Below are 56,222 nucleotides of genomic sequence, written 5' to 3'. Positions count from 1 at the left end.
GCCGCAGGTAGCCGCGGAGCAGGGCGGGCAGGGCGCCGCGCTCGGCGCGCGGAACGCCGGTGGCGTCCCAGCGGCGGTGCGGGGCGACCCGGTACTGCTCGGGGGCCAGGTACTTGGCGCTGACGGTGTCCCAGACCCGGGCGGCGGTGGCGCCGCCGTCCTCCAGGCCGATCGAGCAGCAGCCGCCGACCCAGGTGTTGCCGGTGTCGGCGAGGTAGCGGGCGATTCCGCCCCACATCAGGTTGATGACCGCGCCGTTGCCCCGGTGGGCGGGGTGGATGCAGGAGCGGCCGAGCTCGACCAGGCCGGGCCGCACCGGCGCCAGCGCGGAGAGGTCGAACTCGCCGTCGGAGTACAGCCTTCCGGCCCGGCGGGCGGCCTCGGGGCCCAGCAACCGGTAGGTGCCGACGACGGCGCCGTCCTCGCCCTCGCGGACCAGCAGGTGGTCGCAGTACTCGTCGAAGGGGTCGATGTCGAGTCCGGCGACCGGGCTGTGCAGGTCGGCGCCGAGTTCGGCGGCGAAGACCTGGTGGCGCAGCCGCTGGGCGGCGCGCACGTCGTCCTCGTCGCGGGCGAGGGAGACGGTGTAGGCGGAGGCCGGGGCCGGCCGGTGGCGCGGGGCGGGAACCACCGGGGTGTCGTGGGTGGGGGCGACTGCGGACGGAGCGTACGTGGGGACGGTGGTCATGGCGGACCCTCCAGGGCAGCATGATCGGCGGTGCCGTGGATCGCCAGGGCACCGTCCCGGCCCGCAGGAGCTGGGCATGGATGCGAACCGGTCCCCGTATGTGTCTCCAAGCCGGTTGGCATTCACGTTGCGGCCCGGCGGAGCGCAGATGTGCACCTGTTGAATGGGATCCTTCGCAGCCTGCCGGTCATCTGCCCGGCACCGGGCGGCCGTTCGTCCTGGGTGGACAATGGGGACGCGCACCTGCCTCGCGCGCCCCCGCCGGCCCAGCTGCTCCGCCGTCACGTCCCCGGCGTCACATCTCCGCTGTCACGTCCCCGGGCGCCACGTCTCCGCCGTCACGTTCCGTTGCCACGTCTCCGCCGTCGCTCAGAACGCCCGCCAGCCCTGCGGGTCGACGCCCCCGGGAACGGCGGCGGCAGGTTCGTACGGCTCGCGGGTGTAGACGAAGGAGCCGACGTCCAGGTGGCTGACCGTCCCGTCGGGGTGCCGGACCACCCGCAGGGTCTCGCCCGCGTAGTAGTTGTCCAGGCCGAGCCAGCTGCCGTCCGGCTGGGGCCGGAAGCGCGAGCCCCGGTGGCCGCCCGCGAGTTCGGTGAGTTCCAGCACGCCCTCGGCCCGCAGCCGCAGGACGTTGGGCGCGGCGCCCCAGTACCAGGGGCCGGTGAGCGCCAGCAGTTCCGCGTCCACCTCGGACAGCGGGCGCCAGGGCGCGGGCAGTCGGGGCTCGTGGGCGGCCGTGATGCCGATCAACTGGGCGGCGAGCAGCGGGGTGTTGGCGCCGCTGGTGGCGTTGGACAAGGCGAAGGCGGCCAGCCCGTCGTCGGCGCTGACCCACAGCCCGGCCGTGAAGCCGGGCATCGAGCCGGAGTGGCCGTACAGCACCCGGCCCTCGTGGCGCCGCAGTTGCAGGCCGAGGCCGTAGCCGGAGGTCCACTCGGCGTCCCACGGGCCGACGGCGGGGCGGCGCATCTCGGCGAGGGTGTCGGCCGTGAGCACCTTGTCGTCGCCGGCCGCGAGGAAGGCCGCCCAGCGGGCCAGGTCCGCGCCGGTGGACCAGAGCTGGCCGGCCGGACCCATCAGGCCGGTGTCGGTGAGCGGTTCGGGCAGCATGACGTCGGCCCAGGGGTGGACGGCGAAGCCCCCGGCGTGCGGGTGTTCGGGCAGCAGGGTGGTGCGGTCCATGCCGAGCGGGGTCAGCACCTCTCGGCGCAGCACCTCGCCCCAGGGCTCGCCGCGCAGCTCCTCGACCAGGGCGCCGAGCAGTGCGTAGCCGGGGTTGGAGTAGTGGTGGCGGTGCCCGGCCGGGTGCTTGAGCGGGCTCTCCTGCTCCAGCAGGTCGCCGAGTTCGGGCCGCAGGGAGCCTTCCGTCCGCTCCCACCAGGGCTCGGGGGTCTCGGCGGCGAGCCCGCCGGAGTGGGCGAGCAGCTGGGCGACGGTGACCTCGTCGGCCGGGGTGCCGGGCAGGTGGCGGCCCAGCGGGTCGGCCAGGTCGAGCAGGCCCTCGTCGCGCAGCCGGAGGACCAGCACCGCGACGAAGGTCTTGGTGAGCGAGCCGATCCGGTACTGGACGTCCGGATCCGGGGCGTGGCCGTCGACCATGCTGCGGGCGCCGCTCCACACCAGCCGGCCGTCCCGCACCACCCCGGCCACGAGGGAGGGGGTGCGGCCCTCGGCCTGGGCGACGGCCACGCGGTGCAGCAGGGCGCGGCGGGTGGGGGGCAGCAACTGGTCGGGCTGGTCGTTCATCTGATCGTCTGAGCTCATCGGCATGGACGGACAGTAGCCCAGCCGGGCCCCGGACCAGCGCGAACAGGGCTGCACCGGCCCTCCGCTCGGTTCCGTCGGTCGGTCCCGCCGACCCGCCCGATCAACGCGACCCACCCGATCAGGCCGACTCTCCGATCAGGCCGTCAGCGGCGGCAGTTCCGGCCGCTCCAGCCACGCCGCGAACAGCGGGCCGAGCGGGGTCGTGGTGTACCGGGAGGCATGCGCGAGCAGGTCGGAGGTGGCGACCACACCGTGCCGGTTGACGCCCGCCCAGTCCCGCAGCATCGCGAAGAACGCGTCCTCACCGAGCGCCAGCCGCAGCGCGTGCACCGTCAGGCCGCCGCGCTGGTACAGCCGGTCGTCGAACATCAGCCTGCGGCCCGGATCGCCGAGCCGGAGGTCCTGCGGCAGCCCGGCCAGCAGCCGGTGCGCGGCGGCGGCGTGCACGGCCGCGCCCGGGCCGCCGGCGTGTTCGGACCAGAGCCACTCCGCGTACTTGGCGAAGCCCTCGTTGAGCCAGATGTGCCGCCAGTCGGCGATCGAGACGCTGTTGCCGAACCACTGGTGGGCCAGCTCGTGCGCGATCAGCCGCTCGCGCTCCCAGCCGCCGCCGAGGTGGTTGGTGCCGAAGGTGGCCACGCCCTGCGCCTCCACCGGGACGTCCAGCTCCTCGTCCGCGACCACCACCGCGTACTCGCCGAACGGGTACGGCCCGAAGACGTGGGTGAAGTACGCCATCATCTCCGGCTGCCGGGCGAAGTCCCGGGCGAAGGCCTCGGCCAGCCGCTGCGGCACGTACCCGGTCTGCGGCACGTACCCGGTCCGCGGCACGAATCCGGCCCGGGGCGTGTCGGGGCGGGCGGTCAGCGGCACCGGCCGGTAGTGCCCGATCGAGACCGTCACCAGGTACGACGAGGTCGGCGCGCTCTGCTCGTACACCCAGGTGGTGCTGGAGGCGCGGCTGGTCCGGGTCAGTAGCCTCCCGCCGGACACCACCGTGAACGGGGACGGCGTGGTCACCGCCACCTGGTACGCCGCCTTGTCCGCCGGCCGGTCGTTGCACGGGAACCAGGACGGCGCCCCGACCGGCTGACTGGCCACCAGCGCGCCCTCGGTCAGTTCCTCCCAGCCCAGCCCACCCCACGGGCTGCGCACCGGCCGGGGATTGCCGGTGTAGTGCACCTCGACGGTGAAGGCCGCACCCACCGCGAGTGCCTTCGCCGGCCGGACCCGCAGCTTGCCGCCGCGGTGGGTGTAGCGGGCGGTCTTGCCGTCGACCAGCACCCGCCCGATCCGGAACTCGGCCAGGTCGAGCGCGAACTCGGCCAGCGCCGCGTTCGCCACCGCGCTCAGCCGGGCGGAGGCGGCCAGCCGGTTGGGCCCGGGCCGGTAGTCGAGGGCGAGTTCGTAGCGGTGCACCCGGTAGCGGTGGTCGCCGCTGTTCGGGAAGTACGGGTCCGGACCGCCGGCGGTCGGCGGGGCGTGGTGGGGCTTCACGGGGGCGGGCGCTTCCTGCGGGCCGGGACGGGTGGTCGTTCCCGGGTGGTCGGTCATGCCGGGACGGGTGGTCGTTCCGGGACGGCTGGTCATGTCCGGGCGGTCGGTGGGAGGGGTGGTCACGGGGTGCTCTGCCAGGCCTCGATGGGGTTGCCCAGCCACCGCGTGTCCGCGGGGACGGACTCGGCGCGCATCACCAGTGAGGCCGGTCCCAGCGTGCTGCGCGCGCCCACCGTGCTGCCGGGCAGCACGATCCCGCCCGGGCCCAGGGTGGCGCCCTCGCGGAGGACCACAGTATCCATCCGCATGATCCGGTCGTGGAAGAGGTGCGTCTGCACCACGCAGCCCCGGTTGACGCTCACTCCGTCCCCGAGGGTCACCAGGTCCGCCTCCGGCAGCCAGTAGCTCTCGCACCACACGCCGTGCCCGACCTTGGCGCCGAGCGCCCGCAGCCACAGGTTCAGCACCGGGGTGCCCGGCACCGCACCGACCAGCCAGGGCACCGCCAGCACCTCGACGAAGGTGTCGGCGAGCTCGTTGCGCCACACGAAACCGCTCCACAGCGGGTGTTCCACCGCCCGGAAGCGCCCGACCAGCAGCCACTTCGCGGCCACCGCGACCAGGCAGGCCACGCCGCCCGCCGCCAGCAGCACCGGTCCGGAGAGCAGCGCAGCGAGCAGGGCGGAGCCCGCACCCAGCCAGGACAGCGCCGCCACCGTCGCCAGGCCCAGCGCCCCCGAGGCGAGCACCGGCACCAGCCGGGCCAGCTCGACCAGTCCGCGCGCCCACCGCAGCCGGGCCGGCGGCTCGTAGGTCAGGCTCCGGTCCGCCCGGTCCGCCGCGCGCGGCAGCCGCACCGGCGGCATGCCCAGGTACGAACCGCCCTTCTTCGCCTTGGCCGGCGTCGCCGAGAGCACGCCCACCAGGCCCCGCTTGGGCACCGAGCGGCCCGGCGCGGTCATCCCCGAGTTGCCGAGGAACGCCCGGTCGCCGACCTTCGCCTCGCCCAGGCGCATCCAGCCGCCGCCCAGCTCGTACGGCGCGATCAGGGTGTCGTCGGCCAGGAACGCGCCGTCCCCGACGGTGGTCAGGCTGGGCAGCGCCAGCACCGTGGACACCTCGGCACCCCGGCCGACCCGCATCCCCAGCGCGCGCAGCCACAGCGGGGTCACCAGCCCGGCGTACAGCGGGAACAGCACCTCGCGGGCCCGGTCCATCAGCTGGCTGACCGTCCACGCCTGCCAGCTGACCCGGCCGTGCAACGGGTGGACCCCGGGCACCAGACCGATGCTCAGCAGCCGGACCAGCGCCACCAGCTGGGCCGCGTACAGCGCTCCGTACGCCAGGGTGGCGGGCAGCAGGCCGAGCAGGGCGCCGCCGAGGGCCGGAGCGAGGTCCGCGTCCCGGTCGACGAAGTGGAAGAGCACGGCGAGGGCGGCCGCGGCGGGCAGCACCGGGAGCAGGCCGAGCAGGGCGTCGCCGGCCCCGTACAGCGCGGCCCAGGCGGGCCGGCGGACCGGCGGCTCGGCGGGCCAGGACCACTCGGCCCGGCCCAGTTTGACGGCGGGCGCGCCGCCCCAGCGCTGGCCGGTCGGCACCTGGCCGGTGACGCTGGAGCCGGGCAGCACCTGGGCGCGCTTGCCGACCCGGGCACCGGGCAGCAGGGTCGAACGGGTGCCGACCACCGCATCGGCACCGACCCTGATCTGGCCGACCTCCAGCCGGTCGCCGTCCAGCCAGTAGCCGGAAAGGTCGACCTCGGCCTCGACGGCACAGCCCCGGCCCAGCTTGAGCATCCCGGTGACCGGCGGCAGCGAGTGCAGGTCCACCTCGCGGGCGATCTTGGCGCCCAGCATCCGGGCGTAGGGAACCAGCCAGGCGCCGGACAGCCCGGTCGCGCCGCTCAGCTCGGCGAGCCGCTCGGCCGCCCACAGCCGCAGGTGCACGGCCCCGCCGCGCGGGTAGCTGCCCGGGCGCAGGCCGCGCAGCAGCAGCCGGGCGCCACCGGCACCGATCGCGAGCCGGCCCGGCGAGCTGTACAGCGCGAGCGCGCCCGCGCCGACCGCCCACCAGGAGGCGGTGGGCGCCCACGGGTAGCCGCCGAAGTGGGAGAGCAGGTTCCCGGCGGCCAGCAGGCCGACCGTCCAGCGCAGGCCGACCACGGTGAACAGCGGGACCAGCAGGAGCGACTGGAGCAGCTTTGCCCGGGTCGGGACCGGGGTGACGGTCCGGGCCTCGCCACCCTCGGCGGCCCCGCGTTCCAGGTGGCGGGCGAGCTTGCGCAGCGTCGGGTGCTGGTAGATGTCCAGCACGGCGGCGCTCGGGTAGCGGGTGCGCAGCAGGGTGGTCAGCCGGGCGGCGGCCAGGCTGCCGCCGCCGATCGCGAAGAAGTCGTCGCGCGCGCCGGTCACCTGCACCCCGAGGATCTCGGCCCACTGCTCGGCGAGCCAGGCCTCCGTGCCGTACAGCTGCTCGTCCGGCCCGGCGGCCTCCAGCTCGGGCAGCGGCCAGGGCAGGGCGTTGCGGTCGACCTTGCCGGACGTGCGGGTGGGCAGGGTCTCGACCGGGGCGAGCAGCGGCACCAGGGCGGCCGGCAGCTCGGCGCGCAGCCGCTCGACGGCCTGCTCGCGGTCGAAGCCGTCCTGGACCACCAGGTAGCCGACCAGCAGCTGGTTGCCGCCGCGCGCGGTCCGCACGGCGGCGGCCGCGCCCGCGACACCCGGCAGGGCCTGCAGAGCGGCGTCCACCTCGCCGAGCTCGATCCGGCGGCCCCCGAGCTTGATCTGCTCGTCGGTGCGGCCGAGGAACAGCAGGCCGGCCGGGTCCGCCTGGACCAGGTCGCCACTGCGGTAGGCGCGCTCCCAGCCCAGCGAGGGCAGCGGCGCGTACTTCTCGGCGTCCTTCTCCGGATCCAGGTAGCGGGCCAGGCCGACCCCGCCGATCACCAGCTGCCCGGTGCCGCCGGGGGCGACCGGCTGCCCGGCCTCGTCCACCACGGCGAGGTCCCAGCCGTCCAGCGGCAGGCCGATCCGGACCGGGCCCTCGCCGGTCAGCAGGGCGGCGCAGGCCACCACGGTGGCCTCGGTCGGACCGTAGGTGTTCCACACCTCGCGGCCCTCGGTGACCAGGCGCTGCACCAGCTCGGGCGGACAGGCCTCGCCGCCGAAGACCAGCAGCCGGACCTCGTTCAGCGCCTCGGCGGGCCACAGCGCGGCCAGGGTCGGGACGGTGGAGACCACGGTGATCTCCTGCTCGGCCAGCCAGGGGCCGAGGTCGGCGCCGCTGCGCACCTGGGAGCGCGGGACGGGCACCAGGCAGGCGCCGTGCCGCCAGGCCAGCCACATCTCCTCGCAGGAGGCGTCGAAGGCGACGGACAGTCCGGCCATCACCCGGTCGCCGGGGCCGATCGGTTCCTCCTGGAGGAAGAGCGCGGCCTCGGCGTCGACGAAGGCGGCGGCATTGCGGTGGGTGACGGCGACGCCCTTGGGCCTGCCGGTCGAGCCGGAGGTGAAGATGATCCAGGCGTCGTCGGCCGGGGTGGAGCGGCGCACGCTCGCGGCCGGGCGCGTGGTGGTGATGCTCAGGGTGCGCCCGGCGCCGAGCACGGCGGCGACCGCCGCCTCGCCGAAGACCAGCTGGGCCCGCTCGTCCGGGTCCTCGGCGTCCACCGGGACGTAGGCGGCGCCCGCGGCGAGCACGGCGAGGATCGAGACGTACAGGTCGTTGGTGCCGGAGGGCACCCGGACGCCGACCCGGTCGCCCGGGCCGATGCCGGACGCGGCCAGCCGGCGGCGCAGCTGCTCGACCTCGGCGGCCAGGGCGCGGTAGCTGAGCACGGTGCGGCCGTCGTCCAGGGCCGGCTCGTCGGGGTGGGCCCGCACGGTGGCGTCCAGCACGTCGACCAGGGTGCGCGGGGCGGCGGCCGGGCGGCCGGGGAACAGGGCCTGCGGCTGCGCGGTCCGCGGGGTCCGCGCGGACCGGGTCGGTGCGGGCCGGTCGGCGAAGGCGGGTTCCGGACAGTTCTGCTTCGGCGCGTCCTGTTCCGGCGCGTCCTGTTCCGGCGCGGGCCGCAGTGGCGTGGCGTACTGCTTCGGGTGGCTCGGTCCAGCTGTCATGGCAGCCCGTGCGCTCCTCGTCCTCGCCCCGTTCCGACCGATGTCCGGCCCTTGGGGCGGTGGGAGCACTCGCCTGACGGGTGACCCCACTCCGGGGCCGGAGCGGACAACCCGACCGATGGTAGCCCCGGCCTTCCGGGTCGGCAGGAGCTGACACTCGGCCCAACTGGGGCCGTGGTGGCCAGAGCTGACGCAAAGTCAGTCAACAACTGATGCGTCATGGAACGGAGGTGACGATAAGTCAGTTGAATTGACTGATCGTCAGCTCGGATGCGCGATCGTGATCCATGCCACAGGAAGTGCTGCTCCCTTCGGGTGGTGGGCCGGGCGGGCCGGGGGTTTCGGCGGCCTCTTCCCCGGCCCGCCCGGCCTCGTGGCGCCGCGCCGGTCCGTACCTAGGCGGCCCGGGGAGCGATCCTGGGCGGGGTCCAGTCGGCGTGCTTCAGGACGGTCCGCATCATCGCGCCGGGCGGCGTGAGGCGGATCGCGGCGTTGCGCAGGCCGACCGCCAGCGGGTTGGCCAGCTGCTGGCCCATCCGGCCGGCCCGGCGGGCGTCGCGGGCCACGGCCTGGCTGCGCGGACGGCGGGCGGCGTCGTAGCGGGTGAGCGCGGCCTCGACCGTCCGGCACCCGGCGACCGCCGCCGCGAGGGTCGCGGCATCCTCCAGGGCCTGGCAGGCGCCCTGACCGAGGTGGGGCGTCATGGCGTGGGCGGCGTCGCCGAGCAGGGCGATCCGGCCCGAGACGTAGGAGGGGAGCGGGGTGACCAGTTCGTTGACGTCGTGGTGCAGCACCGCCTCCGGGCTGGTCGCGGCCAGCAGTGCCGGGATCGGGTCGTGCCAGCGCGCGAAGCGACGGCGGATCTCGGTCAGCGGATCCCGGTAGCGCACCCCGGCCGGGGAGTTGAGCACGGCGTGCCACTCGGCCCGGCCGTCCGGGAAGGCGATGTGGCCGAACTCGGCGCCGTGCCCCCAGGTCAGCTCGAAGTCGGCGGTCAGCCCGTCGACCGGGCGCTCGGTGATCGCCCGCAGCACCGTCGAGCCGCTGTAGACCGGCCCGGGGTGGGCGGGGAAGAGGCGGCGCCGGATCCGGCTGTTGATGCCGTCGGCCGCGACGACGAGATCGGCTTCCAGGGTGGTGCCGTCGTAGCCCACCGTGACCCGGGCGGGGTCGGTGGTGTCGATCTCCGTCACCTCGGCGCCGATCACCAGGGATTCGGCGGGCAGCGCCTCGCGGAGGATGCGGTGCAGGTCGGCGCGGGGAATGCCGACGATCGGTGCGCCCAGCTCGCGCTCCAGCGCCCTGCCGTCCATCAGGGCGAGCCGGCGGCCGTCCGGCGTCCGCGTCCCGCCGGTGTACTGGCGCCGCGAGGCCGCCTCGACGGCGTCGCCGACGCCGAGGATCCCGAGCGACCGCATGCCGTTGGCGTGGAGCGAGATCCCGGCTCCGGCGTCGTCCAGGACGGCCGCCCGCTCGATCACGGTGACGTCCCACCCCGCCAGCCGGAGCCCGATCGCGGTCGCCAACCCGCCGATGCCGCCCCCGACCACCACCGCGCTGTTGTTGCTCATGCCCGGTCCTTCCCGTGTTGCCGTGCTGTTTTCTACAGCTGTAGAAGGAGCGTACTACGGGCTTACGGGGGAGACCGGAGGGGAGGGGCAGGCTCTCCTGGACAGCGGAGGCGGCTGCTCCGGCGGCGGCCGGACGGGCGAGGCGGGAGCCCGGCCCGGTAGAAAGGGGGGATGCGGCGAGACCAGGACCAGGACCAGAAGCAGGGCGGCACGGGCGGAGTGGGGAGGCCGGACCGGCGGACCGTGCTGGCGGATGCGGCGATCGGCGTGCTGGCGGACGCGGGGGTCCGAGGGCTGACCCATCGGGCGGTCGACGCGGCGGCCGGGCTGCCGGTCGGCACCACCTCCGCCTACCTGCGCACCAGGCAGGCCCTGCTGACCGCACTGGTGCGCCGCCTGGTCGAGCTGGACCAGGGGGAGCTGCAGGCGATGGGGGAGCGGGCGGTGATCCGCTCGGCGGACGAACTGGTGGAGGGCATCGCCGAGTTGATGCGGCACCGGCTGACCGGCGAGGGGCGGCGGCGGTCGCTGGCGAGGTACGCCTGTGCGGTGGAGAGCGTCCGCGATCCCGAACTGCGGGAGATCCTCGTGCCGCGCGAGAACGCCGGCCGGGCCGTCGTCCGGACCTTCCTCGCCGACCGAGGGGTCGCCGACCCGGACGGGCGTACCGCCACGCTCCTGGCCTGCATCGACGGACTGGTCTTCGACCGTCTGGTCGGCGGGGGCGAGACCGGGGTCGACGAGCTCCAGGGCCTGGTGGCAGCCGCGCTGCGCGGCGCGACCGGGGCTTAGGAGATCTGCCCCGTTGCCGCAGGCGTTGGCGGAGCAGGCCGCGCCCGACTCCGGGAGCGCACGCTACCCGCTAGGGTGACGGCGAGTTCCCCCGTTGAAGCGAAACCGCGCGATGGCCACGCCGGATGTCGCTGTTCGCGGTCGGTCAGGAGGCGGCGTCCTTCGTGTGTCCCAGCTCGTCGGCGTAGCCGGCGAGCAGGATGCGGAGCGTGCGGTGGAAGCGCTGCTCGGAGTCCAGGCCCGCGCCGGTGTCGAAGGCCTGGGCTAGGTGGGGACAGGTGGTCCGGTCGAGTGCCGCGAAGTGCTCGGGCCGGGGCTCGGTGCCCTCGTGGTGGGGCGTTTCGCCGACCTCGCTGAGGGTGTGGCCGAGGGTCCACATGACCACCGAGTTCAACACGTCGAGCGCGTCGGCGAGCGGGACGCCGTCTTCGCGGAGCACGGTGATGCCGCGTTCGAGCAGGGTGAGCGAGGCGGAGGTGGCGGCGGGCCTGGTGGCCAGGACGGTGAGCATGGCGGGGTGGTCGAGGAGAATCCGGCGCAGCGCGACGGCGAATTCGCGGACCACCTCGGTCCAGGGGCCGTTCGGTTCGGCGAAGAGGTCCCCTGCGGAGAACTCCAGTAGGCGTTCGACCATCCCGTCGAGCAGGGCGGCCTTGCTGGGGACGTAGTGGTAGAGCGTCATGCCCTCACAGCCGAGCGCCGCGCCGAGCTTGCGGTTGGAGAGCGCGGCGAGGCCGTGTTCGTCGACGTAGTCGAGGGCGGCGTCGATGATCTTCTCCCGGGTCAGGCCCGTCCTGGGGCGTGAGCGTCGGCCCGGCATGTGCTCCTCCTGACTCCGGTGACTCCAGGTCGGCCCGGCGGGTGCCCCGATCGGACCTTGACAACTCTTGCAGTGCAAGAAAATACTAGCCGACGTCAACTTCTTGCACTGCAAGAAAAGCACTGGGGAGGACGTCGTGCAGCTGGTCGCCGTGATGGTGCGCAAGCTCAACGAGGGTGTCGAGTACGCCGAGTTCCGCAAGAGCTGGATCCCGGACGAGGTGTTCCCGGACGACCCGCGGACCAGGGTCATCACCGCCACCGCGCTGGAGGACCCGCGGGAGGTCATCACCATCGCGCTGATCGAGGGAGACCACGGGGCGGAGTCCATCGGGGAGTGGATGGAGCGCCTCGCCCCGGTCGAGGAGCGCCGCTTCGAGCGGATCAAGGACCTGGTCGGCCCGCCGACCTTGAACGCCGTCTACCAGGTCGTGGCCGAGGACAACCTGTCGCAGCCGATCGCCGAATAGCGGTCGGCCCCCGGGTCGTGGGCGCGTCGGAGCGCACGGCCCGGGCCGACACTCCCTCACTCCAAAACGTCTGTCGTTGAGCTGCCGTCGGGTCAATGAACCGTCAAGTTGCTTCATTCACAGAATATTCCGACCGGGTACGGCGAGGAACTCGAAACATTTCCGCCGCTTCGAGGTCTTCACACGGAGTTCTCAGACTGACAGGCTGGGGCCGCCCTTTCAGTACGGAGGAGGTTCCTTGTCCCGCATATCCACGTTGGCCGGAGCGGTCACCTGCGCGATCGCTCTTGTCACCGGAACCGCCGTGGCCGCGTCGGCCGCGCCGTTCGACCAGGCCCCGGGTGCGGCGGCCGCAGAGGCGAAGGTCGACCCCGTCGACTGGAAGCCGTGCAACCCCGACCCGAGCAAGCCGGACCCCGGCATCTACGACTGTGCCGTCTACCCCGTGCCGCTGGACTACGACAACCCGTCCGGTGAGAAGGTCGGCATCGCGATGATGCGGCGGCGCGCGAGCGACCCGTCGAAGCGGATCGGATCGCTGTTCCTCAACCCGGGCGGCCCCGGCGGCAGCGGCTACATGTGGGCGACCACCACCCGCTTCGGCGCCGAGGTGCAGGCCAAGTTCGACCTGGTCGGCTTCGACCCCCGCGGCGTGGCCCGGAGCAACCCGCTCAAGTGCTTCAAGACCCGGGAGGACGCCGACGCGGTCAACAACCGCATGGTGGGCGTGCCCGTCACCAAGGCCGAGGTCGACGAGACCCTGGACGCGGACCAGGACTACACCGACGCCTGCAGCAAGAACGCCGGCCCGCTGATCGAGCACATGTCGACCATCAACGTGGTGCGCGACCTCGACCGGATGCGCCGTGCCGTCGGCGACTCCCAGCTCACCTTCGCCGGCTTCTCGTACGGCACCCTGATCGGTTCGACGTACGCGAGCATGTACCCGAACAAGGTGCGCGCGATCATCATCGACGGCAACGTCGACCCGAACCTGCGCCTGCACAACGGCCTGGAGTACGACCGCCAGCGGGCGGGCGGCTTCGAGCTGGCCCTGGACGAGTTCCTGAAGCGCTGCCAGGCCGCCGGCGCTCCGCGCTGCGCCTTCGGCGACGGCGACACCCGGGCCAAGTTCGACGAGCTGCGCGACCACCTGCGGACCAGCCCGATCACGCTGACCAACGGCTCCCAGGTGACGCTGAGCAGCTTCACCAGCGAGGTGGCGAGCGCCCTGTACTCGCAGGCCAAGCTGGCTCCGCTGGCGAAGTCGCTGCAGGCCACCTACCAGGTGATGCGGAAGCCGGCCGCGGCCGCCCTGCTGGCACCGAAGGCGAACGTCCCGGACGACGAGGCCAACCAGCTCACGGTGAACGTCCCGCGCGCGCTGCGCGAGGCCCCGGCCGACTCCGAGTACACCGGTGACGACTCCTACATGGGCGTCAACTGCCAGGACAAGCCGTACCCGTCGAACGACCGGGTGTTCGCCAACGTCGCCCGGGCGTGGGAGAAGGAGTCGCCGACCTTCGGCCGCTACCAGGCCTTCGACGCCCCGGCCTGCGCGAGCTGGCCGGCCCCGGCCCGGGACGCCGAGCGCTTCAGCGGTCCGTGGAACAAGAAGACCTCCAACACCGTGATGGTCATCGGCAACCTCTACGACCCGGCCACCCAGTACAAGTTCGCCCAGCGGATGCAGCAGGAGCTGGGCAACGCCGTGCTGGTCAGCGTCGACTCGATCGAGCACTGCGCCGTCGGCCGCAGCGCCGCGCTGAACACGATGGTCACCCGCTACCTGGTGGACGGCACCGCGCCGAAGCCGGGCCAGCTGCTCAAGCCGGACGCCGAGATCTTCCCGGCGGTCTGAGGGCTCTTCCCCCGAACGCCCGGCCGCTGAGGCCGGGGCTGTGGTGGCCGGCGGTTCCGCCGGCCACCACAGTCGCGTTCCCGGCCGTGTTCCTGGCCGCGTTCCCGGCCGTGACGCTCGGCGCAGCGCCCGGAGCCTGCGGAGAATGCGGCAGAAGATCGTCATCGAACCTCCCGTTGAGTGGATTCCTCGGAGTTGTCGTGGACCGTAGTCGACGCCACTGACAATCGCCCCCAGGAGGGACTCCCGGACGAGTCCGCGAGGGGGCGGGAGAAATGACGTACAGTCACACTAATTCGTTAATGAATTCACAAATCCGAATAGGGGTGTTAGCGTGCGGCCCGCCAGACTCTCTCGGACCTGAGAAAGTGGGGAAGGGCATGCGAAACGAATTCTCCGGGCGGACGGTGCTGCCGGGCGATCCCCGCTACCGGACGCTCAGCCAGGGCTTCAACCAGCGTTGGCACAGCAGTCCCGCCTACATCCGGCTGGTGGCGGACGACGCCGACGCGGTCGCCGAGTTGAACCGGGCGCTGGACCGCGGACTGCGCCCGACCGTGCGCGGCGGCGGGCACTGCTACGAGGGCTTCGTCGACAACGACGGGGGCGTGATCCTCGACCTCAGCACGATGCGCGGGGTGACCGCCGGGACGGACAAGTTCGGCCGGCCCACGTACTGCGTCGAGGGCGGCGCCACCAACTGGGACGTCTACACGACGCTGTTCCGGGAGCACGCCGTCACCCTGCCCGCCGGGTCCTGCTACTCGGTGGGCGTGGGCGGGCACATCTGCGGGGGAGGGTTCGGCCTCCTCTCCCGCCGGCACGGGCTCACGGTCGACCACCTCGTCCAGGTCGACGTGGTCACCGTCCGCGGCGGCCGCGCCGCGGTGACGAGGGCGAACCGGCAGGACGCGAGCGGTTCGCCCGAGCAGGACCTCTTCTGGGCCCACACCGGTGGCGGTGGCGGGAACTTCGGGGTGGTGCTGCGCTACCACTTCGCGGTCGACGTGCCCGAGCCTCCGCCGCGGGTCTGGATCAGCAGCGTGGCCTGGCCCTGGGACGAACTGCGCGACCGCCCCGGCGACTTCGAGGCGCTGCTGACCAACTTCGGCGCCTTCCTGGCCGAGCACAGCGGTCCGCGGGAGCCGGTCTACGACGGGCTGTTCGCGATCCTCAAGCTGACCCACCGCTCCAACGGCAACGTCGTGCTGTTCAGCCAGTGGGACGGGGAGGACCCGGCGCCGCTGGACGAGTTCGTGGCGGCGGTCGAGCAGGGGATGGCGACCCGGTCGGTGGTCCAGACCCACAGCGTCACCGGACTGTTCCTGCCGTATCCGGAGCGGCGGCGCCAACTCCCCTGGTTCCAGGCGACCATGACGCTCAACCCGTCGGGCGACAACCAGCGCGGCAAGTACAAGTCGGCCTACCACCGAGAGCCGTTCGACCGGACCCGGATCGCCACCCTCTGGGACTGGCTGACGCGCGACGTGGACGGGGTGGACCTCTCCAAGACACTGGTGCAGATCGACTCCTACGGCTGCCGGATCAACGCCCGCCGGCCGGACGAGACCGCCGTGCCGCAGCGGGACTCCATCATGAAGCTGCAGTACCAGACCTACTGGACCGACCCGGCCGAGGATGCCGGTCACCTGGCCTACCTGAGCGGGCTCTACCGGGAGATGTACCGGGACACGGGAGGCGTCCCGGAGATCGACACCGCGACGGACGGCGCCTACGTCAACTACCCGGACGTGGATCTGGGCACGGTCGACGAGCCCGACCCGGCGTACCCGAGGCTCTACTACAAGGAGAACTATCCACGACTGCAACGCGCCAAGGCCTACTGGGACGGAGAGGAGGTGTTCCACCATGCCCAGTCGATCCGGCCGCTCCGGGCCTGAGCCGCGGCTCGCGCTGCGCTGAGCGGGGCGGCGGTCCCGCTGCCCGCCCGTCGCCGCCCCCGTCCGCCCGTCGCCGCCCCCGTCCGCCTGGTCCGGCCCCGCCGTCCCGGTCCGGCCGCCCCGGTCCGGCCGTCGCTACGCGGCCTGCTCCGCGTCCTCCTCGACGATCCGGCCGTCGTGGAGCTCGATGACCCGGTCGGCGAGCCCCATCAGCGTCGGATCGTGGGTGGCGACGAGGACGGTGACGCCCTCGCTGAGGACCACCGCGCGCAGCAGCTCCATGATCGAGCGGCCGGTCTCGGAGTCCAGCTGGCCGGTGGGCTCGTCGGCGATGATCAGGCCGGGGTCGTTGGCCAGCGCGCGGGCGATCGCGACGCGCTGCTGCTGGCCGCCGGAGAGCTCGCCGGGTCGCTGGTTGGCGTGGTCGGCCAGGCCGACCAGCGCCAGCAGGGTGTGGGCGCGCTCCTCGCGCTCGGCCGGCGGGACCTTGCGCAAGCGCATCGGCACGCCGACGTTCTCGGCGGCGGTGAGCATCGGGATCAGTCCGAAGGACTGGAACACGAAGCCGATCCGCTCCCGGCGCAAGGCGAGTCGGCCGTCCTCGTCCAGCCCGCCGAGGTCGATGCCGTCCAGCGCGATGCTGCCGCCGGTCGGTGTGTCCAGGCCGCCGACCAGGTTGAGCAGGGTGGTCTTGCCGGAGCCGGAGCGGCCCTTGAGTGCGGTGAGTTCACCTCGCTCGACCGAGAAGCTGATGCCGCGCAGGGCGTGGACGGTCCGTTCGCCGGTGCCGAAGCTGCGCCGGAGGTCGGTCACAGCCACCATCGGGCCGGCGGCTACTGGGGCGGCGGCCGCCGGGACGGTGTCGCCGGCCTGGTGTCGTGTCATGCAGCGTCCCCCTGTGGACGGTGGATGCCCGGTTCCGACCGGGTCAACGGTAGAGGTGGCTTCGCGGGTTCACCGCTTCGAGCAGAGAATTCGCGAAAGGGAAGTTCCTGGTCAAGGAGGTGCGGTGAAGCCGGAGTTGTGAAGTGTGCATGGCATTTCAACGGTTCGTTGCCGGCGGGGATCCTATCAATGCAAGGAATTTGCTCATTAGTTACTTGATTCGCGCAAGTCCCTTCCGTTCCCGGATCGAATCTGACAGCATCGTCCGCTATCCGGCGACCGATTGCCGGTGATCACTGCGCCGGTGTGCCCGCGAAGTGTCCATCTGTGACCACGATGTGTCCGGATGGGGTTCGGATCGACGGGTGGGGCTGGGGTGCGACCGGGGAAGTGACCGGGGGAGGAATTGTGATGCTCGGCTTCGTCGTGCGCAGGTTGCGTGGGCGACTGCCGCTGGCTGCTGCGGTCCTGTTGACGGTGTTGGTCACGACTGCGGTGTTGACCGCGTTGGTGGTGTTCAACCGTGGTGTCGGGCAGGCGGGTCTGCGGCAGGCGCTCCAGGGGTCGGGTCATGCCCGGACGACGGTGGTGGTGACGGCCGAGCACGGTGCGGACGGGCGGCAGAAGGACGAGGCGGCCCTGGCGTCGTATCGGGAGGGGCTGTTCGGTGCTCTGCCGGTGCACACCGACAGCCTGCTGCGCAGCCGTTCCTACGGGCTGCCGGGCGGTGACGCGGCAAGTGGGCAGGGCGGTTCCACCAGAGTCGATCTGACGGTGCTGGCTGACCTGGACCGCGACCGGGTGGGTCTGGTCTCGGGTGAGTGGCCGGGTGCGGTGACCGGGCCGGTGGGGTCGGTGGTGCCGCAGGTGGCGGTGCCGCAGGCGCTGCTGACGCGTCTGGGTCTGTCCACGGGTGCGTTGCCGGTGGAGGTGCGGCTGGCGGACCGGCTCGACGGGAAGCCGCTGGTCGTGCGGGTCACCGGGGTGTACCGGGCGGTGGATCCGGTGGCGCCGTACTGGCGGATCGATCCGGTGGGTGGTCATGAGATCGAGGTGGGCGGGTTCACCACCTACGGTCCGATGATGGTGGACCCGAGCGCGTTCACCACGGGGGGTCTGGCGCAGAGCAGCCAGGGCTGGTTGCTGGACGCGGACTTCGCGGGGGTGGACGAGGGCACGGCCCGGGCGATCGGAGAACGCGCGCAGGGGCTGGGCGACGAGCTACGCAAGAGCGCCTCTCTCTCGGCGGCGACCGAACTGCCGGGTGTGGTGAAGGAGTTGTCGGCGAGTCTGCTGGTCGCCCGTTCCACGTTGCTGATCGGGGCCCTGCAGTTGGCCGTTCTGGCCACGGCGGCCCTGCTGCTGGTCGTGCGGCTGATCTCGGCCCGCCAGGAACGTGAGAACGAACTCCTCGCCGCCCGCGGCGCCTCCGGTGCCCGTCTGGGTGCCTTCACCGCCCTGGAATCGGTGCTGCTCGCCCTGCCGGCCGCGGTCCTGGCGCCGCTGCTGACGCCTTTCCTGGTGCGCGTCCTGGCCGGTCTGGGCCGTTCCCACCAGGTCACTCTGGAGACCGGGCTGAGCTGGACGCTGTGGCCGGTGGCCGTCCTGTGCGCGCTGGTGTGCACCGCTCCGGCGACGGTGCCCAGCCTGCTGCGCGGAGCGGGCGCGGCGCTGCGCCGCCGGGCCGGCCGCCGCCAGGCGGTGGTGTCGGGTGTCGCCCGCAACGGTGGTGACCTCGCCGTCCTCGCGCTGGCCGTGCTGGCGTATCAGCAGCTCGACCAGTACGGGGGCGGGCTGTCCACCGACGCCTCCGGCAGACTCGGTGTCGACCTGCTGCTGGTCGCGACCCCGACGCTGGCGTTGTGCGCGGGCACGTTGGTGGTGCTGCGTCTGCTGCCGCTGGTGGCCCGCCTCGGTGCGCGGGTGGCGGCGCGCGGCAGTGGACTGGGCCCGGCGATGGTCGGCTGGCAGCTGGCGCGTCAGCCGGCGCGGGCCACGGGCCCGGTGCTGCTGCTGGTGATGGCGGTGGCCACGGGGGTGCTCGCGCTGGGCCAGCACGCGACCTGGAGCGCCTCGCAGCGTGACCAGGCAGGGTTCGACACGGGTGGGGGTCTGCGGATCTCCGGCTCGCGCGGCGCGTTGATGGGCCAGGGCGGCCGCTACGGTGCCCTGCCGGGCGGGGAGCGGCTGGTCGCGGTGGCCCGTGAGGACCAGGCCCTGCCCAACGGCACCGGGCAACTCCTCGCGCTGGACACCACCGCTCTCGCCGACCGCGTCCCGGTGCGCACCGACCTCCTCGACGGGCACTCCGCCTCGGACCTGTTCCGCCCGCTCGCCCAGCCCGACCCGACCGGCGCCGCCGCAGGCGTCACCCTGCCCGGCCACCCACTACGGATCGACGCCGAGCTCTCCGTGCGGCAGACCTTCCGCGGGCAGGTCCGGCTGCCCACCACCGTGCACATGGTGGCCGACGCTCCCCCGGAGGTGGCGCTGCTGCTGCGGGACCGCTTCGGCTACGTCCACAAGGTGCCGTTCGCGGGACTGCCGGTCACCGGTGACCTCCGGGCCTCGGCCGCGCTGAGCACCCTGGTCGACGCGCCGATGGGCTCGGCCGCCGCACCGCTGACCCTGGTCGGGGCCACCGTCTCCTACAGTGACCGTGCCGACGGCGAGGTCACCGTGCGCCGGTTGGCCGTGTCCGACACCGCCGACGGGCCCGCGACCGACGTCGCGCTGCCGGCCGGCCTCTCCTGGACGGTCGGGCGGAGCCAGTCGGGGCCACCGGCCACCGTCCGGCCCGAACCGGCCGGCGCCGACCGGCTGTTCACCGTCGGCTACAGCGCCGTGAGCGGCACCGGAGAAACCTTCCGTGCTGTTCTCGGCCCGGCCGGGGCCACCGCCCCGACCGCCCTGTCGGGTGTCGCGACCCGGGACTACCTGAAGCTCACGGGTGGCTCGGTCGGCGAAACCGTGCAGGTGCCGTTCGCCGGGACCGTCGTGTCGGTCAAGGTGACCGGGGTGGTCGATGCGCTGCCGGTGGCGGGCCGTACCGCGCTGGTCGTCGATCTGGCCACCACCGCGCGGCTGTTGGCGGCGCAGGGGCGTTCCCTGCCCAGCCACGCCGAGTGGTGGCTGCCCGCCGCGGGTCCCGGTGACCGCACCCCGGCCCAGGCCGCGGCCGCGCTACGGTCCGCGCCCGGATCCCAGGACGTCCAGCTGTACGACGAGGTCGCCGAGGGCATGCTCAGCGACCCGGTGGGCGCGGCCCCGCAGAACGCGCTGATGGCCATCGCGATCGTCACCGCCCTGCTGGCCGCGATCGGCTTCGTCGCCGCCGTCGCCGGCTCCGCCCACGAACGCGCCCGCGACTCCGCCCTGCTGCTCGCCCTGGGCGCGCCCCGCAAACAGGTCAGCCGCACCGTCGCGGCCGAACACGCCCTGCTCATCGGACTCGGCGCAACCGTCGGCCTGGCCCTGGGCGCCCTGCTCGTCCACCTGATCGTGCCCTTCGTCGTCCTGACCCCCGCCGCCCGCCCACCCATGCCCGAAGCCCTGATCGAGCTACCCGCCGGCCAGGCACTGCTGTTCGCGGCCGCGATCGCCCTCGCCCCACTGCTGTCCGCCTTCCTCATCGGACGCCGCCGTCGAGACGTGGCCAGCCGGCTGCGCCACGTGGAGGAGATGTGACCACCCAGGCCGGCACCGGCGTGCCCACTCCCGAGAGCACCAGCGTGTCCACTCCCGAGACCGTTCACCGCCCGGCGCCCTGGGTCCGCACCCGGCTGCGGGCCAGCCCGCTGGCCGCGGTGCTGATGGCGGCCCTCGCCTTCGTCACGGTCTTCCTCGCCGCGGCCTTCCCCCGCATCTCGGACCGCGGCGCGGACGCGGCGCTCCAGGACTTCGTCAGCCACAAGGGCCTCAACCCGACCAGCCTGCAGACCACTTCCAGGACCCGGGACTACGACAACGCCGCCGAGCTCGACCGGGTGCGGCAACAGCTCACCGAGAAGACCGGGCAGCTGCTGACGCTGTCCCAGCCGGGGCTGGCCTACGGCACCCGCGCCCTGGGCGACCGCGGCATGGGCAATCCCGGGTACGCCCGGATCGCCGAGCCCCCTGCGCTCAGTCTGCTCTACCTGCACGACCTGTCCGCCCGGGCGACCCTCACCGACGGCACCTGGCCGACCCCCGGCACCGTCGGCGGTCCGCTGCCGATCGTGATCAGCAGGCAGGCCGCCGAGACCATCCACATCAAACTCGGTGACGTCATCGACAACGGCGTCGAGGGCTCGGGCGCCCAGCGGAGCACCGTGGTGGTCGGCCTCTACCGGATCAACGACCCCCAGGACCCGTTCTGGGACGACCTCGGCTGCCCGACCCGCGCCTGTCTGAACGCGGCCGCCGAGCACGAGCACTGGATGACGAGCGGGTTCGTCAGCGGCGACAGCCTGGCGGCGCTGGCCCGTTGGGGCTCGAACGGCGAGAACTTCTGGCGGCTGCCCGTCGATCCCGCCTCCCTGCGGACCGACCAGCTCGACCGCACCCGCAACACGATCAGCTCCTTCCTGACCGGTTCCGGCGCCACCGAGCTGATCCGTGCCACCGGGCGCGCGGATCTGCACACCGCCTCCGGGCTGCCGGAGATCCTGACCCGGGCGGACGAACGCTACCGGGCCGCGCTGCCGCTGAGCACGATCGGTCCCGCCGGGGTCGCGGGCGTGGCCACGGTGGTGCTGTGCCTGGCCGCCGCCCTGACCACCGACCGGCGCACCGCCGAGATCCAGTTGCTGCGCGCCCGTGGTGGCTCGCGAACCGGGGTGCTGCTGCGGCTGATCGGCGAGGGTGCGGCCACGATCCTGCCCGCCGCCGTCCTCGCCACCGCCCTGGCCCTGACGCTGCTGCCCACCCCCCGGTGGGGCCAAGCGGTGCTGGCCGCGCTGGCCGCGAGCCTGCTCGCCCTGCTGGCCTTCCCGGCCCGCGCCGCCCTGCTGTGGTCGGGTGGCAAGGCGGTCGGTGGCCGGCGTCGGCTGGTCGGCGAACTCGCCGTCCTGGCGGTCACCGCCGCGGCCGTCGCGGAGGTCCGTCGCCGTGGTGTCGGTGCCGGCGGTGGGCTGGATCCGCTGTTGGTGGCCGCGCCGTTGCTGCTCGCCGTGACCGGGGGGCTGCTGCTGGCGCGGATCGAGCCGGTGGCGGTCGGCCGGCTGGCCAGGCTCGCCGGCCGCGGTCGCGGCCTGATCGGCTTCCTCGGCCTGGCCCGGGCCGCCCGCGACGGCTCGGGGCGCCGCAAGCCGTCCGTGCTGCCGCTGCTCGCGCTGCTGATCGCCGTCACCACGACCGGTTTCGGCGCCACCGTGCTCGACACCGTCGACCACGTGCGGAGCCGTGCCGCGCGCATCGCCACCGGCGGGGACATCGTCGTCTCCGTCCCCGACTACACCACCCTGCCGGAGTCGTTCGCCAAGGCTGCCGCGGCACTGCCGGGCGTCCGGGCCTCGACCGGAGCGTGGGTCGAGTCCAAGGCCCGCTTCGTCGGCGCCGACCGGGACTACACCGAGGCCTACCTGGTGGTGGTCGATCCGGCGGCGTACGCCGAGATCGCCCGCACCGTCGGGGTCGGGGAGTTCGACCCGGCGAAGCTCGCCGTCGGCCCCGGCGGCCGGGAGACCCCGGTGCCCGCGCTGTTCAGCCGCGACCTGGCCAAGCGCCTGGCCGCCGGCCCGGCCGAGGTGCGCACCCCCAACGGGAACGCTCTGCGCACCACGGTCGCCGGGATCGTCGGCGCGACCCCTGCCCTGCCGGATCCGGGCAAGCCGTTCGCCGTGGTGGCCGCGGGCCCGGCCTGGGAGCGTCTGCCGGACGTCAAGCGGATCAACAAGTGGTTCGCCGTCGGCGACATCGATCCCGAGCAGGTCAGGTCGACCCTGCGGGACAACGGCGGGGGCCAGCCGACCGGCATGGCCAAGCTGATCGCCGAGGACGCGGCGGCTGCGGGCAGGTCGACCCATGGCCTGCCGGCGGGCTACACGGTGCGCAGCAGTGGGGAGAGCGCGGCGGCGCTGGCGGACGACCCCTTGCAGCACGCCGCGGGCCGGCTGTTCCGGTACGCGGCGGCCGCCGGTGCCGGGTTCGCCCTGCTCGCCGTCCTGCTGACCCTCCTGCGGGCCGCACCCGAGCGCGCCGCCGTCCTGGCCCGGCTGCGCACCATGGGCCTGCGCCCCCGCCAGGGCCTGGCACTGATCATGACCGAAGCCCTGCCCCAGGCCCTCACCGCCGCCCTCGGCGGCGGCCTGACCGCCCTGGCGGCCGTCGCCCTGCTCGGCGCGGCCTTCGACATCTCCGCCCTCGTCGGCGCCAGGGTCGGCGACGTCATCACCCCCGTGCTGATGCCCGTCCTGCTGCCCACCGCAGGCCTGGCGCTGCTCGTCACCCTCGCCGTGGCCGCCGAGACCCTGATCGCCGGACGCCGCCAGATCGCCACCGAACTACGGGCCGGAGAACAGGCATGACAGCCCAAGCAGCACCACAGGCCGCAACCGGAGAAGGCGTCGAGACAGGAGAGCAGCGGTGAAGAGCACGTCCCAGGAGCGGCCGATGGTACAGGCCCCCAGCCTGCAGGAGCTGCGGCAGCGGGCCCTGGCCGCGGCCTCCCCGAAGGCCTACGGGCAGGGCGCGGCGATCGTCTGTGACCGGCTGGTGAGGATCTTCAGCGCCGAGGGAATCGAGGTCCAGGCCCTGCAGGGGCTGGAGCTGACCATCGAGCAGGGCGACCTGGTCGCTCTGGTCGGTGCCTCCGGCAGCGGCAAGTCGACCCTGCTGACCATCCTGGCGGGGCTGGACGTGCCCACCGCCGGCACCGCGACCGTCGCGGGCTGCGACCTGCTGGAGATGTCCGGCCGGGAGCGGCTGCGCTACCGCCGTGAGGTGGTGGGGTTCATCTGGCAGCAGACCGCCCGCAACCTGCTGCCCTTCCTGAGCGCGGCCGAGAACATCGCCCTGCCGATGCAACTGCGCGGCCGCCGCGCCGGAGCGGGGTCGAAGGCGCAGGCCGCCCGGGTGGCGGAACTCATGGACGCCCTGGAGATCGGCCACCTCGCCCACCGCCGCCCCAACGAACTCTCCGGTGGCCAGCAGCAACGCGTGGCCATCGCCGTGGCCATGGCCAACAACCCGCCCGTCCTGCTCGCCGACGAGCCCACCGGCGAACTCGACTCCGAGACCGCCGGCGTCATCTTCGAATCCTTCCGCACCGTCAACCGTGAACTGGGCACCACCGTCGTCATCGTCACCCATGACCCCATGGTCGCCGCCGAGGTCCGCCGCACCGTCGCCATCCGCGACGGACGAACCAGCAGCGAGGTCCTGCGCCGCACCGTCACCGACGAACACGGTGCGGAAACCGTCAACGAACGCGAATACGTCATGCTCGACCGCACCGGCCGCGTCCAACTCCCCGTCAAATTCCTCGAAGCACTCGGCATGGAACACCGCGTCGCCGTCGACCTCGCAACCGACCACATCGAAATCCGCCCCGACGACCACACCGACAGTTGAGGCCCGACCTCAACCGTCGCCGCCCACCCGCGGGAAGAGGCCGCTGCCCTCGGCGTCCTTCCGGAGGTCGGGCGGCGCGGTCCCGTCGGCGTGCTCGCCGCGGGAGGGAGCGGTGAAGCGGGCGAAGACGAGCAGGGCACCAGCCGCCAGTGCGAGGATGCCCAGTGCGGTCAGGACGCGTAGCCAGGTCAAGGTAGTGCCTCCTGGGGACGGTGCGAGGGAGCGCCGCCGGGGTGTATCGGCAGCTCGGCCCGCACGGTCGAGTGCCCACGGTCGGTCTCTTCCCGCCGTCCGCCGCGCGACAGGTGGTCCGCGCGGGCGCTCGAAGCACCGATAGGGCGCGTCACGCCACCCCGCGCGCCCCCCAGTGCACGGACGGGGCGTGCACGCGCTCCAGCCGGTACGGGCCGGAGCTCGCGAACATCACCGCCTCGCGGACGTCCGGGTGGCTGCGCAGCGGCTCCGCGACCTCATGAGGGAACACATTGTGCCCCTCGACGATCGCCATCCGGCCTCGCCGGCCCGTCACCGTCAGATAGCCCGCCGCATCCAGACTCCCCGGATCACCGGTGTGCGGCCAGCCGTCCCGCAGCCCCCGCGCGGTCAGCTCCGGGTCACGCCTCCCGCTCGGCCATCACGCCAACCCGTGGCCGACGCGAGGAACACGGCGAGGCCCGGCGTACCCACCGGTGCGGTGGGGACCACCGCACTTGTTAGGGTCTTCGGTCGGACACGGACGGGGGAGCGGTGGGCGGCGAGGCGCAGGCGTTGGTGGTGGCGCCGCGGGGGGTGGTGGACCTGCGGGGGAAGGCCGGGACGGGGCTCGTGGTGGCGTACCCGGATGACGCCGTGGTGGTGGTGTCGGGACTGCCCGGGGCGGGCAAGAGCACGCTGCTGCGGCGCTGGGCGGCGGGCGGGGCCGTCTCGACGGTGGATCCGCGTACGGTGCACGAGGCCTGTGAGGCGGTGATGCCCGCGCGCCTGCCGTACGCGGTGTACCGGCCGTGGGCGCGCTTGGAGCACTTCCGGTTGCTGCGCACCTCGGTGCGGCGGGGCGGTCCGCTGCTGGTGCACGACTGCGGCAGCCGCGCCTGGATGCGTCGCTGGCTCGCCCGGGAGGCCGGTCGTCAGGGGCGCGAACTGCACCTTGTGCTGCTCGACGTCGGTGCCGCCACCGCCCTCGACGGCCAGCGGGCCCGCGGGCGGCGCGCCTCGGCCCGGGTCTTCGCCCGCCATCGCCGCGGCCTGGGCCGGTTGTCGGCGGAGTTCACCCGGCACGCGCGGTCCGGTGGGCCGGTGCCGACCCCGGAGGCGGCCTCCGTGCTGCTGCTCGACTCGGTCTCCCGCTCCCGGGCTCAGGCGGTCCGGTTCGGTGGGGCGACCTGAGCAGCTCACCGGCGGCGGGCCAGGCGCTCGGCCTTCGCGTGCCACCAGCCCGGCGGGCTGGGCCCGTTGACGGCGGAGATCGGCTGGTCGGGGTGGAGCCCGAGGGGGCGCAGGGCCTCGGCGTCGATTCGCACGTCGAACCAGCACTGCCAGTGCCCGTCCGGGCCGATGCCGCAGGGCGCGTCGCAGCGGACGGCCTCCGGCGGGAAGGGCATCCAGTCGACGCCCCGGTCACGCAGTCAAGCGCGCACGGCGGCCATGGGCGTCGGGCGGCCGGTGCGGTTCCGGTAGGCGGCGACGCTGATCCACTCGGTCATGACGGCATGATGGCACGGAGCCGTACGGAGTCGGAGGGGGTTGCGAGTGAATGACGGTCGACGAGGAACACGGGGTGCCCGCCGGGGTGTTGGCGGCCGAGCGGCTGCTGACCGCCCCGGGCAGTTCGGCGGTCCTGGCCGTCCGGAAGGCATGAGCGGATGGTGACGATCGACACGCCCCGCCTGGTGCTGCGGCGCTGGCGCGAGGAGGACGTACCGGCGATGGCGGCCGTCAACGCCGACCCCGAGGTGATGCGGTGGATCGGCGACGGGCGGGTCCACACCCCGGAGGAGACCCGCCGGGCCGTCGAGCGGATCGAACGGACCTGGGACACCGAGGGCTTCGGCCTGTTCGCGGTGGAGCTGCGGGAGACCGGTGAACTCGCCGGGTTCACCGGCCTGGCCGTGCCCCTGTTCCTTCCCGAGGTGCTGCCCGCGGTCGAGATCGGCTGGCGGCTCGGCCGGTCGTTCTGGGGCCGGGGCATCGCCACCGAGGCGGCGACGGCGGCACTGCGGTTCGGCTTCGAGACCTGCGGCCGGGACCGGATCGTCAGCATCGCCCGGATCGGCAACACCGCCTCCGAGCGCGTGATGGCCAAGCTCGGCCTGCGGCCCGAGCGGGAGACCACCGTCCCCCGCAACGGCACCGCCGTCCGCGTCTACGAACTGACCCGCGCCGACTACCTGGCCCGCCCACGGTCCTGACGGCCGTGACCGGAAAACCGCTGGCCCGGCGCGTGGTGCGCCTCCTACGCTCGGCGCACCGGAGGAGCGAACGCGGGGGAGCAGGGCAGCAGATGAGCAGGGCCGAGGCCGTACGGGCCGCCAACGCGTTGGGCGAGCGCTGGGTCGGGGAGACCGACCTGGGGAAGGGCGCGGTCCTGATGCCGGCCGGTGTCTGGCCGCTGCTCGGGCTGCTGGCCCCGGCCGGAAGCAGCGCCGTCCGGGGCGAGTTGGCGCAAGCGCTCGGGGTACCGGTCACTGTCGCCGCCGAGCGCGCCCGGGACCTGCTCGGCCTGCTGGGGGACATCCCGGCGGTGCGGTCCGCGCTCGGCGTCTGGAGCGACGACCGGCTGCGGCTGAGCCCGGAGTGGCTGACCTCCGTCCCGGCGGACCTGGTCGGCCGGCTGACGGGTGACACCGAGCGGGACCGGGTTCTGCTGGACACCTGGGCGGCCGAACAGACGGACGGCCAGATCGACACGATGCCGGTCGAGCTGGACCCGGACACCCGCCTGGTGCTGGCCGCGGCGCTCACCGTCCGGACGGAGTGGATCAAGCCGTTCACCGACTACGGCGCCTTCCGGCAGGACGGGTCGGACGGTTGGGGCCGGGCCGTCCACTACCTGACCCGGGCGACGTCTCTGCTGGACCGCGCCGCCCTGCTGGAGACGTCCGCCGGGCCGGTGACCGAGCTGTGGGTGCTCGGGTACGGCGACATCAGCGTCCACCTGCTGCTCGGAGAGCCCGACGCCGCGCCCGGGGACGTGCTGTCCGCCGGGATCGGGGTGCTCTCGCAGCGGCACCGCCGGACGGGCGCCGACCGGCTGCCCGTGGGTGTCGCCGCGCCGGGGCTGACGATCGAGGCGGTACGGCGCCACGAGCCGGAGGACCGCCTGTACGTGAACGTCCCGAAGTTCACCGTCGACGCCGACCACGACCTGATCGCCCGCAGCGAGTTGTTCGGTCTGCGGACGCTCGCCACCCGGTCCGGGACGGAGGACCGGCTGCCCGGCCTCTCGGACGGCCGGCCGCCGCTGTTCGTCAACAGCGCGCGGCAGAAGGCCACCGCGTCCTTCTCCGCCCGCGGGTTCCGGGCCGCGTCGATGACGGCCGTGGGAGCGGGGGCGGGCAGCGCGGGCGGCAACCCGAGGCCGCCGTACCTGCAGCGCTTCGTCCACCTGGGCTTCGACCGCCCGTTCGGCTTCCTGGCCGTCCACCGGCTGTCCGGACTGGTCCTGGCGGCGGGCTGGGTGACCGAGCCGGAGCGGGCCGAGGATCCCTGGGGGCTCGGGTCGGAGGAGGAGGAGGAGTGGGAGGAGTGGGAGCAGGACTGACACGGCGACACAGCCGGGCGGTCGGAGCGCGGGAATCCGGGTAGCGCACCGTAATCGCCCCCGGTGGCGCGCGCGCACTGCGAGACTGGGGTGAGCAGAGTCCGTCAGGGAGAGAGGTCACACCCCGCATGCCCAGCAGCGCTGCCGTCGACAACCCGTGGTTCCGCAGGTTCAATCCGTCCGACTTCGCTCCCGCCCGGATCGTGATCTTCCCGCACGCCGGCGGATCGGCCAGCTACTACATGGAGTACGCCAAGGCGCTCGCGCCGTACGCCGACGTGCTGGCGATCCAGTACCCGGGCCGGCAGAACCGCTTCGCCGAGCCCACGATCGACTCGGTGCCGGAGCTCGCCGAGCAGATCCACCGGGAGCTGCGGCCGTGGGTGGACCGTCCGATCGTCTTCTTCGGGCACAGCATGGGTGCGGCGGTCGCCTTCGAGGTCGCCCGCTGCTTCGCCCGCGACGGCCTGGCGGGGCCGGAGCGGCTGTTCGTGTCCGCCGGCCGGGCGCCCTCGCTGCCCCGGGACACCGCGTTCCACAAGCTGCCGGACGACGGCCTGCTGGAGCAGGTCGTCCGGCTGGGCGGGACGGACGCGCGGATCCTCGACGTGCCGGCCCTGCGCGAGCTGATCATGCCGGCGCTGCGCGCCGACTACACCGCCATCGAGACCTACCGGGCCGCGCCGGACGCCGTCGTCCCCCAGCCGATCACCGCCCTGGTGGGGGAGAGCGACGCCAACGCCACGGTCGAGCAGGCCGCCCAGTGGGAGCGGCACACCAGCGGCGGCTTCAGCCTCCGGGTCTTCCCGGGCGGGCACTTCTTCGTGGCGGAGCAGATCGACGCCGTGGTGCGGCTGCTCACCGCGCACCTGCGCGGCTGAGCCGCCGCCGGGCCCATCCGCCCGCTGCCCCCGACGAGCGGTCCGGGGGAAGGCAGCGGGCGGAAGGCCGGCCACTCTCCGCGAGCGGGCGTCAGGTCGTGTAGTCGGCGTTGAGCTTCACGTACTCCTCGGTGAGGTCGCAGCCGTACACCGTGAACGCGCCGTCGGCGATGCCCAGGTCGATCCGGATGACCACCTCCTCACCGCCCAGGTACGCACGGGCCCGTTCGAGCAGGGCCCCGCTCGGCTCCTCGGGGTACATCGGGAGGTCGTCGAAGCGGATGCTGACGGCCGCCGGATCGATGTCGGTCTCGTCCTCCAGCTTGCCGATGGCCATGGTGACGCGGCCCCAGTTCGGGTCGGCGCCGTGCACGGCAGCCTTGACCAGCGGGGAGTTGACCACGCTCTTGCCGACGCGCTTGGCCTGGGCCGCGTCCCGGGCCCCGGTCACCCGCACCTCGATCAGTTTGGAGGCCCCCTCGCCGTCCGAGGCGATCTCCCGTACGAGGTGCAGTGCGCACTCGTACAGCGCCTGTTCGAAGGCGGGGAGGTCGACCGCTCCGGCGAGCCCGTTGGCGAAGATCGCGGCGGTGTCGCTGGTGGAGGTGTCGGTGTCGATGCTCAGGGCGTTGAACGTCCGGTCCATCACCCGGCGGAACAGGGCGTCGAGTTCGGGGGCCGGGATGTCCGCGTCGGTGAAGAAGAAGGTCAGCAGCGTCGCCATGTTGGGCTCGATCATGCCCACGCCCTTGGCGATGCCGACGAGCACGGCGTCGCCGCAGCGTACGTGGAGGTACTTGGGGCGGGTGTCCGTGGTCATGATCGCCTGGGCCGCGGCCGCGTAGTCGGCCTCCGGGAACGGCCAGGTCATGGCGTCGAGCCCGGCGCGGATGCCGTCCATGGGGTAGGGGCGCCCGATCACGCCGGTGGAGGCGATGACCAGTTCGTCCGGGGCGATGCCGGCGATCTCGGCGACCCGGCGGCGCACCTCCGCGGCGTTCTCCGCGCCGGTGCGGCCGGTGGCGACGTTGGCGTTGCGGGACAGCACGACCATGCCGCGGCTGTGCTGGAGCGCGGCCGCCTCGCGGCTGAGCACGACGCTGGGGCCGGCGAAGCGCGAGCGGGTGAAGACGGCCGCGGAGCGGCACGGGACCTCGGAGATGACCGCCGCGAAGTCGTCCTCGACGTCCTTGAGGCCCATGTTGGTGGTGACGGCCCGGAAGCCCCGGGGCACAGCAGGCTGCATGGTCGATCGATCCCTCTCCGTACGGGTCCCGGTCCGGGTCGCGCAGGACGAATCGAACCACCGGGATGTGAATGAAGTTGCGGAGATCTGAATACATCAATCATCGGTGCGGGGTCAACGCGGATTCCAAATGGCGCTCCAACTCGGACAGAAGAGGGATGCGCACCACCTCCTCGTACAGGTCGGTACTGCATGAGTATGCGGTCTTCCCGGGGGCGCGCCGACTGCGGCCGCCCGGGCGACGCCTGCCGGATTCCTCGCGCCCGGCCCCTGCCCGCGGCCCGGCGGCTGGGCTACTGTGCCGCTTGACGCACCGTGTCCGAGCAGCCGACGGACCGTCAGCAGACCACCGGGAGGCCACCGCATGCGCCGTATCGCCGTCGTCGGAGCGGGCCAGGCCGGCCTGCAGCTCGCGCTCGGGCTGGTGGCCGACGGATGCGAGGTGACGCTGGTCGCCGAACGCACCCCGGAGCAGGTGCGGGGCGGGCGGGTGCTGTCCACCCAGGCCATGTTCGGCCCGGCGCTGCGGATCGAGGCGGCGGCCGGACTGGACCTGTGGGCGGACGAGGCCCCGTCGGTGTCCTCGGTCGACGCCGTGCTGGTCGCGCCGCCGGCCACCCGCGTCCTGGAGTTCACCATGACCCTGGACGAGCCCGGCCGCTCGGTCGACCAGCGGGTCAAGCTGGCCCGTTGGCTGGAACTGCTCGCCGAGCGCGGCGGCCGGGTCGAGTACCGCTCGCTGGACCGGGCCGGGCTGCACGCGCTGGCCCGGCGGCACGAGCTGACCGTGGTCGCGGCCGGGCGCGGCGAGCTGGCCGGGATCTTCGAACGGAACGCCGCCCGCTCACCCTTCGACCGGCCGCAGCGCGCGCTGTCCTGCCTGTACGCGCACGGCGTCGGCTCGCCCGACCCGGCCGCCGGGCCCCGCGCCCGGATGCACGCCCTGCCCGGCCTGGGCGAGCTCTACCTCCAGCCCGCCCTGACCCGCTCCGGCCCCTGCGACATCCTGCTCTGGGAGGCGCTGCCCGGCAGCCCGCTGGACGCCTTCGGCGACGGCCCCGAGGTCGGCGTCCAACTCGACCGGATGCGCGCGCTGTTGGCCGAGTACCTGCCCTGGGAGGCGGAGCTGTGGCGGGACGCCGAGCCGACCGACGCCGGGGCCGGGCTCTGCGGCGCGGTGACCCCGACGGTCCGCCGCCCGGTGGCGGAACTGGGCTCGGGCGTCGACGCCGTGCACGTCCTGGGCCTGGGCGACGCCGTGGTGGTCAACGACCCGATCACCGGCCAGGGCGCCAACGGCGCCGCGCGCGCCGCGGACGCCTACCGGCAGGCGATCCGCGAGCACGGCGACGCCCCGTTCACGGCGGACTGGATGTGCCGCACCGCCGAGCGGTTCTGGCAGCAACACGCCCGACACGCCGTCGAGTTCACGGCCGCCATGCTGACCGTGCCGGACCACCTGCAGGCCGTCTTCGCGGCCGCCGCCGAGCACCCGGCGGTCGCCCGCCGGCTGGCCAACACCTACGCCGAACCGAGCGACCACGCCGCCTGGCTGGCCACCCCCGAGCTGACCTCCGCCTACCTCGCCACCATCGGGCGTTAGGGGTCCGACGCGGACCCCACCCTCGCCTCGGCGGGCGTCAGGGGTCCGACGCGGACCCCACTTGCCCCCGGCCCGCCCCCGGGACGACGCTGGAGGGGGACGGCAACGGGTGCGGGAGGCGTCGCTCGTGGACGATCGTGACCCCGCGAGGCGGTCCGAGCGCGGCCACCGGAGCGTGCCGCACACGGCGGACCTGCGGGTGGAGGCATGGGCGCCGACGGCCGAGGGCTGCATCGGCGAGCTGGTGCACGCCGTCGTCGGCAGCTTCGCCGACCTGTCCGGCGCCCGGATCGTCGGCGAGCGCGCCTGCACCGTGCTCGCGGTGAGCGACCCGGACCTGCTCGCGGGCGTCCTGGAGGAGGTCATCTACCGGATGGACGCCGACGGCGAACTGCCCGCCGAGCTCGCCCTCGGGCCGATCCACGGCCTGGACGGCGCCCGCAGCGTGGAAGTGCGCTTCCGGATGGCCGACACCTCGACCGCCGCCCTGGTCGGCGCCGTGCCGAAGGCCGTCTCGCTGCACGGCCTGGAGCTGGGCGGGGCACCGGGCGGCTGGACCTGCGCCGCCACCGTGGACGTCTGAGGCGCGCGCCGAGCGAGCGGGGTGAGCGAGGTGGAGATCGTACTGGCCGAGGCGGGCCGCCACCGCTGGCGGATCGAGCCGCGCCCGCCGATGCGGGTGCCGGGCGTGGTCTTCGCGAACGGCGCGCTGCTGCCGCAGGCCGCCGGGGACCGCGCGCTGGAGCAGGTCGCGAACGTGGCGACGCTGCCCGGGATCGTCCGCGCCTCCTACGCGATGCCCGACGTGCACTGGGGCTACGGCTTCCCGATCGGCGGAGTCGCCGCCACCGACGTCGAGCGGGGCGGGGTGGTCTCGCCGGGCGGGGTCGGCTTCGACATCTCCTGCGGGGTCCGGCTGCTGGCCGCCGGGGTGGACCGGGACGAGCTCGACGCCGAACGGATCCGCCGTCTGATGGACCTGCTGGACCGCACCGTCCCGCGCGGGCTCGGCCGCGGCGGGCTGTGGCACCTGTCCGGGCCGGAGGAACTGGACGAGCTGCTGCTCGGCGGCGCCCGCTACGCCGTCGAGCACGGCCACGGCGTGCCGCGCGACCTGGAGCGCTGCGAGGACCGCGGGGTGCTGGCCGGCGCGGCCCCCGGCGAGGTGAGCACCCGGGCCGTCGAACGGGGCCTGCAACAGGTCGGCAGCCTCGGCTCGGCCAACCACTTCCTGGAGGTGCAGGCCGTCGACCGGGTGCAGGACCCGGAGACCGCCGCCGCCTTCGGACTGCGGACGGGCCAGGTCTGCGTCATGATCCACTGCGGCTCGCGCGGTCTCGGCCACCAGATCTGCACCGACCACGTCCGGGCCATGGACCGCGAACTGCACCGCTACCGGATCGAGCTCCCGGACCGCCAGCTCGCCTGCACCCCGGTCGACTCCCCGCGCGGCCGCGCCTACCTCGGCGCCATGACCGCCGCGGCCAACTACGGGCGGGCCAACCGGCAGCTGCTCTCCGAAGCCGCCCGGCGCGCCTTCGCCACCGCCCTCGGCGTCGGACTGGAGCTGGTCTACGACGTCTCGCACAACCTCGCCAAGCTGGAGACCCACGAGGTGGACGGCGAGGCACGGAAGCTCTGCGTCCACCGCAAGGGCGCCACCCGCGCCCTGCCGCCCGGCGACCCGGACCTGCCCGCCGACCTGGCCGCGGCCGGGCAGCCGGTGCTGGTGCCGGGGACCATGGGCACCGCCTCGTACGTCATGGTCGGCCTGCCCGGCAACGAGGCCTTCCGCTCCGCCTGCCACGGCGCCGGCCGGGTGTGGAGCCGCCACCAGGCGCTGCGCACGGTGCGCGGCGAGCACCTCAAGGGCGAACTGGAGGCGCGCGGCATCGCCGTCCGGCCCGCCTCGATGCGGGCCCTGGCCGAGGAGACGCCCGAGGCGTACAAGGACGTGGACGCGGTGGCCGCCGTCACCGAGGCCGCCGGACTGGCCCGGCAGGTCGCCCGGTTGATCCCGCTGGGGGTCTGCAAGGGATGAGCCGCCGGGACGGCCGCCCCGGTCCCCAGTCGCCACACACGCCCCGGGAACACCGCTTGCCGCAGCCCGGGGGCGCGGCCGGTTTCGCCGTTCCCCAGCGTGTCGGGCGACAACCCCCGGTGGATCGGGCCAGGGTGAGCGGGACCTGACCGCCCGCCCGAAGGCCGAGGCACCCCGATGCACCGTGACCTGGCGCCCGGAGCCGCCGCGCCGGAAGGGTGGCCCGATCCCCGCCGCAGGCTGCCGCGCACCGACGCCGTGCTGGCCGATCCCCGGCTCGCCGAGGCCGCCGGGCGCCTCGGGCGTCCGCTCGTCAAGGCGGCCGTCGTCGAGGCCCAGGAGCGGGCCAGGCGCGGGGAGATCGGACCGGCCGAGGTCGCCGAGGAGGCCGTCCGGGCGCTGCCGCCGACGGCCTCCGCGCTGCGCCCGGTGCTCAACGCCACCGGGGTGCTGCTGCACACCAACCTCGGCCGGGCCGCCCTGTCCGAGGCGGCCCGGCAGGCGGTGCTGGCCGCCGCCGGTGCCACGGACGTCGAGTTCGACCTCGCCTCCGGCGACCGCGCCCCACGCGGCCGTTCGACCGTACGGGCCCTGCTCGACCGGGTCCCCGCCGCGCAGGCCGCGCACCTGGTGAACAACGGCGCCGCCGCCCTGGTCCTGGCCGCCACCGCGCTCGCCCAGGGCCGCGAGATCATCGTCAGCAGGGGCGAACTGGTCGAGATCGGCGACGGGTTCCGCCTGCCGGACCTGCTCGCCTCGACGGGCGCGCGGCTGCGCGAGGTCGGCACGACCAACCGGACGACCACCGCCGACTACGCCGCCGCCGTCGGGGAGTCCACCGGCTTCATCCTCCGGGTCCACCCGTCGAACTTCCGCATCACCGGCTTCACCGGCGCCCCCGAACTCGCCGAACTCGCCGCGCTCGGGCCGCCGTTGGTCGCCGACATCGGCTCGGGTCTGCTCCGGCGCGAGCCGCTGCTGCCCGACGAGCCGGACGCCGAGGGCTGGCTGCGGGCCGGCGCGGACCTGGTCACCGCCAGCGGCGACAAACTGCTCGGCGGCCCGCAGTGCGGCCTGCTGCTGGGCCGCGCGGACCTCGTCCGCACCCTCGCCCGGCACCCGCTGGCGCGCGCCCTGAGGGTGGACAAGCTGACCCTGGCCGCACTGGAGGCCACGGTCAACTCGCCTGAAACGCCGACGAGTTCAGCTCTGCACGTCGAGGTGCGGGAGCTGCGCGAACGGGCCGGGCGACTGGCCGCGGCGCTGGCAGCCGAGGGCATCCCGGCCCGGGCGGTCGACAGCCCCGCCGTGGTCGGCGGCGGCGGGGCGCCCGGGGTGGTCCTGCCCAGCGCCGCCGTGGCCCTGCCGGAGGCGTACGCCGCCCCGCTCCGGCAGGGGCCGACACCGGTGGTCGGCCGGACCGCCGACGGCTCCTGCCTGCTCGACCTGCGCACGGTGCCGGCGCCGGCCGACGCCGAACTCGCCGCAGCCGTCCGCCTGGCCGCCGAGGAGCTGGCCCGACCGTGAGCACGACCCCGCCCCGCACCCGGCCACCCGCCCCGCACCCGCCCCGCACCCGGCCACCCGCCCCGCACCCGGCCACCCGCCCCGCACCCGCCCACCCGCCCGGAGCCCGAATGCACGTGATCGCCACCGCCGGGCACGTCGACCACGGGAAGTCGGCCCTGGTAAGGGCACTCACCGGGATGGAGCCGGACCGGTGGCCCGAGGAGCGGCGCCGGGGAATGACGATCGACCTCGGCTTCGTCTGGACCGCGCTCCCCGGCGCCGGGCACGTCGCCTTCGTCGACGTGCCCGGCCACGAGCGGCTGGTGGCCACCATGCTGGCCGGGGTCGGGCCCGTCCCCGCCGTGCTGTTCGTCGTGGCGGCGGACCAGGGCTGGCAGGCGCAGTCCGCGGAACACCTCGCCGTGCTCGACGCACTGCGGGTGCGCCACGGCCTGCTCGCCGTCACCCGCAGCGACCTGGCCGACCCGGCCCCGACCCGGGAGGAGGCGCTCGCCCGGCTGGCCCGCAGCTCGCTGGGCCGGGTCGAGGCGGTGGCCGTCAGCTCGGTGACCGGCGCGGGGCTGCCGGAGCTGCGCGCCGCCCTGGTCCGGCTGACGGCCCGGCTGCCCGCTCCCGACCCGGCCGCCGACGTCCGGCTGTGGGTCGACCGCACCTTCACCGTCCGGGGCCACGGCACCGTCGTCACCGGCACGCTCGCGGCCGGCGCGATCGCCGTCGGCGACCGACTGCTCGCCGTCGGCGGATCCGCGGCCGCACAGCCCGCCGAGGGCGAACCGCTGCGGGTACGCGGCCTGGAGAGCCTCAAGTGCCCGCTGGCCGAAGTCGCCGCGACCGCCCGGGTGGCGGTCAACGTGCACGGCCCCGCCGCCGCCGGGCTGCGGCGCGGCAGCGCCCTGCTGGCCCCCGGCCGCTGGCTCACCACCGACACCGTGGACGTCCGCCTGCGCGGCGACCCGGCCGCCGACCTGCCGCGCCGGCTCACCCTGCACCTCGGCTCGGCCGCCGTTCCGGCGACCGTCCGCCCCCTCGGCCCGGACACCGCCCGGCTCACCCTGGCCGCGCGCCTCCCGCTGCGGATCGACGACACCGCCCTGCTCCGCGACCCCGGCCTGCACCGGATCGCCGCGGCGGCCACCGTCCTCGACGTCCGCCCGCCCGCCTTCACCCGCCGGGGCGCGGCGGCCCGCCACGCCCACGAACTCGAAGGACGGCGCGGCGCACCCGACCCGGCCGCCGAACTCCGCCGACGCGGCCTGATCCGCCGCCCCGAGTTCACCGCGATGGGCCTCACCCCGCCCCAGGAGCCCGTCACCGGGGACTGGCTGTGCGACCCGGGCCGGTGGGCGCACCTCCGACGCCGCCTCCGTGAGGCCGTCGAACGCCACGCGGCCGAGCGGCCGACCGATCCCGGCCTGCCCGTCGAAGCGGCCCGCCGACTGCTCGACCTGCCCGACCGCGCCCTCGTCACCGCCCTGCTGCGGGGAACGGACGGCCGACTGGAGCAGCGTGAAGGACGGCTCTACGGCAGCGTCACCGGCCCCGCCCTGCCGCCCGCCGTCCAGGAGGTGCGGGCCCGCCTCGCCGCCCACCCCTTCCGCGCCCCCGAGGCGGACGAGCTCGCGGCCCTCGGCCTGACTCCCAAGCTGCTGGCCGCCGCGGCCGCCGCCGGCGCCCTGTTGCGGCTGCCCGACGGCATCGTGCTGCTCCCGGACGCCGACTGCCGCGCCGCCGCCGAACTCGCCCGCCTGGCACAGCCGTTCACCACCAGCGACGCCAGGATCGCCCTCGACAGCACCCGGCGGGTGGTCATCCCGCTGCTGGAGCACCTGGACCGGCGCGGCTGGACGGAACGCGTCGACCCCACCCACCGCCGCCTCACCCCGGCGGCCCGTGGCGGAGGCGGACGGGAATCGAACCCGCCTGCCCGAGATCCTCGGACACCTCGGTTTTGAAGACCGGGAGGGCCACCAGGCACCCACACGCCTCCCCACCACCGCCCCATGGAAGCGGCCCGGCCGCCCCCGGATCAACCCGCCACACCGCACGGAGGAGACGCCATGACCACCGGCACCCCGATCCGCCTCACCGGCTACGCCCACGGCGGCGGCTGCGCCTGCAAGATCCCGCCGGGCGAACTGGAGGCCGCGCTGGCCGGCCTCCTCCCGCCGCAGGGCGGCCCCGGCGCGGCCGAGCTGCTGGTCGGCCCGGAGAGCGGGGACGACGCCGCCGCCGTCCTCCTCCCGGACGGGGACACGGCCGTGATCGCCACCGCCGACTTCTTCACCCCGGTCGTCGACGACCCCTACGACTGGGGCCGGATCGCCGCCGCCAACGCGCTCTCCGACGTCTACGCGATGGGCGGCCGCCCGCTGGTCGCCGTCAACCTGCTCGCCTGGCCGCGCGAGGTGCTGCCCTTCGAACTGGCCCGGGAGGTGATGCGCGGCGGCCTCGCCGTCGCCCGGCAGGCCGGCTGCCACGTCGGCGGCGGCCACAGCATCGACGACCCCGAGCCCAAGTACGGCATGGCCGTCACCGGCGTCGCCGACCCGGCCCGCCTGCTGCGCAACGACGCCGGCCGCCCCGGCCTGCCGCTGTCGCTCAGCAAGCCGCTCGGCACCGGCGTGCTGAACAACCGGCACAAGGCGACCGGCGAGCGCTTTCCGGAGGCCGTCGAGCTGATGGCCGCGCTGAACCGCGACGCGGCGCGCGCCGCGATGGACGCCGGGGCCCGCTGCGCCACCGACGTCACCGGCTTCGGGCTGCTCGGCCACCTGTACAAGCTGGCCCGCGCCTCGGGCGTGACGGCCGTGGTCGACGCGGCGGCGGTGCCCTACCTGGCCGGGGCCCGGGAGGCGGTGCGGGACGGCTTCGTCAGCGGCGGAACGCGCCGCAACCTCGACTGGGTGGCGCCGCACACCGACTTCGGCCGGGCCGGCGAGGAGGAGCGGCTGCTGCTGGCCGACGCCCAGACCTCCGGCGGGCTGCTGGTCGCGGGCGAGCTCCCGGGCGCACCGGTGATCGGCGAACTCGTGCCGCGCGGCGAGCACACCCTCGTCGTGCGGTAGTCACGCCTCCGTACCCGTCCGGTCGGTGATGCCCGCGCGGCGGCAGTACTCGCGGACCAGCTCCACCGAGGCCGGGCCGCGCGGCCGCCGCCCGGGCCGGATGTCGCAGGCGAGCGCCTTGGCCTCCTGGATGTGGGTGTTGGGGTCCAGCGACAGGTGCAGCAGCTCGTTCGCCGCGTCGCCGGTGGTGTAGCCGTTCGGCCCCCAGTGGTAGGGCAGCCCGACCTGGTACAGGGTGCGGCCGTGCACGGTCAGCGGCATCATCCGGTCCGTCACCAGGACCCGTGCCTCGATCACGCCGCGGGCCGTCACCACGGTGGCCCAGCCCAGGTGTTCCAGCCCGCGCTCGGCGGCGAGCTGCGGGGAGACCTCGCAGAACATCGCGGGCTGGAGCTCGGCGAGGTAGGGCTGCCAGCGCGTCATGCCGCCCGCCGTGTGGTGCTCGGTGAGCCGGTAGGTGGTGGCGACGTACGGGAAGACCTCGGAGCCCGGTTCGGCGCCGCTCGGCTGGTACCGGTTGTCCGGCAACGAGGGCAGCAAGTGGCGTACCGGATTGCGCTGTTGGCCGTACAGGAGGTTGTCGAACGGGGAGTCCTGGGGCTCGTAGTGGGTGGGCAGCGGGCCGTCGGTCAGCCCGGCCGGGACGAACAGCCAGCCCTTGCCGTCGGCCTGCATGACGAACGCGTCGTCGCCGGCGAGGGCCTCGGCGGCGCGGGCCCCGGCCGGGGGGCGGTGGCCGGGGGGCGTCTCGGCGGGGAAGTCCGGGACGTCGTGCCCGGTCCAGCGGGAGTGCTCGGAGTCCCACCACACCAGGGCCTTGCGCTCGCTCCACGGCCGGCCGTCCCGGTCGGCCGACGCCCGGTTGTAGAGGATGCGGCGGTTCGCGGGCCAGGCCCAGCCCCACTCGTTGGCGACCCAGTCCTGCTCCCGGCCGGGCTTGCGACGGGCCGCCTGGTTGACGCCGTCGGCGTACACGCCGCAGTAGATCCAGCAGCCGCACTCGGTGGAGCCGTCGTCCTTCAACTGGGTGTACGAGGAGAGCGGACGCCCCTCGGCGTCCCGGCCGTTGATCTCGGCGAGGACGGCCTCGGCGTCCGGCTCGTCGAGCCGGCCCCGGGTGGGGTAGTCCCAGGTGAGGTCGAGCACCGGGCGGTCCATCTCGTCGGTGGAGGCGGCGAGCCTGCGCCGGATGATCCGGCCCAGGTGGTAGGTGAACCACAGGTCGCTGCGCGCCTCCCCGGCCGGCTCCACGGCGGTGTGGTGCCACTGGAGCATCCGCTGGGTGTTGGTGAAGCTGCCGTCCTTCTCGGTGTGCGCCGCGGCCGGGAGGAAGAAGACCTCGGTGTCGATGTCCTCGGTCCGCAGCTCGCCGGTCTCGATCTCCGGGCCGTCCTTCCACCAGGTGGCGCTCTCGATCAGCGAGAAGTCGCGCACCACCAGCCACTTGAGGCCGGCCATGCCGAGCCGCTGCAGCTTGGTGGCCGCCGAGCCGACCGCCGGGTTCTCGCCGAACAGGAAGTAGCCCTCGCAGGAGCCCTCCCGCTGGGCCAGCACCGTCTCGTAGGTGCTGTGCGAGCCGGTCAGCCGGGGCAGGTAGTCGAAGCAGTAGTCGTTGTCCGCCCGCGCGGCCTCACCCCAGTACGACTTCAGCAGGCTGACCAGGTAGGAGCGCATCCCGCCCCAGAAGCCCTTGTGGGCGGCCTCCGCCTCGACGAAGGTGTCGAGCGTCTCGTCGGCGTGGGCGTAGGGCATCGGGATGTAGCCCGGCAGCAGGTTGAACAGCGTCGGGATGTCGGTGGAGCCCTGGATGGACGCGTGCCCGCGCAGGGCCAGAATGCCGCCGCCCGGGCGGCCGATGTTGCCGAGCAGCAGCTGCAGCACGGCGGCCGTGCGGATGTACTGCACGCCGACGGTGTGCTGGGTCCAGCCGACCGCGTACGCGAGCGCGGTGGTGCGCTCCCGCCCGGAGTTCTCCGTGACCAGCTCGCAGACCTGCCGGAAGACGTCCTGTGGTACGCCGCAGATCCGCTCCACCAGCTCGGGCGTGTAGCGCGCGTAGTGCCGCTTGAGCACCTGGAAGACGCACCGGGGGTGGTTCAGCGACTCGTCGCGGCGCGGCTCCTCCTCGCCGATCGCGGCGCCGCCCGAGCCGTGCGTCTCGCCCCGGCCCGTCTCGGAGGTGCGCCGGTCGTACTGCTGGTCGCGCGTCCCGGAGGCGGCCTGGACGTCGAGGCCCTCGTACTGCCAGGTCTCGGGGTCATAGGTGCGGCCCTCGCGGTCCAGGCCGGAGAACACGCCGTCGAGGTCCTCGGTGTCGCGGAAGTCGTCCCGCAGCAGTACCGGCGCGTTGGTGAACGCGACGACGTACTCGCGGAAGTACTTCTCCTGCTGGAGGACGTGGTTGACGATGCCGCCGAGGAAGGCGATGTCACTGCCCGCGCGCAGCGGCACGTGCAGGTCCGCCAGGGCGCTGGTCCTGGTGAACCGCGGGTCGACGTGGATGACCTTGGCCCCGCGCGCCTTGGCCTCCATCACCCACTGGAAGCCCACCGGGTGGCACTCGGCCATGTTGGAGCCCTGGATGACGATGCAGTCGGCGTGCTGCAGGTCCTGCTGGAAGGACGTGGCGCCGCCGCGGCCGAACGAGGTCCCCAGACCGGGGACGGTGGAGGAGTGTCAAATACGGGCCTGGTTCTCGATCTGCACCGCGCCGAGCGCGGTGAACAGCTTCTTGATCAGGTAGTTCTCCTCGTTGTCCAGGGTCGCGCCGCCCAGGCTCGCGAAGCCCAGGGTGCGGCGGGTGCGGACCCCGTCGACCTCCCACTGCCAGCCGTTGCGCCGGGAGGCGATCACCCGGTCGGCGATCATCTCCATCGCGGTGTCCAGCGGCAGCGGCTCCCACCCGGTGCCGTGCGGGCGGCGGTACAGCACCCGGTACTCGCGGGCCGGGCCGGTGGTCAGCTGGAGGCTGGCCGAACCCTTGGGGCAGAGGCGGCCGCGCGAGACCGGCGAATCCGGGTCGCCCTCGATCTGGGTGACCCTGCCGTCCTCGACGTAGACGTCCTGGCCGCAGCCGACCGCGCAGTACGGGCAGACGGACTTGACCACCTCGTCCGCCGTGCCGGTGCGGGGCGTCAGGTGCTCGCTGCGGGCGCTCTTGGCCGCCTCGCCGCGGCCCAGCGGGTCCGTGCCGGTCAGCTGGCGGTAGACCGGCCAGGAGTCGATCCAGGTCCGTACACCCACGGCGGAACCTCCTCGTGCCGGGCGGCGCCGCGATCGCGGGCCGCCGTTCCCATCATCGTCGCGGCGCGCTCAGCCCGCAGGCCGGGCCGCCAGCCGCTCCCGCTGGGGGAGCACCGTGTACTTCGGGTCCTCGGCGGAGCGGACCCCGCCCAGGAAGATCCCGAACCGCAGGGCGGCCGACCCGGCCAGCAGCGCCGCCCCCGCGGCCGCCGCCACCCGGCGGTCCCGGTGCCCGGCCGCCAGCGCGAGCGCCGCCCCGGCCCCGGTCAGCAGCTCCGCCGCCCGCATCAGACGGCCCGCCCGGCCGGTGTGCAGCGGCTCGGCGCTCAGACCCATCCGGCCGGTCATCACCCGGGTGGCGCCGAGTTCGAGCGCGGCGCCGAAGGCGGCGGCGCGCCGGGCCGGGCCGTTCTGCGCGAGGGGCGCGGTCAGCAGGCCGAGGCCCGCCGCGGCGGACACGGCCGAGCCGCCGAACGCGAACGGCAGCTCGCGATGGCCGTCGTGCCAGCTCGGCACGGCGGTGTCGGCGATCAGGACGGCCGTGTAGGTGCAGACGCCCGTGCCCAGCAGGGCGGCGCCGGCCCCGGCGGCCGTGCCGAGCCGCGGCAGCCTGCCGGTCACCGTGCTCGCGGCGGCGGCAGCGGCGAGCGGCACGTACCCGGCGAGCAGCCAGGAGCCCACGCTCATCGGCGAGGTCGGCTTGACGACGCGCAGCATGTTGACGAAGCGCCCCGGGCGGCCGAGGTCGTGGACCAGCGCCACCAGCGACAGCCCGATCGCGCCGAAGGCGCCCACCCGCAGGGGGCGCGCCAGCTTCGGGCAGCCGCAGGCCCCGGCACCGGCGGCCAGCGCGGAGGAGCCGCCCGCGAGCCCGCCGAGGAACAGGTAGCCGGCGATGTCGAGCGGCTTCCAGACGGGCTTCTTGAGCACCGGGCGGCCGTAGTACGAGTCGAACTCGGCCGGGGGAACCATGGCCCGCTCCCTGCAGCCACGCCCGCCGCCGCCGCGCCCGCCGCCGCCGCGCCCGCCGCCGCCGCGCCCGCCGCCGGCGTGCGCGGGCCGGCTCACCGCGGCCTCCGCAGGCAGCACGCCGCCACTCCGGCGGCGACCGTGACGGCGGCGACGGCGGCCCGGCGCCACATGGCGGGCAGGTCCCGGGTGGTCACCACCGGGTCCGGCGGCAGGCCGTAGACCTCGGGTTCGTCCAGCAGCAGGAAGAACGCCCCCGCGCCGTCCACGCCGTCCCGCGGGTCCGCGCCGTACAGCCGGGCCTTCGGGTTGCCGGACTCCTGGAGCGTCCGGACCCGCTCGGCGGCCCGTTCGCGCAGCTTGTCGAGCGGCCCGAACTGGATCGAGTCGGTGGGACAGGCCTTGGCGCAGGCCGGTTCCTGCCCGGCGCCCAGACGGTCGTAGCACATCGTGCACTTCCACACCCGGCCGTCGGCGGGCCGCTGGTCGATGACGCCGAACGGGCAGGCGGGCACGCAGTAGCCGCAGCCGTTGCAGATGTCCTCCTGGACGACGACGGTGCCGAACTCGGTGCGGAACAGCGCGCCGGTCGGGCAGACGTCGAGGCAGCCCGCACTGGTGCAGTGCTTGCACACGTCGGAGGACATCAGCCAGCGCAGCTCGGTGCGCCCGTCGGGGGCGACCGGCGCGATCGTGCCCGGGGCCCGGGCCGGATCGTCCAGCCGGGCGGCCTCGGCGAACACGTCGACCCGGCTGTGGTCGGGTGTCGTCCAGTCGCCGCCGGGGGGCCTGGACTGCTCGACGAACGCGACGTGGCGCCAGGAGTCGGCGCCGAGACCCCGGGTGTTGTCGTACGACATCCCGGTCAGTTCGAGGCCGCGCTCGGGGACGGCGTTCCACTCCTTGCACGCCACCTCGCAGGCCTTGCAGCCGATGCACACCGAGGTGTCGGTGAAGAACCCGACCCTCGGCGGCTGCTCCGATCGCTGCTCCACAGCCGGTCTCCTTCCGCGGAGGGGAGCGGACCCGCCGCCCCGCCTCCCACCCAACCGCTCCGGACGCGCCCCCGCGACCCGGCCGCACAGCCCGCCCCCGCCCCCGCCTCAGCCTCAGCCCCCGCCTCAGCCTCGGCCGAGGTCGAAGGCGGTGGGGCCGTGCCCCGCCCAGACGGTGCGGGAGGCCTGCTCGGGGTAGCGGACGGTCTCCGAGCGGGCGCCCAGGACCCGGGTGAGCTGACGCTCCGGCTCGTGGGCGGCCCACCCGGGCTCGCCGGTGGTGACGAACCGTACCCAGGCCCCCCGCAGCTCCCGGGACAGCTCGACGGCTTCCGGGGCGGGCGGGTCCCCGAGGAAGTGCCGGCCCATCGGGCTGCCCAGGCTGCCGAAGGCCAGCGGGACGTCCAGGCCGTGGCAGGCGCCGAAGACCCCGCCCATGGCGGGGGCCGGGTAGGCGAGTTCGAAGAGGTACGAGGTGCCGCCGGCCGCCGTGTTGCCCTCGGCGAGGTGGAGCGAGGGCATCCGGAACAGGGCGTCGGAGAAGACGGCTTCGACCAGGTCCCCGGGCGTGGCGCCGGGGAGGGCGGCGCGGTAGGCGTCCGGACCGTCCGGGCCCGGGGCGAGCAGGTCCAGGGCGGTACGGGCGTCCTCCTCGGTGAAGGCGCCGTGCCGGCCGGCGAGGACGGCGAACAGCCGGAACTCGTCGCGGGTGTGGCCGACCAGTAGCTCGGTGCCGTCGGCCCGTCCGGCGGCCAGGGCGGCCCAGGGCTCCTCGGTGAGGACCTCGCCGTCGACCACCGGGACGGTGGCGACGCCGGTGTGGGCGAGCCGCCCCCAGCGCGCCAGGTGCCCGGGGAGTTCGGTGTCGAGGTCGGTGACGGCCTTCGCCAGGCGCCCGGGGTCGACCCCGGCGAGGGCGGCGGCGGTGGGGGCCGTGCCGAGCCGCTCCGCCAGGGCGGCGGTGATCTCGGCGGCCAGCGCCGGGGTGGCCAGGTTGGCCCCGACGCTGTGGGCGATCGCCCGCCGGAACAGACCGCGGGCCCGGGGCATCGTCAGCAGCGCCGCGACCGAGGAGGCCCCGGCCGACTGGCCGGCGATCGTCACCTGTTCGGGATCGCCGCCGAACGCGGCGATGTTGTGCCGCACCCATTCCAGGGCGGCGACCTGGTCGAGGAAGGCGCGGTTGGCCGGGGCGCCCTCGATGAGCGCGAAACCCTCCGCGCCCACCCGGTAGTTGACGGTCACCACGACGATTCCGGCCCGGGCGAGCTCGACCGGGTCGTACAGCGGGTCGCCCGAGGTGCCCGAGATGAATCCGCCGCCGTGGATCCAGACCAGCACCGGCAGCCCGGCCCGGTCCTGGTGCGGGGTGCAGACGTTGAGCGTCAGCCAGTCCGTGCCGGGCGCCGGCTCGACGGGCATCGGCCCGGACTGGGGGACGACGGGGCCGAACTCGAAGGCCTCGCGGACGCCGTCCCAGCGCTCGGGCGGGGCGGGGGCGGCGAAGCGGAGCGGTCCGACCGGCGGGCGGGCGTACGGGAGGCCGCGGAAGACGGCGAGTCCGCGGTCCACCAGGCCGCGGACGGCTCCTTCGGTGGTGTGGGCGACGGGCGGTACGAGCATCTGGACACTCCATCCCTCGGATGCCCTCAGCGTTGTCGGTCAAGTGTATTATGTCAAGCGTATTGGAAAAGCCGGGGATGTCCGAGGAGTGCCGCGCCGATGCCCAAGCAGGTGGACCACCAGGAGCGCCGCGAGGCCATCGCCCGGGCGCTGTGGCGGGTCGTGGAGCAGCGCGGCGCCACCCAGCTGACGCTGCGCGAGGTCGCCCGGGAGGCGGGGATCTCGCTCGGGCAGCTGCAGCACTACTTCGGCTCCCGGGCCGAACTGCTCGGCTTCGCGATGGACCTGGCCGGCGAGCAGAGCGCGCGGCGGGTCGGCCGGGCGCTGGCGGAACTGGGCGAACGGCCGCACCCGCGCGCGGTGTTGCGGGCGATGCTGGTCGAACTGCTGCCGCTGCACGCCGGTTCACGGGTGACCAGCCGGATGAGCGCCGCCTACGTGCTGGAGGCGCTGCACGACGAGGAGGTCCACGCGCGGGCGCGGAGCGGCCTGGTGCAGGGGCGCGCCGCGGTGGAGCGGGTGGTCCGGCAGGCGGTCGCGGACGGGCTGGTCGCGGCGGACCGCGACCCGGTGGTGGAGACGGACCTGCTGCTCGCGCTCACCGGGTTCACCACCCTGCTGGAACTGGGCGTGGTCGAGCCGGCCGCCGTGCTCACCGCCGTCGACCGGCACCTGGACGGGCTGTTCGCGGGGGAGGGCGGGGCGGCCGGCCGGTGACGGCGTGGCAGGCTGGGCGGGCACCGCCGCCCGGATCCGTACGACGCCGGGCGCGCACGACGCAGGACCCGCACGACGCACGACCCGCACGACGCAAGGCCCGTACGAGGCCGGACCCTCAACCAGGAGCACCCGCATGGACCGACCCGCCGCCCTCCGCCTCGACGCCAACGCCTCCGGGCACCCGGCGGGCATCCTCGACGCCGCAGAGCAGGCCGAACGCCGGGGCATGGACCGGCTGGTGGTCGCCGAGACCGCGTACGACCCCTTCCTCCAGCTCGCCCGGGCCGCCGACCGGACCGAGTCGATCGAGCTGGCCACCGGCATCGCGGTGGCCTTCGCCCGCACCCCGATGACCCTGGCCTACCAGGCCTGGGGGCTGCACGCGGCCTCCGGTGGGCGGGCCGTCATCGGGCTGGGTTCGCAGGTCAAGCCGCACATCGAGAAGCGCTTCGGGATGCCCTGGGACCGCCCGGCGGCCCGGATGCGCGAGTACGTGCACGCGGTGCGGGCGATCTGGCACAGCTGGCAGACCGGTGAACGGCTGCGCTTCCGGGGCGAGTTCTACACCCACACGGTGATGACGCCGGTCTTCTCGCCCGACCCGGTCCCGGCCGGGGTGCCCCGGATCCTGCTGGCCGGCGTCGGTCCGCTGATGACCCGCACCGCCGGGGCGGTGGCCGACGGCTTCCTCGGCCACCCGTTCTCCTCCACCGCCTACCTGGCCGAGCAGGTGCTGCCCGGGCTGACGGCGGCGCGTCGGCAGGCGGAGGCCGAGGGCGCCGAGTGGACCGGGCGGCCGTTCGAGATCGTCGGCAACGTGCTCACCGCCGTCGGCCGCACCGAGGAGGAGCTGGCGGCCAACAGGGCCGGGGTGCGGGAGCGGCTCGCGTTCTACGCCTCCACCCCGGCCTACCGGCCGGTGCTGGCGCAGCACGGCTGGGAGGACCTCCAGGAGGAGCTGCACACCCACTCGGTGCGCGGGCGCTGGGCGGAGATGACGGCGCTGATCTCCGACGAGGTGTTCGACGCCTTCGCGGTGTCCGGCACGGTGGAGGAGGCGGCGCGGGAGATCCACCGCCGGTACGCGGGGCTGGTCACCCGGCTGTCCGTCAACCTGCCGGAGGACGCGGACCGGACGCTCGGCCTGGACGTGCTGGCGGCGGTGCGCGCGCTGGGCTGAGCGGAAGCACCCCGGCGGCCTGGGGCTGACAATCGCTAGGCTGCGCCGACATGGATGCGGAAGACGCCGAAGCGCTGCGACACCTCCACGACGCCGGGGACTACAGGCGGCTCGCCGAACGGACCTCGGACCCGGACGTGCTGCGCCGACTGGCCCTGGGGGAGTACTCGTTCGTCTGGCATGCGATCGCCAGGAACGCCGCCGCACCCGCCGATCTGCTCGTCCCGCTCGCCGCCCGGCGGCACAGCACCTGGAACGACAACTGCCTGCTCCGGCTGGTCGCCGCCCACCCCGCCCTGACCGGTGCCGAGTTGGACGGCCTGGTGCCGTTGCTGGCCGCACGCCTGGAGGAGGGCGAGCGCCCGTACGCGGCGGTCCTGGAACTGGCCCGGCGGCCGGAGCCGGCCGCCGGGCCACTGCGCCGGCTGGGGCGCCTGCCCGGGGCCTCGGCCCGCTTCCGCAGGGGGATCGACCGGGCGCTGGCGGCGCGGCCGGTTCGCTGAGCGGCCCCGGTACCTCAGGCGCTGGGCACCGGGGGGACGGCGCGGCGCTCGCGCAGGGTGCGCAGCATGCGGCGGGTGACGCGGGTGGCGACCGGCGGGAGGAGGTCCAGGGCCAGGCGGCGCGGGGTGGAGCGGACCTGTGCGGGTGACTTGACCTGGTAGTTGAGCCGCAGCACGCGGTGGCCGGCGATGGTGTCCTCGTCGACGGTGTAGTCCTCGGCCCGCCAGTCGCGCTCCAGCAGGGTCCGGCGGGCGGCTTCGGCGTCGCCCCAGGTGCCGTAGAACTTCATCGGGGTGAGCAGCACCGGCCGCAGCCCGCCGGTGAACACCGCCTCCCACACCGCCGCGGAGACGCCCGGGGTGTGCTCCGAGCGGTAGTCGTCCAGCGCGACCAGGCCGTCCTCGGCGAGGGCGGACCTGGCGACCAGGATGTCTCCGCTGACGTGCTCGTACAGGTGCGAGGCGTCGACGTGGACGAACCGGCAGCTGCCCGCCGGGATCCGGCCGTCGGCCAGCACCGAGGTGGGTGCCTGGACGATCTCGGGCAACTCGCCGTGGAAGGCGAGGTAGTTGGACTCGAAGGCGCTGCGGGTGAGGGTCTTGCGGTAGGACATCGTCATCTCGGCGGCGTTGTCGGCGTCGCCGGCCTCGGAGTCGAACAGATCGCAGACGGTCAGCCGTTCGCCGGGCTGGAGGTGGTCCCCGAGCAGCACGGCGCTGCGGCCGAGGTAGCTGCCGAGCTCCAGGATGTCCCCGCTGACCCCGGCCGCCGTCTGGGCGGACAGCAGGTGGGAGAAGGCGGCGCGGTCCAGTCCGAAGAACCAGCCGGGGATGTCGTCCCGCCTCTGCGGAACGGGGCGGACGGCGGCGGTCACTTCACTGGGCACGGCTGCCTCCAGGGGACGGGCGGAGCGCGGTGGTGGATCACGCCGCGGAGGGCGAACGCCGTGGTCGTGAGGCCGATCATCATAGCTATGCCCAGGCTGCTCCGGGGCCCTTCAGACGGCTTCCGGACCGCTCGCTCCCGTCAGCCCGCTGATGGTCTCGGTCAGCCAGGCCCGTTCGGCGGCGGTGGAGGCCCGGGCGACCAGCAGCATGCCGCGCCGGAACGGGTTCGGCTCCCGCTCGGCGGTGACCGGGCGGCCGTCCCCGTCGTAGAAGAAGCTGCTCGGCGCCTCCAGGAAGGCCAGTCGGCGGCGCAGCACGGCGGCCTGCTGGTGCGGGTCGGCCAGGTGGTGGAGGAAGGCCGCGAGGGTGAAGAAGCGGATCTGGTCGGTGATTTCGGCCTGTTCCGGGTCGGCCAGCCGGCGCAGCAGCTCGGCCCGGCCCTCCCCGGTCAGTTCCAGGGTCTGGCGCGGGGCCGCCCCGGTGCCGGGCTCGGTGCGGCGGTGCAGCAGTCCGGCCTTCTCCAGCCGGGTGATCGCGGGGTAGAGGGCGCCGTCGCTGACCGGCCGGACGTGGCCGGTCAACCCGGTGATCCGGGACTTGAGTTCGTAGCCGTGCAGCGGCTGGTCGTACAGGAAGCCGAGGATCGCGAGGGTCAGCACGGTTGAAGCCCTTTCGTCGGAGTGCGCCCCATGGCGGGGTCATGTTACCTCTTGCCGAGGTACCTCTAACCGAGGTATATCCCTTCGAGGTAAATCCAATCGAGGTGGCCGCCGACCCGGTGCGGGCGGCGGAACGAGGGGGAAGCGTGCGCGAGCAGCTGTACCGACTGGCCGCCCTGGCCGGGCCGGTCTACGCCGAACTGCTGTCCGGGGTGATCGCCACGGTGATCGGCACGTTCTGGGTGGCGAGCCTCGGCGGATCCGCCGTCGCCGCCGTCACCCTCGCCGGCACCGTCGAGAACCTGCTGCTCGGACTCGTCCTGGTGGTGGCCTCCGGCGTCAGCGTCCGGCTCGCCCGGGCCCTCGGCGCCGGCGACCGGGACGAGGCCGCCCGCGTCACCCGGGCCTCCTGGCGCCTGTGCGCGCTCGGCAGCCTCGCCCTCGCCGCCCCCGGCTTCCTGCTCCGGGACCGCCTCGCGGCCGCCTTCCTCGACGGCGAGGCCGCCACCCGGGCGGCCGAGTACTTCACCGTCGCCTTCCCGGCGTTCGGCCTCTTCTTCGCCCAGCGCGTCGCCGACGAACTCTTCAAGGGCGCGGGCGACACCCGCACCCCGATGCGGATCGCGCTGCTCTCCAACGCCCTGCTGCTGGTCCTGGACCCGCTGCTGATCCTCGGCCCCGGCCCGCTGCCCGCCCTCGGCGTGACCGGCGCGGCGCTCGCCCTCACCGCCTCCCGGGCGGTCGCCCTCGCCGTCACCCTGCGGCTGCGGCCCCGGACCGGCGGGGCGGTCCGGGGCGTCGGTGCGGCAGCCGTCCGCATCCTGCGGGCCGGTGCTCCCTTCGGCCTGGACTTCACCGCCCGGATGGCCGTCGGCACCGCCCAACTGGCCCTGGTCGCGGGCTTCGGGGTCGCGGCCGTCGCCGGGTACGGCATCGGCTACCGGCTCCTGCTCCTGCTCACCATGGCCTTCTACGCGCTGCGCCAGGCCACCGCCATCCGGGCCGCCCGGCTCACCGGCGCGGGGGCGGCCGCCGAGCTGCGGGCCCTCCACCGCGCCACCGCCCGGCTGGCCGTCGGACTGGGCGCGGGCGCGGCGGTGCTGGCGGCCGGCTGCGCGGGCCCGCTGACCGCCCGGTTCACCGACGACCCGGCGGTGTCCGCCCAGTCCGTCGGCTTCCTCCACCTGACGGCCCTCTACCTCCTCCCGTACGCCCCGGCCGTCGCCCTCGGCGGCTTCCACCAGGCGACCGGCGCGGGGCGGGCCCTGGTGCTGTCGGCGGTGTTCGGGCTCGGTTCCCAGCTCGGGGCCGCGGTGGTGCTGTCGGGAGCGCTGGGGGTGGCCGGGGTGTGGTGGGGGCAGGTGGTGGGAGCGGTGGTGCAGCTGGGGCTGCTGAGCCTGCTCACTCGGCGGGGGACCGGTGCCGCCGGCCGTTCAGGAGACCCTGCCGGCCCGCGGGCACAGACCGGTGGCGAACGCCCGGGCGGCCGCCAGGTCGCGGGCGTCCGGGCGCTGCTTGTTGATGCCGCCGACCAGTTTGAAGGGGAGCCAGGTGTCGTGGCCGCGGGCCGTGAAGCTGCCGACCACCTCGAAGCCCTTCGGCTCCAGGAGGCGGACCAGCGGGCGGGTGAAGGGGCGGAAGCCGGGCTCGGGTAGGCCGCTGGTGGCGAAGACGAAGGCCCGGCGGGGCTGTCGGGCCGAGGGAAGCGCCCGCACGTACTCGCGCAGGCGCGGGTGCAGCCGGCCGGTGAAGACGCCGGAGCCGAAGCCGACCAGGTCGTGGCCGGCGAGGTCGGCCGGGTCCAGTTCCTCGGGCTCGACCACCCGGGCGGTCAGGGGGTGGGCCATCGCCTCGGCGACCCGCCGGGTGTTGCCGTGGGACACCGAGACGCAGACGATGACGGCCTTCATGGTGATGCTCCCTTCGCTCCGCGGTCGCGGGGGGTGCGGAACGTCCGCGCCCACAGGGTCGACCGGGCAGCGCTCGGGAACGTGACATGCAGAATCGGAGGCATGGACGAAGGCGGCGAGTCGGCCTGCTGGCTGGACCGGGTGTGCCCGGAGTGCGGACGGCTGCGTGAGCGGCCGGGCCCGGGGCCGTGCGAGAACTGCGGCGCGGAGCCGGACGGGGACGCGAACGCGGACGGGGACGCGGACGGCGGGTCCGGCGGGGAGCCGGGGCACGGCGCGGAGCGGGAGCCGGGCCGGGCCGACGGCTGAACGCCGCCGCCCGGCCCGGCGGAGCGGACGCGGTCTCGGGCCGCTACTGCGGCGGCTGGTCGCGGAACTGGTCCTTCAGCTTGTCCTGGGCCACGTCGGTCTGGCTGCTGTACTTGCCCTGGGTGCGTTCGTCGAAGGCGTCGCCCGCCTTGTCGATGCCCCTCTCCGTCTGCTCGTCGTGGCCCTTCAGCAGGTTCTTGAGCTTATCCAGCATGGACATGTGGTCACCCTCCTGGATGAGACGCCCCCACCCCTCCAGGATCACAGCGCGGGCCGTCCCGCGCATTTCGCGGCCGCGCGGCGGCCTTGGCAAGGCGATCCCGGTCATGTCAAATCGAGAGTTCACGGTTCGTCGGAGGGAGTCGTTCTGAAGCCGCACACCTGGAACCGCACGGGCGCGGCCCTCACCGTCGCCACCCTGGTCACCCCGCTGCTGCTGGTCGGCGCCGGAAGTGCCAACGCAGATCCGGACCCGGCCCGCCGGGGGGCCAAGCTGGCCGAGCGGCTGGTCGCGGCGAGCAGTGCCGAGGACGCGCACGACACCCTCGCCGTGCTGCAACGGGTCGCGGACCGCAACGGCGGTACCAGAGCCGCCGGTTCGAAGGGCCACGACCGGTCGGCGGACCACATCTACGAACAGGCCCGGCGGGCCGGGCTCGTGGTGTCCCGGCAGGAGTTCGAGTACACCTTCTTCGAGGCCCGCGCCCAGCGGCTGGACGTGGCGCCGAGGTGATCAAGTCCTCCGAGCAGCAGGCCCGTTACGGCGGCACGGCGGGCACCGCCTTCGACGCCTGCTACCACAAGGCCTGTGACGACCTGGACAACATCGCCATGGCGGCCTTCGACGTCAACATCGACGTGATCGCCCACGCCGTCGGCACCTACGCCTGGGACCTCTCCTCGCTGCGGCAGCCCGTACCGGCCCAGCGCCCCGCCGGTCGGGCGGCGGCCTGACGCCCGGGTGGGCCCGCTGCCGTCCTCGGGCGGCGGGCCCACCCGCCCACCGTGCACCTGCCCGCCGTCCGCACCCTCCCGCCGTCATCGCCCCTGCGTCATCGCCCCTGGTGGAGCCGGGTGCGAGCCACCGTAGCCGCCGTCACTGACAATCCGGCCCGAGCCCTGTACGGTGCCGCGCGGAGCGCATCCGCCGAGACCCGGTGGGTGCGCCGGGTCCGGTCCTGACACCATGGGACCGAGATCACGACACCGTGACACCCTCGGAGGAGTCAGCAACATGAGCACGCACTACGACGTCGTCGTCCTCGGCGCGGGCCCCGGCGGCTACACCGCCGCCGTCCGCTCGGCGCAGCTGGGCCTGAAGGTCGCGGTCATCGAGGCCAAGTACTGGGGCGGCGTCTGCCTCAACGTCGGCTGCATCCCCTCCAAGGCCCTGCTGCGCAACGCCGAGCTCGCCCACATCTTCACCAAGGAGGCCAAGACCTTCGGCATCAAGGTCGAGGGCCAGGTGACCTTCGACTTCGGCGAGGCCTTCCGCCGCAGCCGTACGGTGGCCGACGGCCGGGTCAAGGGCGTCCACTACCTGATGAAGAAGAACGGCATCACCGAGTACGACGGCTGGGGCACCTTCGTCGACGACCACACCCTCCAGGTCGCGCTCAGCGGCGGCGGCTTCGACGTGGTCACCTTCGACCACTGCATCATCGCCGCCGGTGCCACCACCCGCCTGCTGCCGGGCACCAGCCTGAGCGAGCGCGTGGTCACCTACGAGGAGCAGATCCTCACCGAGGAGCTGCCGGAGAGCATCATCATCGCGGGCGCCGGCGCGATCGGCGTCGAGTTCGCGTACGTGCTGCACAACTACGGCGTGAAGGTCACCATCGTCGAGTTCCTGGACCGCATGGTGCCGCTGGAGGACGTCGAGGTCTCCACCGAACTCGCCAAGCAGTACCGCAAGCTGGGCATCGAGGTGCTGACCTCCACCCGGGTGGAGTCCATCGACGACAGCGACCCGAACAGCAAGGTCAAGGTGACCGTCACCAAGAACGGCGAGCAGCAGGTGCTGGAGGCCGACAAGGTGCTCCAGGCGATCGGCTTCGCGCCGCGGGTCAACGGCTACGGCCTGGAGAACACCGGGGTCAAGCTCACCGACCGCAACGCCATCGCGGTGGACGGCCGCGGCCGTACCAGCGTCGACCACATCTTCGCGATCGGTGACGTGACGGCCAAGCTGATGCTCGCCCACGCCGCCGAGACGATGGCCGTGATCGCCGCCGAGACGATCGGCGGGGTGGAGACCCAGGAGGTGGACTTCGTGATGATCCCGCGTGCCACCTACTGCCAGCCGCAGATCGCCTCCTTCGGCTACACCGAGGCGCAGGCCCGGGAGCAGGGCTACGACGTCAAGGTCGCCAAGTTCCCGTTCACCGCGAACGGCAAGGCGCACGGCCTCGGCCACCCGATCGGCTTCGTCAAGGTCATCAGCGACAACAAGTACGGCGAGCTGCTCGGCGCCCACCTGATCGGCCCCGAGGTCACCGAGCTGCTGCCCGAGCTGACGCTGGCTCAGCAGTGGGACCTCACCGTCCACGAGGTCGCCCGCAACGTGCACGCCCACCCGACCCTCGGCGAGGCGGTCAAGGAGGCCATCCACGGCCTCGCCGGTCACATGATCAACATGTGACGACCCGGCCCGGCTGAGGACAGGGCCCCGGCGGGCGGCGAACGCCGGCCGGGGCCCGAGTCGGCGGTGCGGGGGCGCTCAGGTCGTGATGAAGGGCGACGCGATGGCCGACGTCCTCGGCAAGGCCGAGGCGGCACCCCGGCCGTCGAAGCGCCGGCACAGCACCTACCGCACCCGGGTGCGCAGCCAGTCCTTGATCTCCGGGGTGACCTCGTCGGTGATGTCGGAGAACTCCTCGTGCTTGGTCAGGAACTTGGCCACGTACGGGCAGACCGGGACGATCCGCTTCCCGGCGGCCCGCACGTCCGTCAGCGCCTCCTGGACGAGCTGCCCGGCCAGGCCGCGGCCGGCGAAGGCGTCCTCCACCAGGGTGTGGTAGAAGACGCGCCGGCCGTCGTGGTCCAGGTACTCGGCGAAGCCGGCGAGCTCGCCGTCGACCCGGATCTCGTAGCGGTGCAGGGCGTCCGCCCGCTCGACGACGGGGGTGCTGGGGGTGCTCATCGCGGAGGCCTTTCGTTCGCGGAGCCCGTACGGGCTTTCGGTGCGGGGTCAGGTTAGCTCCCGGTGGATGCGACCGACCCGGTCCGACCCAGTGGGCTGACCCGGTGGGCCGACCCGGTCGCCCGGGCCGCTGGGCTGGGCCGACCGGGCGATGGCCGGAGCCCTCGGCGCCGCTCCGGCTGCCCCGGAGTCCCCGGCCGCCTAACGTTGGCGGGACGGCCCCGCCCACGGCGCGGCGGGCCGAGCGGGACGTCGGCGGAACACCGGAGGAGCGGAGGGGCGGGGTGCGGGTGCGGTCCGCGGAGGTGAGCCGGCTGCCGCAGCCACCGTCGGGGTCCGCCGGCCAGCTGCCGGTGCTGGTCCGGTACGGGCACCGATCCTGGCTGATCCCCGCGCTGCTGCTGGTGGCGGTGGTGGTCGTGGACGCGCTGACGCCCAGTTCGTTCGCGTCCGTCAGCTGGCTGGCCCTGGTGCCGGCGGTGGCGGCCGGGCTGTGCGGTCCGGCGGCCACCGGGGTGTTCTGCGTCCTCGCCGTCGTCGCCTATCCCGCGCTGGACAGCATCTGGGCGAAGTCCCAGGGGGTCGAGGACTTCCTCCTGGTGCTGGCCGGCTGCGTCCTCGCCCTGCCGCTCAGCGTGTTCCGGGCCCAGGCCGCCGCCTATGTGCGCCATCTGCAGGGCGCCGCCGAGACCACCCGGCAGGTGGTGCTGCGCCCGGTGCCGCCCGGCTGGGGCGGGGTGGAGTCGGCGGCCCGCTACCTGGCGGCGGACGTCGAGGCCCGGGTGGGCGGCGACTTCTACGACGTGGTGGCCTCGCCCTTCGGCGCGCGGGTGGTGCTCGGCGACGTCCAGGGCAAGGGGCTGCCCGCGGTCTCCACGGCGGCGGCCCTGGTCGGCTGCTTCCGGGAGGCCGCCTTCCGCGAGGCGGACCTCGCGACCGTCGCCTCCCGGCTGGAGGAGCGGGTGCACCGGCAGAACCTGCTGGCCTCCCGGCTGGGCGAGGAGGAGGAGCGGTTCGTCACCGCGGTGGTCATCTGGTTCCCCGACGACGCCCGGCAGGAGATCGAGCTGGTCAACTTCGGTCACGACAGCCCGCACGTCCTCGGCCCGGACGGGGTCCGGCAGCTGCCTCCGGGCCGCGGCGCCCCGCTCGGGCTCGCCGGGCTGGCCGGCGGGCTGCCCGGGGTCCAGCGGCTGGGGCTGGGGACGGACGAGACCGTACTGATCGTCTCGGACGGGGTGACCGAGGCCCGGGACCGGCAGGGCGCCTTCTTCGGGCTCCGGGCGTACCTGGACGAGCTGGTGGGCCTGCCCGGAGCCACCGTGCCCGAGCGACTGGTGGAGGCCGTCGCCGCCGCCGTCGTCCGGCACACCGGTGGCCGCCGGACGGACGACACCGCCCTGCTCGCCGTCCGGCGCAGCGCGGTACGGCCTCCGGCCGAGCCGGGGACGCCCGGCGGGTAGGGGTTGTCCTGGGGTGCTGTCAGGCGGAGAGGGAGGCGAGGGCCGCGGACAGCCGCCGGGCGGCCTCGTCGGCGACCTCGGCCAGGCCGCCGCCGGACCCCGCGAGGGTGACCAGGGTCTGGGGGTCGACGGCCTCGACCACGGTCGCCTCGCCGTCCCGGCGGACCACCACGTTGCACGGCAGCAGCAGGCCGATCCGGCGGTCGGCCGAGAGTGCGCGGTGGGCGAGGGCCGGGTTGCAGGCGCCGAGGATCAGGTAGTCCTCCAGCTCCTCACCGAGCTTCTCGTGCAGGGTCGCCCGCACGTCGATGGTGGTCAGCACGCCGAAGCCCTGCTCCTTCAGCGCGGCGGTGACATCGGCCACCGCCTGCTGGAACGGCCGGTCGAGCCGGACGCCGAGTCCGTAGTCCACGTTTTCCTCCTCGGGATCCCGCCCAGTATCGGGGGCGCCGGCGACCGGCGCCCCCGGACGCGGCCGGTCAGGCCCGAAGTCGGGGAACGGCCAGGGCGGGGCGCGGGATCCGGCTGATCACCGAGCCGATCAGGGTGCCGATGGACACCCCGAACACCGC

Annotated in this window: 46 protein-coding genes, 1 tRNA gene and 2 pseudogenes (2 of these 49 cut by a window edge); 26 read left to right on the top strand and 23 right to left on the bottom strand. The window is 74.2% G+C overall.

The window, feature by feature from the left end; translation table 11 throughout:
* The 5 genes from ACZ6Z8_RS03945 to ACZ6Z8_RS03925 form a co-directional block, all read right to left on the bottom strand.
* Window positions 1–688, bottom strand: partial view of a GNAT family N-acetyltransferase gene (locus ACZ6Z8_RS03945; RefSeq protein ID WP_465606043.1) — the 5' portion only. It extends 146 nt beyond the left edge of the window; 688 of the gene's 834 nt are visible here — the first part of the coding sequence; the start codon lies at window positions 686–688; its stop codon lies beyond the left edge, outside the window.
* A 369-nt stretch (window positions 689–1,057) separates the two neighbouring features.
* Window positions 1,058–2,461 carry a serine hydrolase domain-containing protein gene (locus tag ACZ6Z8_RS03940; protein ID WP_465606042.1) on the bottom strand — a complete coding sequence of 468 codons (1,404 nt, stop codon included), beginning with the start codon at window positions 2,459–2,461 and terminating at the stop codon, window positions 1,058–1,060.
* Between the two features lie 132 nt (window positions 2,462–2,593).
* The gene (locus ACZ6Z8_RS03935) at window positions 2,594–4,012 is read right to left on the bottom strand and encodes a M1 family metallopeptidase (RefSeq protein ID WP_465606336.1); all 1,419 of its coding nucleotides are present in this window, start codon (window positions 4,010–4,012) and stop codon (window positions 2,594–2,596) included.
* Window positions 4,013–4,074: 62 nt separating this feature from the next.
* Window positions 4,075–8,070, bottom strand: coding sequence for a Pls/PosA family non-ribosomal peptide synthetase (locus tag ACZ6Z8_RS03930; RefSeq protein WP_465606040.1), 3,996 nt, complete (start codon window positions 8,068–8,070; stop codon window positions 4,075–4,077).
* 395 nt (window positions 8,071–8,465) lie between these two features.
* Window positions 8,466–9,641 (bottom strand): FAD-dependent monooxygenase, encoded by a 1,176-nt coding sequence (locus ACZ6Z8_RS03925; RefSeq protein WP_465606038.1) that lies wholly within the window; start codon window positions 9,639–9,641, stop codon window positions 8,466–8,468.
* 171 nt (window positions 9,642–9,812) lie between these two features.
* Between ACZ6Z8_RS03925 and ACZ6Z8_RS03920 the strand changes: the two genes are divergently transcribed.
* Window positions 9,813–10,433 (top strand): TetR/AcrR family transcriptional regulator, encoded by a 621-nt coding sequence (locus ACZ6Z8_RS03920; RefSeq protein ID WP_465606037.1) that lies wholly within the window; start codon window positions 9,813–9,815, stop codon window positions 10,431–10,433.
* 145 nt (window positions 10,434–10,578) lie between these two features.
* Here ACZ6Z8_RS03920 and ACZ6Z8_RS03915 read toward each other — a convergent pair whose 3' ends face one another.
* The gene (locus tag ACZ6Z8_RS03915) at window positions 10,579–11,253 is read right to left on the bottom strand and encodes a TetR/AcrR family transcriptional regulator C-terminal domain-containing protein (RefSeq protein WP_465606035.1); all 675 of its coding nucleotides are present in this window, start codon (window positions 11,251–11,253) and stop codon (window positions 10,579–10,581) included.
* Between the two features lie 136 nt (window positions 11,254–11,389).
* Here ACZ6Z8_RS03915 and ACZ6Z8_RS03910 point away from each other — a divergent pair, with 136 nt between their 5' ends.
* The 3 genes from ACZ6Z8_RS03910 (at window position 11,390) to ACZ6Z8_RS03900 (ending at window position 15,484) form a co-directional block, all read left to right on the top strand.
* Window positions 11,390–11,722, top strand: a complete 333-nt coding sequence (locus ACZ6Z8_RS03910) for a hypothetical protein (RefSeq protein ID WP_465606034.1) — start codon at window positions 11,390–11,392, stop codon at window positions 11,720–11,722.
* Between the two features lie 238 nt (window positions 11,723–11,960).
* Entirely contained in the window at window positions 11,961–13,583 is a 1,623-nt protein-coding gene (locus tag ACZ6Z8_RS03905) for an alpha/beta hydrolase (protein WP_465606032.1), read from the top strand.
* A 380-nt stretch (window positions 13,584–13,963) separates the two neighbouring features.
* The gene (locus ACZ6Z8_RS03900; protein ID WP_465606030.1) at window positions 13,964–15,484 is read left to right on the top strand and encodes an FAD-binding oxidoreductase; all 1,521 of its coding nucleotides are present in this window, start codon (window positions 13,964–13,966) and stop codon (window positions 15,482–15,484) included.
* 135 nt (window positions 15,485–15,619) lie between these two features.
* Here the strand turns inward: ACZ6Z8_RS03900 and ACZ6Z8_RS03895 are convergent, their stop codons facing one another.
* Window positions 15,620–16,369 (bottom strand): ABC transporter ATP-binding protein, encoded by a 750-nt coding sequence (locus ACZ6Z8_RS03895; protein WP_465606028.1) that lies wholly within the window; start codon window positions 16,367–16,369, stop codon window positions 15,620–15,622.
* 411 nt (window positions 16,370–16,780) lie between these two features.
* Here ACZ6Z8_RS03895 and ACZ6Z8_RS03890 point away from each other — a divergent pair, with 411 nt between their 5' ends.
* From ACZ6Z8_RS03890 to ACZ6Z8_RS03880, 3 genes are all read left to right on the top strand, one after another.
* On the top strand, window positions 16,781–20,056 hold the full coding sequence (locus ACZ6Z8_RS03890) for an FtsX-like permease family protein (protein WP_465606026.1): 3,276 nt from the start codon (window positions 16,781–16,783) through the stop codon (window positions 20,054–20,056).
* Complete coding sequence (locus ACZ6Z8_RS03885; RefSeq protein ID WP_465606025.1) at window positions 20,053–22,875, top strand: hypothetical protein; 2,823 nt, start codon at window positions 20,053–20,055, stop codon at window positions 22,873–22,875. Before ACZ6Z8_RS03890 ends, ACZ6Z8_RS03885 begins: the two co-directional genes overlap by 4 nt.
* Before the next feature lie 85 nt (window positions 22,876–22,960).
* Window positions 22,961–23,920 (top strand): ABC transporter ATP-binding protein, encoded by a 960-nt coding sequence (locus ACZ6Z8_RS03880; RefSeq protein ID WP_465606334.1) that lies wholly within the window; start codon window positions 22,961–22,963, stop codon window positions 23,918–23,920.
* 9 nt (window positions 23,921–23,929) lie between these two features.
* Here ACZ6Z8_RS03880 and ACZ6Z8_RS03875 read toward each other — a convergent pair whose 3' ends face one another.
* Entirely contained in the window at window positions 23,930–24,112 is a 183-nt protein-coding gene (locus ACZ6Z8_RS03875) for a hypothetical protein (RefSeq protein WP_465606023.1), read from the bottom strand.
* 151 nt (window positions 24,113–24,263) lie between these two features.
* Window positions 24,264–24,404 carry a hypothetical protein gene (locus tag ACZ6Z8_RS03870; protein WP_465606021.1) on the bottom strand — a complete coding sequence of 47 codons (141 nt, stop codon included), beginning with the start codon at window positions 24,402–24,404 and terminating at the stop codon, window positions 24,264–24,266.
* A gap of 263 nt (window positions 24,405–24,667) precedes the next feature.
* Here ACZ6Z8_RS03870 and ACZ6Z8_RS03865 point away from each other — a divergent pair, with 263 nt between their 5' ends.
* On the top strand, window positions 24,668–25,306 hold the full coding sequence (locus tag ACZ6Z8_RS03865; protein ID WP_465606020.1) for an AAA family ATPase: 639 nt from the start codon (window positions 24,668–24,670) through the stop codon (window positions 25,304–25,306).
* Window positions 25,307–25,311: 5 nt separating this feature from the next.
* On the opposite strand, the gene ACZ6Z8_RS03860 is transcribed toward ACZ6Z8_RS03865, so the two are convergent.
* Window positions 25,312–25,521, bottom strand: a complete 210-nt coding sequence (locus tag ACZ6Z8_RS03860; protein WP_465606019.1) for a hypothetical protein — start codon at window positions 25,519–25,521, stop codon at window positions 25,312–25,314.
* Window positions 25,522–25,782: 261 nt separating this feature from the next.
* Here ACZ6Z8_RS03860 and ACZ6Z8_RS03855 point away from each other — a divergent pair, with 261 nt between their 5' ends.
* The 3 genes from ACZ6Z8_RS03855 to ACZ6Z8_RS03845 all read left to right on the top strand — a co-directional run bounded on the left by ACZ6Z8_RS03855 (window position 25,783) and on the right by ACZ6Z8_RS03845 (window position 28,561).
* Window positions 25,783–26,328, top strand: coding sequence for a GNAT family N-acetyltransferase (locus ACZ6Z8_RS03855; protein ID WP_465606017.1), 546 nt, complete (start codon window positions 25,783–25,785; stop codon window positions 26,326–26,328).
* A 92-nt stretch (window positions 26,329–26,420) separates the two neighbouring features.
* Entirely contained in the window at window positions 26,421–27,680 is a 1,260-nt protein-coding gene (locus ACZ6Z8_RS03850; RefSeq protein ID WP_465606015.1) for a serpin family protein, read from the top strand.
* Window positions 27,681–27,808: 128 nt separating this feature from the next.
* On the top strand, window positions 27,809–28,561 hold the full coding sequence (locus ACZ6Z8_RS03845; protein WP_465606013.1) for a thioesterase II family protein: 753 nt from the start codon (window positions 27,809–27,811) through the stop codon (window positions 28,559–28,561).
* Between the two features lie 91 nt (window positions 28,562–28,652).
* Here the strand turns inward: ACZ6Z8_RS03845 and argJ are convergent, their stop codons facing one another.
* The gene (gene argJ, locus ACZ6Z8_RS03840) at window positions 28,653–29,807 is read right to left on the bottom strand and encodes a bifunctional glutamate N-acetyltransferase/amino-acid acetyltransferase ArgJ (protein ID WP_465606012.1); all 1,155 of its coding nucleotides are present in this window, start codon (window positions 29,805–29,807) and stop codon (window positions 28,653–28,655) included.
* 364 nt (window positions 29,808–30,171) lie between these two features.
* Here argJ and ACZ6Z8_RS03835 point away from each other — a divergent pair, with 364 nt between their 5' ends.
* From ACZ6Z8_RS03835 to ACZ6Z8_RS03815, 5 genes and pseudogenes are all read left to right on the top strand, one after another.
* Window positions 30,172–31,410: a styrene monooxygenase/indole monooxygenase family protein gene (locus tag ACZ6Z8_RS03835; protein ID WP_465606010.1), complete on the top strand. Its 1,239-nt coding sequence runs from the start codon at window positions 30,172–30,174 to the stop codon at window positions 31,408–31,410.
* Window positions 31,411–31,537: 127 nt separating this feature from the next.
* Window positions 31,538–31,993, top strand: coding sequence for an archease (locus tag ACZ6Z8_RS03830; RefSeq protein WP_465606008.1), 456 nt, complete (start codon window positions 31,538–31,540; stop codon window positions 31,991–31,993).
* 30 nt (window positions 31,994–32,023) lie between these two features.
* Window positions 32,024–33,451, top strand: a complete 1,428-nt coding sequence (locus ACZ6Z8_RS03825; RefSeq protein ID WP_465606006.1) for an RtcB family protein — start codon at window positions 32,024–32,026, stop codon at window positions 33,449–33,451.
* 177 nt (window positions 33,452–33,628) lie between these two features.
* Window positions 33,629–34,978 carry an L-seryl-tRNA(Sec) selenium transferase gene (gene selA, locus ACZ6Z8_RS03820; protein ID WP_465606004.1) on the top strand — a complete coding sequence of 450 codons (1,350 nt, stop codon included), beginning with the start codon at window positions 33,629–33,631 and terminating at the stop codon, window positions 34,976–34,978.
* Window positions 34,979–35,088: 110 nt separating this feature from the next.
* Window positions 35,089–36,840, top strand: a pseudogene (locus tag ACZ6Z8_RS03815) (SelB domain-containing protein); the annotation flags it as partial.
* Window positions 36,841–36,872: 32 nt separating this feature from the next.
* On the opposite strand, the gene ACZ6Z8_RS03810 reads toward ACZ6Z8_RS03815, so the two are convergent.
* A tRNA-Sec gene (locus tag ACZ6Z8_RS03810) sits at window positions 36,873–36,968 on the bottom strand.
* Between the two features lie 70 nt (window positions 36,969–37,038).
* Between ACZ6Z8_RS03810 and selD the strand changes: the two genes are divergently transcribed.
* Window positions 37,039–38,046, top strand: a complete 1,008-nt coding sequence (selD, locus tag ACZ6Z8_RS03805; RefSeq protein WP_465606002.1) for a selenide, water dikinase SelD — start codon at window positions 37,039–37,041, stop codon at window positions 38,044–38,046.
* Here the strand turns inward: selD and fdh are convergent, their stop codons facing one another.
* The 4 genes from fdh to ACZ6Z8_RS03785 all read right to left on the bottom strand — a co-directional run bounded on the left by fdh (window position 38,047) and on the right by ACZ6Z8_RS03785 (window position 44,876).
* A complete protein-coding gene (gene fdh, locus ACZ6Z8_RS03800; protein ID WP_465606000.1) occupies window positions 38,047–41,289 on the bottom strand; it encodes a formate dehydrogenase in 3,243 nt (1,080 codons plus the stop codon).
* A gap of 69 nt (window positions 41,290–41,358) precedes the next feature.
* Entirely contained in the window at window positions 41,359–42,261 is a 903-nt protein-coding gene (nrfD, locus tag ACZ6Z8_RS03795) for an NrfD/PsrC family molybdoenzyme membrane anchor subunit (protein WP_465605998.1), read from the bottom strand.
* Window positions 42,262–42,353: 92 nt separating this feature from the next.
* Window positions 42,354–43,253 (bottom strand): 4Fe-4S dicluster domain-containing protein, encoded by a 900-nt coding sequence (locus tag ACZ6Z8_RS03790; RefSeq protein ID WP_465605997.1) that lies wholly within the window; start codon window positions 43,251–43,253, stop codon window positions 42,354–42,356.
* Window positions 43,254–43,379: 126 nt separating this feature from the next.
* A complete protein-coding gene (locus tag ACZ6Z8_RS03785) occupies window positions 43,380–44,876 on the bottom strand; it encodes a carboxylesterase/lipase family protein (RefSeq protein WP_465605995.1) in 1,497 nt (498 codons plus the stop codon).
* Between the two features lie 99 nt (window positions 44,877–44,975).
* Between ACZ6Z8_RS03785 and ACZ6Z8_RS03780 the strand changes: the two genes are divergently transcribed.
* The 3 genes from ACZ6Z8_RS03780 to ACZ6Z8_RS03770 all read left to right on the top strand — a co-directional run bounded on the left by ACZ6Z8_RS03780 (window position 44,976) and on the right by ACZ6Z8_RS03770 (window position 47,279).
* Window positions 44,976–45,593 (top strand): TetR/AcrR family transcriptional regulator, encoded by a 618-nt coding sequence (locus ACZ6Z8_RS03780; RefSeq protein WP_465605993.1) that lies wholly within the window; start codon window positions 44,976–44,978, stop codon window positions 45,591–45,593.
* Between the two features lie 136 nt (window positions 45,594–45,729).
* Window positions 45,730–46,776 (top strand): TIGR03617 family F420-dependent LLM class oxidoreductase, encoded by a 1,047-nt coding sequence (locus tag ACZ6Z8_RS03775; protein WP_465605991.1) that lies wholly within the window; start codon window positions 45,730–45,732, stop codon window positions 46,774–46,776.
* Window positions 46,777–46,826: 50 nt separating this feature from the next.
* Window positions 46,827–47,279 carry a hypothetical protein gene (locus tag ACZ6Z8_RS03770; RefSeq protein ID WP_465605989.1) on the top strand — a complete coding sequence of 151 codons (453 nt, stop codon included), beginning with the start codon at window positions 46,827–46,829 and terminating at the stop codon, window positions 47,277–47,279.
* Window positions 47,280–47,293: 14 nt separating this feature from the next.
* Here ACZ6Z8_RS03770 and ACZ6Z8_RS03765 read toward each other — a convergent pair whose 3' ends face one another.
* A complete protein-coding gene (locus tag ACZ6Z8_RS03765) occupies window positions 47,294–48,166 on the bottom strand; it encodes a class I SAM-dependent methyltransferase (RefSeq protein ID WP_465605987.1) in 873 nt (290 codons plus the stop codon).
* Window positions 48,167–48,277: 111 nt separating this feature from the next.
* The gene (locus ACZ6Z8_RS03760) at window positions 48,278–48,826 is read right to left on the bottom strand and encodes a PadR family transcriptional regulator (RefSeq protein ID WP_465605985.1); all 549 of its coding nucleotides are present in this window, start codon (window positions 48,824–48,826) and stop codon (window positions 48,278–48,280) included.
* Between the two features lie 41 nt (window positions 48,827–48,867).
* On the opposite strand from ACZ6Z8_RS03760, the pseudogene ACZ6Z8_RS03755 reads away from it, so the two are divergent.
* Window positions 48,868–50,109, top strand: a pseudogene (locus ACZ6Z8_RS03755) (MATE family efflux transporter); the annotation flags it as partial.
* A gap of 150 nt (window positions 50,110–50,259) precedes the next feature.
* On the opposite strand, the gene ACZ6Z8_RS03750 reads toward ACZ6Z8_RS03755, so the two are convergent.
* Window positions 50,260–50,736, bottom strand: a complete 477-nt coding sequence (locus tag ACZ6Z8_RS03750) for a flavodoxin family protein (RefSeq protein ID WP_465605983.1) — start codon at window positions 50,734–50,736, stop codon at window positions 50,260–50,262.
* Between the two features lie 102 nt (window positions 50,737–50,838).
* Here ACZ6Z8_RS03750 and ACZ6Z8_RS03745 point away from each other — a divergent pair, with 102 nt between their 5' ends.
* Complete coding sequence (locus tag ACZ6Z8_RS03745) at window positions 50,839–51,045, top strand: hypothetical protein (RefSeq protein ID WP_465605981.1); 207 nt, start codon at window positions 50,839–50,841, stop codon at window positions 51,043–51,045.
* Between the two features lie 43 nt (window positions 51,046–51,088).
* Here ACZ6Z8_RS03745 and ACZ6Z8_RS03740 read toward each other — a convergent pair whose 3' ends face one another.
* A complete protein-coding gene (locus ACZ6Z8_RS03740) occupies window positions 51,089–51,265 on the bottom strand; it encodes an antitoxin (RefSeq protein ID WP_465605979.1) in 177 nt (58 codons plus the stop codon).
* Here ACZ6Z8_RS03740 and ACZ6Z8_RS03735 point away from each other — a divergent pair, their 5' ends adjacent.
* From ACZ6Z8_RS03735 to lpdA, 3 genes are all read left to right on the top strand, one after another.
* A complete protein-coding gene (locus ACZ6Z8_RS03735) occupies window positions 51,266–51,778 on the top strand; it encodes a hypothetical protein (RefSeq protein WP_465605977.1) in 513 nt (170 codons plus the stop codon). It begins immediately after the preceding gene.
* Entirely contained in the window at window positions 51,775–51,999 is a 225-nt protein-coding gene (locus tag ACZ6Z8_RS03730) for a hypothetical protein (protein WP_465605975.1), read from the top strand. The genes ACZ6Z8_RS03735 and ACZ6Z8_RS03730 overlap by 4 nt, the downstream gene beginning before the upstream one ends.
* Before the next feature lie 280 nt (window positions 52,000–52,279).
* Window positions 52,280–53,686: a dihydrolipoyl dehydrogenase gene (gene lpdA, locus ACZ6Z8_RS03725; protein WP_465605973.1), complete on the top strand. Its 1,407-nt coding sequence runs from the start codon at window positions 52,280–52,282 to the stop codon at window positions 53,684–53,686.
* A gap of 165 nt (window positions 53,687–53,851) precedes the next feature.
* Here lpdA and ACZ6Z8_RS03720 read toward each other — a convergent pair whose 3' ends face one another.
* Window positions 53,852–54,187 carry a GNAT family N-acetyltransferase gene (locus ACZ6Z8_RS03720; protein ID WP_465605972.1) on the bottom strand — a complete coding sequence of 112 codons (336 nt, stop codon included), beginning with the start codon at window positions 54,185–54,187 and terminating at the stop codon, window positions 53,852–53,854.
* A gap of 284 nt (window positions 54,188–54,471) precedes the next feature.
* On the opposite strand from ACZ6Z8_RS03720, the gene ACZ6Z8_RS03715 reads away from it, so the two are divergent.
* Window positions 54,472–55,650, top strand: a complete 1,179-nt coding sequence (locus ACZ6Z8_RS03715) for a PP2C family protein-serine/threonine phosphatase (RefSeq protein WP_465605970.1) — start codon at window positions 54,472–54,474, stop codon at window positions 55,648–55,650.
* A gap of 19 nt (window positions 55,651–55,669) precedes the next feature.
* On the opposite strand, the gene ACZ6Z8_RS03710 is transcribed toward ACZ6Z8_RS03715, so the two are convergent.
* Both ACZ6Z8_RS03710 and ACZ6Z8_RS03705 read right to left on the bottom strand, forming a co-directional pair.
* Window positions 55,670–56,062 carry a DUF302 domain-containing protein gene (locus ACZ6Z8_RS03710; protein WP_465605968.1) on the bottom strand — a complete coding sequence of 131 codons (393 nt, stop codon included), beginning with the start codon at window positions 56,060–56,062 and terminating at the stop codon, window positions 55,670–55,672.
* 67 nt (window positions 56,063–56,129) lie between these two features.
* On the bottom strand, window positions 56,130–56,222 hold the end of the coding sequence (locus ACZ6Z8_RS03705) for a hypothetical protein (protein WP_465605967.1). It continues 309 nt past the right edge of the window; only the last 93 of its 402 coding nucleotides appear in the window; the start codon falls outside the window, past its right edge; its stop codon occupies window positions 56,130–56,132.

It is taken from the genome of Kitasatospora sp. NPDC101108, assembly GCF_055584725.1.
The sequence above is the reverse complement of the archived record's forward strand: the minus strand, read 5'-3'. Positions and strand labels throughout refer to the sequence as shown.

Excerpts from the sequence above, each read along its gene's own strand:
- ACZ6Z8_RS03940 (WP_465606042.1), bottom strand. The coding sequence starts at position 2,461 with ATGCCGATGAGCTCAGACGATCAGATGAACGACCAGCCCGACCAGTTG.
- ACZ6Z8_RS03935 (WP_465606336.1), bottom strand. The coding sequence starts at position 4,012 with ATGACCGACCACCCGGGAACGACCACCCGTCCCGGCCCGCAGGAAGCG.
- ACZ6Z8_RS03930 (WP_465606040.1), bottom strand. The coding sequence starts at position 8,070 with ATGACAGCTGGACCGAGCCACCCGAAGCAGTACGCCACGCCACTGCGG.
- ACZ6Z8_RS03925 (WP_465606038.1), bottom strand. The coding sequence starts at position 9,641 with ATGAGCAACAACAGCGCGGTGGTGGTCGGGGGCGGCATCGGCGGGTTG.
- ACZ6Z8_RS03920 (WP_465606037.1), top strand. The coding sequence starts at position 9,813 with ATGCGGCGAGACCAGGACCAGGACCAGAAGCAGGGCGGCACGGGCGGA.
- ACZ6Z8_RS03915 (WP_465606035.1), bottom strand. The coding sequence starts at position 11,253 with ATGCCGGGCCGACGCTCACGCCCCAGGACGGGCCTGACCCGGGAGAAG.
- ACZ6Z8_RS03900 (WP_465606030.1), top strand. The coding sequence starts at position 13,964 with ATGCGAAACGAATTCTCCGGGCGGACGGTGCTGCCGGGCGATCCCCGC.
- ACZ6Z8_RS03895 (WP_465606028.1), bottom strand. The coding sequence starts at position 16,369 with ATGACACGACACCAGGCCGGCGACACCGTCCCGGCGGCCGCCGCCCCA.
- ACZ6Z8_RS03890 (WP_465606026.1), top strand. The coding sequence starts at position 16,781 with ATGCTCGGCTTCGTCGTGCGCAGGTTGCGTGGGCGACTGCCGCTGGCT.
- ACZ6Z8_RS03880 (WP_465606334.1), top strand. The coding sequence starts at position 22,961 with ATGGTACAGGCCCCCAGCCTGCAGGAGCTGCGGCAGCGGGCCCTGGCC.
- ACZ6Z8_RS03860 (WP_465606019.1), bottom strand. The coding sequence starts at position 25,521 with ATGCCCTTCCCGCCGGAGGCCGTCCGCTGCGACGCGCCCTGCGGCATC.
- ACZ6Z8_RS03855 (WP_465606017.1), top strand. The coding sequence starts at position 25,783 with ATGGTGACGATCGACACGCCCCGCCTGGTGCTGCGGCGCTGGCGCGAG.
- ACZ6Z8_RS03850 (WP_465606015.1), top strand. The coding sequence starts at position 26,421 with ATGAGCAGGGCCGAGGCCGTACGGGCCGCCAACGCGTTGGGCGAGCGC.
- ACZ6Z8_RS03845 (WP_465606013.1), top strand. The coding sequence starts at position 27,809 with ATGCCCAGCAGCGCTGCCGTCGACAACCCGTGGTTCCGCAGGTTCAAT.
- argJ (WP_465606012.1), bottom strand. The coding sequence starts at position 29,807 with ATGCAGCCTGCTGTGCCCCGGGGCTTCCGGGCCGTCACCACCAACATG.
- ACZ6Z8_RS03835 (WP_465606010.1), top strand. The coding sequence starts at position 30,172 with ATGCGCCGTATCGCCGTCGTCGGAGCGGGCCAGGCCGGCCTGCAGCTC.
- selA (WP_465606004.1), top strand. The coding sequence starts at position 33,629 with ATGCACCGTGACCTGGCGCCCGGAGCCGCCGCGCCGGAAGGGTGGCCC.
- selD (WP_465606002.1), top strand. The coding sequence starts at position 37,039 with ATGACCACCGGCACCCCGATCCGCCTCACCGGCTACGCCCACGGCGGC.
- nrfD (WP_465605998.1), bottom strand. The coding sequence starts at position 42,261 with ATGGTTCCCCCGGCCGAGTTCGACTCGTACTACGGCCGCCCGGTGCTC.
- ACZ6Z8_RS03785 (WP_465605995.1), bottom strand. The coding sequence starts at position 44,876 with ATGCTCGTACCGCCCGTCGCCCACACCACCGAAGGAGCCGTCCGCGGC.
- ACZ6Z8_RS03780 (WP_465605993.1), top strand. The coding sequence starts at position 44,976 with ATGCCCAAGCAGGTGGACCACCAGGAGCGCCGCGAGGCCATCGCCCGG.
- ACZ6Z8_RS03775 (WP_465605991.1), top strand. The coding sequence starts at position 45,730 with ATGGACCGACCCGCCGCCCTCCGCCTCGACGCCAACGCCTCCGGGCAC.
- ACZ6Z8_RS03770 (WP_465605989.1), top strand. The coding sequence starts at position 46,827 with ATGGATGCGGAAGACGCCGAAGCGCTGCGACACCTCCACGACGCCGGG.
- ACZ6Z8_RS03750 (WP_465605983.1), bottom strand. The coding sequence starts at position 50,736 with ATGAAGGCCGTCATCGTCTGCGTCTCGGTGTCCCACGGCAACACCCGG.
- ACZ6Z8_RS03745 (WP_465605981.1), top strand. The coding sequence starts at position 50,839 with ATGGACGAAGGCGGCGAGTCGGCCTGCTGGCTGGACCGGGTGTGCCCG.
- ACZ6Z8_RS03740 (WP_465605979.1), bottom strand. The coding sequence starts at position 51,265 with ATGTCCATGCTGGATAAGCTCAAGAACCTGCTGAAGGGCCACGACGAG.
- lpdA (WP_465605973.1), top strand. The coding sequence starts at position 52,280 with ATGAGCACGCACTACGACGTCGTCGTCCTCGGCGCGGGCCCCGGCGGC.
- ACZ6Z8_RS03720 (WP_465605972.1), bottom strand. The coding sequence starts at position 54,187 with ATGAGCACCCCCAGCACCCCCGTCGTCGAGCGGGCGGACGCCCTGCAC.